At 51.0% G+C, this 49,206-nt stretch carries 33 protein-coding genes, 2 tRNA genes and 4 pseudogenes; 21 read left to right on the forward strand and 18 right to left on the reverse strand.

Annotation, left to right across the window (positions count from 1 at the left end):
- A pseudogene (locus LZ24_RS17305) lies at positions 1-332 on the forward strand (hypothetical protein); the annotation flags it as partial.
- Positions 333-654: 322 nt separating this feature from the next.
- On the opposite strand, the gene LZ24_RS13475 reads toward LZ24_RS17305, so the two are convergent.
- Positions 655-1,440, reverse strand: coding sequence for a GNAT family N-acetyltransferase (locus LZ24_RS13475; RefSeq protein ID WP_144686003.1), 786 nt, complete (start codon positions 1,438-1,440; stop codon positions 655-657).
- Positions 1,441-2,167: 727 nt separating this feature from the next.
- On the opposite strand from LZ24_RS13475, the pseudogene LZ24_RS13485 reads away from it, so the two are divergent.
- Positions 2,168-2,731, forward strand: a pseudogene (locus LZ24_RS13485) (transposase); the annotation flags it as partial.
- 325 nt (positions 2,732-3,056) lie between these two features.
- On the opposite strand, the gene LZ24_RS13490 reads toward LZ24_RS13485, so the two are convergent.
- The 8 genes from LZ24_RS13490 to LZ24_RS13530 form a co-directional block, all read right to left on the reverse strand.
- On the reverse strand, positions 3,057-3,761 hold the full coding sequence (locus LZ24_RS13490; RefSeq protein ID WP_144686009.1) for a hypothetical protein: 705 nt from the start codon (positions 3,759-3,761) through the stop codon (positions 3,057-3,059).
- A gap of 12 nt (positions 3,762-3,773) precedes the next feature.
- Positions 3,774-4,838, reverse strand: coding sequence for a ParA family protein (locus LZ24_RS13495; protein WP_144686011.1), 1,065 nt, complete (start codon positions 4,836-4,838; stop codon positions 3,774-3,776).
- Positions 4,839-4,994: 156 nt separating this feature from the next.
- Positions 4,995-5,852 carry an HNH endonuclease gene (locus LZ24_RS13500; RefSeq protein ID WP_186443149.1) on the reverse strand — a complete coding sequence of 286 codons (858 nt, stop codon included), beginning with the start codon at positions 5,850-5,852 and terminating at the stop codon, positions 4,995-4,997.
- A gap of 554 nt (positions 5,853-6,406) precedes the next feature.
- Entirely contained in the window at positions 6,407-8,569 is a 2,163-nt protein-coding gene (gene ldhH / locus LZ24_RS13510) for an L-lactate dehydrogenase (quinone) large subunit LdhH (RefSeq protein WP_222427641.1), read from the reverse strand.
- A complete protein-coding gene (locus LZ24_RS13515) occupies positions 8,562-9,137 on the reverse strand; it encodes a LutC/YkgG family protein (RefSeq protein WP_144686015.1) in 576 nt (191 codons plus the stop codon). The genes ldhH and LZ24_RS13515 overlap by 8 nt, the downstream gene beginning before the upstream one ends.
- 30 nt (positions 9,138-9,167) lie before the next feature.
- Positions 9,168-10,454, reverse strand: coding sequence for a (Fe-S)-binding protein (locus LZ24_RS13520; protein WP_144686017.1), 1,287 nt, complete (start codon positions 10,452-10,454; stop codon positions 9,168-9,170).
- Positions 10,455-10,458: 4 nt separating this feature from the next.
- Positions 10,459-11,841: an FAD-binding oxidoreductase gene (locus LZ24_RS13525; protein ID WP_144686019.1), complete on the reverse strand. Its 1,383-nt coding sequence runs from the start codon at positions 11,839-11,841 to the stop codon at positions 10,459-10,461.
- Positions 11,842-11,918: 77 nt separating this feature from the next.
- Positions 11,919-13,610, reverse strand: a complete 1,692-nt coding sequence (locus LZ24_RS13530; protein ID WP_144686021.1) for an L-lactate permease — start codon at positions 13,608-13,610, stop codon at positions 11,919-11,921.
- Positions 13,611-14,105: 495 nt separating this feature from the next.
- On the opposite strand from LZ24_RS13530, the gene LZ24_RS13535 reads away from it, so the two are divergent.
- From LZ24_RS13535 to LZ24_RS13555, 5 genes are all read left to right on the forward strand, one after another.
- Complete coding sequence (locus LZ24_RS13535) at positions 14,106-17,534, forward strand: ABC transporter substrate binding protein (RefSeq protein ID WP_144686023.1); 3,429 nt, start codon at positions 14,106-14,108, stop codon at positions 17,532-17,534.
- 11 nt (positions 17,535-17,545) lie between these two features.
- On the forward strand, positions 17,546-18,991 hold the full coding sequence (locus LZ24_RS13540) for a sigma-54-dependent transcriptional regulator (protein ID WP_144686025.1): 1,446 nt from the start codon (positions 17,546-17,548) through the stop codon (positions 18,989-18,991).
- A gap of 517 nt (positions 18,992-19,508) precedes the next feature.
- Positions 19,509-19,811, forward strand: coding sequence for a Dabb family protein (locus LZ24_RS13545; protein WP_144686027.1), 303 nt, complete (start codon positions 19,509-19,511; stop codon positions 19,809-19,811).
- A 302-nt stretch (positions 19,812-20,113) separates the two neighbouring features.
- Positions 20,114-20,323: a hypothetical protein gene (locus LZ24_RS13550; RefSeq protein ID WP_144686029.1), complete on the forward strand. Its 210-nt coding sequence runs from the start codon at positions 20,114-20,116 to the stop codon at positions 20,321-20,323.
- A gap of 116 nt (positions 20,324-20,439) precedes the next feature.
- The gene (locus tag LZ24_RS13555) at positions 20,440-22,707 is read left to right on the forward strand and encodes a dynamin family protein (protein WP_144686031.1); all 2,268 of its coding nucleotides are present in this window, start codon (positions 20,440-20,442) and stop codon (positions 22,705-22,707) included.
- A gap of 22 nt (positions 22,708-22,729) precedes the next feature.
- Here the strand turns inward: LZ24_RS13555 and LZ24_RS13560 are convergent, their stop codons facing one another.
- Positions 22,730-23,350: a putative metalloprotease CJM1_0395 family protein gene (locus tag LZ24_RS13560; RefSeq protein ID WP_144686033.1), complete on the reverse strand. Its 621-nt coding sequence runs from the start codon at positions 23,348-23,350 to the stop codon at positions 22,730-22,732.
- A gap of 250 nt (positions 23,351-23,600) precedes the next feature.
- Here LZ24_RS13560 and hisB point away from each other — a divergent pair, with 250 nt between their 5' ends.
- The 8 genes and pseudogenes from hisB (at position 23,601) to LZ24_RS17870 (ending at position 31,215) form a co-directional block, all read left to right on the forward strand.
- A complete protein-coding gene (hisB, locus tag LZ24_RS13565; RefSeq protein WP_144686035.1) occupies positions 23,601-24,188 on the forward strand; it encodes an imidazoleglycerol-phosphate dehydratase HisB in 588 nt (195 codons plus the stop codon).
- Between the two features lie 68 nt (positions 24,189-24,256).
- Positions 24,257-25,012 (forward strand): 1-(5-phosphoribosyl)-5-[(5-phosphoribosylamino)methylideneamino]imidazole-4-carboxamide isomerase, encoded by a 756-nt coding sequence (gene hisA, locus LZ24_RS13570; protein WP_144686037.1) that lies wholly within the window; start codon positions 24,257-24,259, stop codon positions 25,010-25,012.
- Positions 25,013-25,161: 149 nt separating this feature from the next.
- Positions 25,162-26,952 carry a DNA primase gene (gene dnaG / locus LZ24_RS13575; protein ID WP_186443150.1) on the forward strand — a complete coding sequence of 597 codons (1,791 nt, stop codon included), beginning with the start codon at positions 25,162-25,164 and terminating at the stop codon, positions 26,950-26,952.
- A complete protein-coding gene (rpoD, locus tag LZ24_RS13580) occupies positions 26,949-28,814 on the forward strand; it encodes an RNA polymerase sigma factor RpoD (RefSeq protein ID WP_144686041.1) in 1,866 nt (621 codons plus the stop codon). The genes dnaG and rpoD overlap by 4 nt, the downstream gene beginning before the upstream one ends.
- Before the next feature lie 651 nt (positions 28,815-29,465).
- A tRNA-Ile gene (locus LZ24_RS13585) sits at positions 29,466-29,542 on the forward strand.
- A gap of 298 nt (positions 29,543-29,840) precedes the next feature.
- Positions 29,841-30,341 (forward strand): annotated as a pseudogene (locus LZ24_RS18085) (tyrosine-type recombinase/integrase); the annotation flags it as partial.
- A gap of 12 nt (positions 30,342-30,353) precedes the next feature.
- Positions 30,354-30,536 (forward strand): DUF4160 domain-containing protein, encoded by a 183-nt coding sequence (locus LZ24_RS17975; protein WP_222427643.1) that lies wholly within the window; start codon positions 30,354-30,356, stop codon positions 30,534-30,536.
- Entirely contained in the window at positions 30,502-31,215 is a 714-nt protein-coding gene (locus tag LZ24_RS17870; RefSeq protein WP_246118601.1) for a hypothetical protein, read from the forward strand. Before LZ24_RS17975 ends, LZ24_RS17870 begins: the two co-directional genes overlap by 35 nt.
- Positions 31,216-31,266: 51 nt before the next feature.
- On the opposite strand, the pseudogene LZ24_RS18090 reads toward LZ24_RS17870, so the two are convergent.
- Both LZ24_RS18090 and LZ24_RS13600 read right to left on the reverse strand, forming a co-directional pair.
- Positions 31,267-31,518 (reverse strand): annotated as a pseudogene (locus LZ24_RS18090) (Arm DNA-binding domain-containing protein); the annotation flags it as partial.
- 214 nt (positions 31,519-31,732) lie between these two features.
- Positions 31,733-31,830, reverse strand: a tRNA-Sec gene (locus tag LZ24_RS13600).
- Positions 31,831-31,916: 86 nt separating this feature from the next.
- Between LZ24_RS13600 and LZ24_RS13605 the strand changes: the two genes are divergently transcribed.
- From LZ24_RS13605 to LZ24_RS13615, 3 genes are all read left to right on the forward strand, one after another.
- Complete coding sequence (locus tag LZ24_RS13605; protein WP_144686045.1) at positions 31,917-33,068, forward strand: M20/M25/M40 family metallo-hydrolase; 1,152 nt, start codon at positions 31,917-31,919, stop codon at positions 33,066-33,068.
- Entirely contained in the window at positions 33,068-33,526 is a 459-nt protein-coding gene (locus tag LZ24_RS13610) for a phosphatidylglycerophosphatase A family protein (RefSeq protein WP_144686047.1), read from the forward strand. Before LZ24_RS13605 ends, LZ24_RS13610 begins: the two co-directional genes overlap by 1 nt.
- A gap of 81 nt (positions 33,527-33,607) precedes the next feature.
- On the forward strand, positions 33,608-34,204 hold the full coding sequence (locus LZ24_RS13615; RefSeq protein WP_222427642.1) for an NF038143 family protein: 597 nt from the start codon (positions 33,608-33,610) through the stop codon (positions 34,202-34,204).
- 135 nt (positions 34,205-34,339) lie between these two features.
- Here LZ24_RS13615 and LZ24_RS13620 read toward each other — a convergent pair whose 3' ends face one another.
- Complete coding sequence (locus LZ24_RS13620; protein WP_144686050.1) at positions 34,340-34,582, reverse strand: hypothetical protein; 243 nt, start codon at positions 34,580-34,582, stop codon at positions 34,340-34,342.
- Positions 34,583-34,724: 142 nt separating this feature from the next.
- Entirely contained in the window at positions 34,725-36,467 is a 1,743-nt protein-coding gene (locus LZ24_RS13625; protein WP_144686052.1) for a YeiH family protein, read from the reverse strand.
- Positions 36,468-36,955: 488 nt separating this feature from the next.
- Here LZ24_RS13625 and recA point away from each other — a divergent pair, with 488 nt between their 5' ends.
- The gene (recA, locus tag LZ24_RS13630) at positions 36,956-38,071 is read left to right on the forward strand and encodes a recombinase RecA (RefSeq protein ID WP_144686054.1); all 1,116 of its coding nucleotides are present in this window, start codon (positions 36,956-36,958) and stop codon (positions 38,069-38,071) included.
- 57 nt (positions 38,072-38,128) lie between these two features.
- A complete protein-coding gene (gene alaS / locus LZ24_RS13635; protein ID WP_144686070.1) occupies positions 38,129-40,756 on the forward strand; it encodes an alanine--tRNA ligase in 2,628 nt (875 codons plus the stop codon).
- An 87-nt stretch (positions 40,757-40,843) separates the two neighbouring features.
- On the opposite strand, the gene LZ24_RS13640 is transcribed toward alaS, so the two are convergent.
- The 3 genes from LZ24_RS13640 to LZ24_RS13650 are packed head-to-tail and all read right to left on the reverse strand — an operon-like array spanning position 40,844 to position 45,814.
- Entirely contained in the window at positions 40,844-42,664 is a 1,821-nt protein-coding gene (locus LZ24_RS13640) for a YgiQ family radical SAM protein (RefSeq protein ID WP_144686057.1), read from the reverse strand.
- A 34-nt stretch (positions 42,665-42,698) separates the two neighbouring features.
- Positions 42,699-43,808 (reverse strand): hybrid sensor histidine kinase/response regulator, encoded by a 1,110-nt coding sequence (locus LZ24_RS13645; RefSeq protein WP_144686058.1) that lies wholly within the window; start codon positions 43,806-43,808, stop codon positions 42,699-42,701.
- The gene (locus tag LZ24_RS13650) at positions 43,805-45,814 is read right to left on the reverse strand and encodes an ATP-binding protein (protein ID WP_186443152.1); all 2,010 of its coding nucleotides are present in this window, start codon (positions 45,812-45,814) and stop codon (positions 43,805-43,807) included. Before LZ24_RS13650 ends, LZ24_RS13645 begins: the two co-directional genes overlap by 4 nt.
- A 238-nt stretch (positions 45,815-46,052) precedes the next feature.
- On the opposite strand from LZ24_RS13650, the gene hcp reads away from it, so the two are divergent.
- A complete protein-coding gene (gene hcp, locus LZ24_RS13655; protein WP_144686062.1) occupies positions 46,053-47,744 on the forward strand; it encodes a hydroxylamine reductase in 1,692 nt (563 codons plus the stop codon).
- 238 nt (positions 47,745-47,982) lie between these two features.
- Here the strand turns inward: hcp and LZ24_RS13660 are convergent.
- Positions 47,983-49,206 (reverse strand): SUMF1/EgtB/PvdO family nonheme iron enzyme (locus tag LZ24_RS13660; protein ID WP_144686064.1); only part of this gene is annotated, 1,224 nt, incomplete at its 5' end.

Here is a 49,206-nt window from a genome sequence, read left to right on the forward strand (position 1 = left end):
GAGAAGCCCTCAGGATTTACAGGGATAAGGATGTCGTTGAAAAAGGCTTTGACCGCATGAAAAACAATCTTGATCTTGGCAGGCTAAGGGTTCACAGCAATCACAAGGCCTGGAACAAAACCTTCGTTGGTTTTTTGGCGCTTATATTGTTGTCAAAGATCCATTACACGATGGTGCAGGAAAAATTGTACTGCAAAATGACAATGAAAGAGCTGATTTTAACTTTATCCAAACTACGCATTCAGGAAATTAAGGGAGTTAGAATCCTTTTCCCATTAACCAAGCTTCAAAAAACTATCTTCAAAGCCTTTGGAGCTAAAGAGCCTTCGTAGGTATAAAAATGAGCGGGATTTTAGGGTCAATGCTTTATTGAATATGCGGGCACTGACCGGAAAGGCTGAACCTTTTTTCCTCCCGGTCGCCGGATTTTTTGATGTGAGACCTTTTGATATCCTGAAGGGGCCACAGAATAAATCCCGTTTTACGGTTGCGGAAAAGAAAGGATACAGGGGCTTTGCCTTTTGTGCAGAAGGATAAGACAAAGGCGCTGGGGCCATTGCGGGCCTGTTGTTGTGTCAGAAAAATACGAATATGGATTTGAAGAGTTGAAGTGGGTGCCCTGTAGTTGTTCTCCCGCTCTGGTCCAGCAAAGAGCTACGCTTGGTGGGTTTCACCCGACACCCAGATCCGGGCTGAGCAAACGGTCATAAAGCCAAGACCCTCATACAGCCGGAGACCCGCCGGAGTTGCGCCGAGAAAGAAGCGTCGGATCCCATTGTCGCGTGCTTTCACCATTACGGCCGATAGTAGCCGACGACCGATTCCGCCACGCTGTTGTGCCGCAACTGTCCCCATGGCCCAGATGCCGCATGTATCGCCATGGTATGTCAACGTAACACTCCCCACAGCCTCACCATGGGAACGTGCGATGTAAACATCGGCAGCTGTAGTATCAAACAAGGAATGCGGCGTGGCTCGCAGCACACTGTCTTTAGGCATGCTGTAGGCCGAGACCATCACATCTGCGCATGCGTCAGCGTCCTCGGCACCATGTGCGCGCCCGATTTCAACCTCGGGATTGCCAGAGGGATCGAGAGGCGGGTCATTACAGACCATGATCGGAAAGTCCACCGCATGGACCAGGCCCAGATTTGCTGCAATCTCGTCAACCGCTTCTCCGGCCTCAGGAAACACCATAACCAGAAATGGAAGATTGCGCCTGAGACACGAACGCGCCATGTCCCGAAAATGTTGCTGGTTAGCGCCAGCCCCAACCACCAGCATATTCAGGTCAGCAACCGGTTCGTTCGATAAGACCAATTGCAAACCAGGGCGTGCAGCTGCCTCATAGAGTGCCGCCTCGCCTAGCAAGGTAGTGAGGGCGTCATTGGTGAGGCGGCGCAAGACCGCTTCGTTTAAAGGTTTCGATGCAATGCTCATAGTTTTACCTTTTTGCTTTGTTTGTTTCGAATACGAATATCGGTAGGACGAGGTGTTTTAGGGTCTTATCTGAAGCCAGAGAACAACAGTCTGTGGTTATCTTTCCAAGGGGTAGGGGTTGAGTCACCGCACCAAATTGGAGCACGCTAAAAATCGATAAGTGTCAGGCCATAGTTGTTATGTGTGTTTCCCCTCATTATGCATACCTTTAGCCAGCGAATCACGGATTTCACGCAGCAACTCGGTTTGTTGCTTAGCCTCTTCCAGGGCTACATGCTGTGTTTTGATGGATTCATTGATTTTTTCCTCGGCACGTTTCTGCGCTTCGATCGATAACTTCATTTTCTTATTATTACCGAAAGAGGTGATAAAAAAATAAAGAACAATTGCGACAAGGATGTAATTTGAATATTCCCAGAAAAACATTTTTGTATTGCTTGGCATTGCGGATTCCGCAAGTTCATGCTGTAATTGGGAGTACTCCTCGGCTGATATCCACAGCTGTGCAGAGTTATCAAAGAACAGGGAATTAGATTGCAGCCACTTATAGTAAGGTCTCCCGTATTTTGTGAGTTCCTCAGACGCCATTCCAACCAACTCAACTTCTACGTATCCTGTCTTAGTAATCCCGCCGCCATAGATGTCCGGGAATTCCTCAACGCCGTAAACCAGAACTCTGAGATTACCCTCGAAGGGAATTTGTTCAAATTTAATCGTATATTCACCGGGCGTCTCACTTGTATCAAACTTTGCCACTTCCGAGTGCTGGCGCTGGATGTTTTCCCAAGCCTTCAACAGGCTTTCACGGTCTTGGGAAAAACTTGTTGTCGAGGTTAATGCGAGGACTGCAAGCAGAAGCCATTTCATAGTTTTCTCCAAAGGGTGCCCCCTTTTGTGTGCAAGGCAGGATTTTTCTACAAGGACCAAGTGGGTGTCCTACCTATGCTTAAGTTATCTTTACCGGGGGGTGATATCGGAAAAAAATATTATTTCCAGTAAAGTTGGGATGGTAACCTTCCGGTACACCGAAAATACGGGTAAAATTCGATACAGGACGCTGAAGGGTGAGGATTTTCTTCGTCTGATCCTTAAACATGTGCTGCCAAAGGGCTTTCGAAGAATCAGGGATTATGGATTTCTACACAGCAAAGCCAAAAAGCTGCTTTCACTCGTTCAACATGTCCTGCGTGTCCAGCTTGAAAGTATAACTCCTGTCCCAAGAGCTTCTTTCAGCTGTCCCCGCTGTAAGGCTCCCATGAAGGTTCTGTTTTTCCTTCTGAGACCCGGATGAAAAGGATTCATTGGCAATCACCGGGCATCAACCGAATCGCGGAGGTGGCAACACTATGAAAATACAGATCTTTTTTAAAGCCTTGTAAAAGGTCTTGCCCCTCTGCGTCCTCAAAAAATTCTTCCTTCCAGACTACCTCCGGATACGCCCCTTCCAAAAAAAGCTATTTCCTTATAATAGAAACCTGTCGGGGATGCCGCTACGGGCTGGTTCAACACCGGATGAGATCGTGGTTCGTCCCTCACATGATCTATCCTTATCTGTTAGGCTGCCTTTTAAACGCTACAAATTTTTGTCAGTGGCCATTTATTTTATCACACCTGGGTCACTTTAATTGGCCACCAACACCTTTCTCGATATTTCCGCCAGTAAACCTAGGTGGAGTCAGCTCTGTGCCAAGTACAGCATCTGAATAGCTCGAAAGCCACATTCCCTTTTCCCGTAATGAAGGTCTTTTACTAGCAGTCAGCCCCAACACAATCTCGACAATTGAGGTCGTCAACTTTTCCGTTCCTTGATCTTTGAAGAGGCCGAGATAGTCGACAAAGACTAAGCCGTCGTCTTCTTTTATTAGAAATTTTGGATATTCATCTTGGTCGGGATATATAAGATCAATAAGGTCTCGTGATACTACAACACGCGGAAAACGTGCAACAGTACTTTCCACAAAATATGCATCAATAAGTCCAGCGCTGAAAGTGAATGTTCCATTTGAGAAATGTTTGTTAACGGCTATACCCCCGCGGCAGATCAGGCCTTCGTCCAATAACAACCGTTGATATTCTGCAACCTTGGTGGCAAACCACTCGAATCCATTTACCTCGAACGGCTTAGCTACAACAATTGAGTCTGAAAATTGCGTGACTGTGCAATAGGGATCATCTTTGAAAATATTTCCTGCGCTTTGATGACAGCGAAATAGCTTACCTAGATGCGGTTGGTTTTCACTAGTAACGTCCGAACGCACCATTGCCGTGAAACCTAGGATATCTAAAAAAGCGACATAGTGTTGCTTCAGCTCAATGGCCATTTCAATCCAGCCTTAATTCAGTTTTTCTAGGACTGCAGTTATTTCTCCGAAGAGTTTTTTGTAGTCATTCATTCTTCTTTGGGCTTGTGTCCAATTATTGCCTGCCCACGGCTTACCGGTTGGAGTAATCCGCGCGGTATCTGCCTGCTGGAGACTAAAAACAGCTTTTCCAACTTCCTGCATCAGTGGTGCCAACTGACTGAAGTCAGGTACTTTAGCAACCACCGGATTGATGGACGTTGGAAGGTAAAGTTTCGATGCCTTGCTATGCTTATCAAAAATAGGTTTCAACTGCTTCGTTATTTCGGTTGGAAGGCGATCCATCCATAGTTTGAAACCCGGTTTCGGTGCTCCAGCATAAGATTTAAAAGCCTGAACTATGGCTCCCAAAAATGCTGGCGTGCCTGGTCTAATTGGAAGGCCAAGGTCTTCATATTGTTTCTTAACTAGCGCATGCTCAGACATCCAACGGTCCACGATCTTTGCTAAAGTGCCCACTGCTTGTACGTTAAATCGATCAGGAGCAACCGGAATAAAAAATGCGTCACACACCAGAAAGAACGAACGAGTAAGCGCGCCCGAGCTTGGGCCTACATCAATAAATATGTAGTCTAATTGTAATTTTTCGGCTAGCCTCGACAAAAAATCACCGGTAGCAATGTATGTACGCATAAGATTTGTACGCATTGCTAAACGCTGGAGATGAGCTTCTGACAGTTCATCTTCAATTGAACTGAGGTCTACTGAACCTCTTAGAAGCTGAAGATTATCGCCAATAGTTACTGTCTCAATTTTGTCAATATCAATAAAGGCTGCATCCCCCTCAATACGCTGATTGAGCGCATCAAGTAAACTTGTGCCAGGAAGTTCAGGAACATTTTCAGCGTGAGACTCCGCTGCGTCCGTGTCAATTTGTTCGATAAGTGGGGCCAACGCTATCTCAGTGAGATTACATTGGGGATCTGCGTCGACCATCAAGACCTTTTTTCCCTTATCCGCCAGATAAGAGGCCAAATTGAAGGTCGAAGTAGTTTTAGATACGCCACCTTTATGATTGTAAAGAGTAACGATTTTCATAGATTTTTCCTTATGAGTTTCTCGGTCGATGAGACCTCAATAGTCGACCTGAGCAGAGTACAAATTTTATAGGTGCAGGTTTGACGTAGTCTAACGAAAAGCTAAGCCGGAGCAGCGCCGCAGGCGCTGCGATCGGCTTTAGCGACAGGTTGGGCCTCACTTTAAATCACCCAAAACTACAATATAAGTTGGCGCACCAATACTAGCGAAAAACTGAACTGTGGCATAAAGCACACGAGGTTCTTTAAGTTCATGAATTCCGAGATAGTGAATTACACTTTCACGCTTAAGGTAAGGTTCAGAGAGCGTTCCGACAAACTTACCGATCGTGTTTGGTTTATATAGCATTGCGGAAATAAGCGCATCAGGATTCTTTAAGCGATCAATCTGTCCGTTAACGTATGCATTGGCATAGGCGGTTTTAACCACCATTTGCGCAAATGCTGCCGGTTCGTTTCCCTGTGAAACAATTTTCATTTTTGTTGCTTTTAGCCGCATTGCAAAATCTTCTATGGCGACGCCAAAGCTACCCGTAGTTATGCCATTCATTTTAATAGGTGACTCTATGCCTGCCAAGTAGGTTGGTTCTTCAAACGTTGGAAAAGCGAGTAATAAAGGTGCTTCGTTTCTCGGAACCTCAATTATCCGTTCCTCCTCGTCTATCGTTACCAGAAGCGGTACTGTTTCTGGGACGTCATGATGCTTGGTTCTTGATGGCAAACCATGTATAAAGCGAACCATTTGCATCGGGCCACGAAGCACAGCAGTTTCAAATTTGTGAGTTATCTTTTGACAAGAGCGACACGACCCCTTGGGTATGGTAACATTGCCGCCAAGAGCGTATGCAATTATGTGTTCCCTTGTTCGTTCTCTTTCTGTGGAACCACAGTAGATGCAGGCCTCTGCAACGGACGTTTCTGTTTTAGAAAAGTCCTGAAGCTTTTCCGAACTCACAACAGACACAATGGGCGTAGAACTTTTTCCCGTTTCTTCCCAACGGGTTTCACCGTCCATAACCAATTTCATGTTAGTGGAAATATGCATTTTGCTCATAATGCCCAACAGTTTAATAAGTGGAAACTTTCCATCTTATCCGTTCTTATATCTGGACAATTTTCCGTTTATTCTGGTATTAAAGGGCAAAAAATGGAAAACTGTATCCCGTCTTTACCCATCCATCAAGAAAAAAATTTGATTTTCCATTTATCCCGATATCAGAGGTCAAAACATGGAAAAAGGGACGAAATTCAGACCCGATCCGAATCTGAAGATTATGGATCAGGTTCGTGCGGTTCTGCGCTAACGCCTCCATTCCGGGGTACCCAAGGGGCTTATGGCAAAGCTATTGTATGGCAGTGGCCTGCGTCTTATAGCGTGCATTCGTATGAGGATCAGGGATGTGGATTTTTGAGCAGGGGCTGATTTTGTACGTGAAGGGAGAGGGGCAGGCACAGGGGCCTGCCCCTACAGGGGGATTATACCCACTCTCCACTTGCTGCTGCACTGACGGATAAGGATGAAGGGGAGGTAAAACCATTTAAAAAACAAGCTGCTTCTCTCTTACAACCTTATTCCTTCTTCCGCATCTCCCTTAGAATCTCCGCCATATGGCAGACCCGCATCCGGGAGGCGTGTTTGTCCATGCCGCCGGATATCTGCATGACGCAGCCGGGGCAGTCCGTTACCACAATATCGGCACCCGTTGCTTCCATGTTGGCTACCTTGCGGCGGAGAAGCTGTTCAGAGACTTCCGGGAAGTCAACGGAATAGGAACCGGAGAAGCCGCAGCACACATCCTCGTCTGCAGCCGGGACATAGTCAAGGCCAGCAACCCGCATCAGCTCCCTTGGCTCTTCTACCACATCAAGGCCCCGGCAGAGATGGCAGGGTGCGTGGTAGGCCACCTTCTTGCCGCTCACACGGAAATCATCCGCCGTCACCTTCAGCACATTCACCATGAAGGAGGAGAAATCAATGATCTTTTCCTCAAGTTTTTTCACACCTTCAGGCACTGCGTTTTCCTTCTGCAAGAGCTTGGGGTAGTTCTCCTTGATGTGGGAGCCGCAGGAAGCGCAGAGGGTGAGGATATAATCGTACCTGTCCGTATCCAGAGCTTTCAGGTTCTGTTCGGCCACTTCTTTGGCGGTTTCGTTTTCTGCCATCATGAGAAGGGGCAGGCCGCAGCAGGTCTGATCCATGGGAAGGTCCACATCCACGCCATAGCTTGCAAGAAGGGTCACGGCATCTTTTGCCTGCTGGGGATAGATGAAATCCTGGGCGCAGCCTGCAAAAAGGGCCACTTTGAGTTTGGGATTTCTGACCACGGGCTTGAAGCTGCTCCACTGATCCCGCAGGGGATGTTTGGCCAGAACGGGGATGGTGCGGAAATCGTGCTTGCGGCCAAAAATCGTGGGCAGATGCCGGATCTTCGGGCCGTCGGCAATGGGGGCCTGAGCCATCCACGCGTTCTTGAGCAGGGTGTGGAAGAGCTTGCGGTTGCCCATGACCCGGGCGAGAAGGCGGTTTCTCAAAGGCCGCTTGCCGTCTTCGTCCATGACTTCCCTGTACACCTTTTTAATGAGGTAGGGGAGATCAATCTTTGCGGGGCAGACCACCTTGCAGCTCTGGCAGTTGAGGCAGTTTTTCACGATGGCGCGGGCATTGTCTCTCCCATGGTAGAAGAAGGTGAGGATGAGACCGATGGCACCGATGTACACATGCCCGTAGGTGTGGCCGCCGAGGATACGGTAGATGGGGCAGACATTGGCGCAGGCTCCGCAGCGGATACAGCGCAGCACTTCGGAAAACACGGGGTCTTTGGCAAGGGCCAGACGGCCATTGTCCAGGAAAACGATGTGCCGGGTTTGGACTTCTTTTTCCGATGCGCCGCAGGGGGGCTGGCCCTTGATCCAGGTCACATAGGAGGTGATGCCCTGACCCGTGGCGTTTCTTGTAAGGCCCTTTAAGGCTGTCAGGGCTGTCTTGATGTCCGGGATGAGTTTGTCCACACCGGCAAGGGTGACATGCACACGGGGCAGGGTGGTGGTGAGCCGGGCATTGCCTTCATTGGTGACAATACCGATGGCTCCGGAGTCGGCCATGGCAAAGTTGGCACCGGAGATGCCCATGTCCGCCTCGATGAAGCGGGGCCGAAGCTGTTTTCTTGCCACCTTCACGAGTTTGTCAATGTTCTCCGGATCCTGCTCTTCTCCGGATACCCCGGTGAAAAGATCGCCCACCTGATAGCGGGAAAGGTGGATGGCGGGCATGACCATGTGGGAAGGGCCTTCGTGGCGAAGCTGGATGATCCATTCCCCAAGGTCCGTTTCCGTGACTTTCAGGCCCTGCTTTTCCAGATGATCGTTGAGAAAGGTTTCCTCGGCCGTCATGGATTTGGATTTGACAATGGTTTTTACATTGTTTTCCTTTGCGATGGCCGCAATGATGGCATTGGCCTCCTGGGCGGTTTTGGCAAAATGCACCTTCACCCCGTCGGCTTCCGCATGCCGGGTGAATTCTTCCAGCAGTTCCTCAAGCCGTGGCAGGGCCGCATCCTTGGCGCAGGCAATTTCTTCCCGCAGTGCCTCAAGATCCATACCGCTGAAGGCCTTGGCCCTGGATGCCTTGTAGCTGGTGGCAAAATTGTTCAGGGTGGTCTGGAGGAACTTTTCCTTTAGGGTGGCACGGATCTGATCCGTGTAGTCCTTCATGTTCTGGGGCGTTTTAATCATCGGCTTTTTCCTCCTTGAAAAGAATGTGCAGGAATTCAGGCCCATGGACGCCAATGCTCAACACCCGTTCAATATCTGCGGTACGGCTGGGGCCGGTGATGAAAGCCATGTAGGCGGCACCGTTTTCTTTGATGGCTGCATCCAGAAGGGGAGCCAGTTCATCGGTGGAAGGATAAATGGTGGCGGGGTCCAGCACGCAGACATGGGTTTCCGCCAGCATGGTGGCGATGCGCAGATTTTCATCCGCAGAGCGCAGCACCAGCGTTCCGGTCTGGGCAATGCCCCAGAGGGCAGGGGTCAGGCCGGTGTGGATATTTTCAAGGTGGGGTCTGAAGGGAGGCTCCAGCACCTCAATGCCTTTGGCTTTGGCCTTCTCCTTTAAATCCGGAAGAAGGGCTGCAAGGGTTTCTTCGTCAAAACCTGCAAGGGCAATGGTCTTTCCGCCCTGATCTGCGGTGAGATCCACGGTATAGGCTGCAATGACTTCCGGCGTGGCAGCACTGCTCACAAGGGTCTGTATCGCCTCGGCCTTTTCCTTGAATAGCTCTTTATTTTTTCCATTTTCCATGGATGTCTCCTTTGGATCTTTTAAAAAAAATTACAGCGTTTCCGCATAAAGCTCGATGCTGTGTTTCACGCGGACCTTGTCGCCTTTGGAGGCAAGCATGTCCGTGAGCTGCATCATGCATGCAGGGCAGCCGGTGGCAACAATTTCTGCCTGTGTGGCAACAATGTTGTCCCTTTTTTTCTGGCCGATCTGGGTGGAGGTTTCATAATGCTGGAGATTGAAACTTCCGCCGGAACCGCAGCAGGTGTTGGCATCCTGCATTTCTTTGATGTGATACCTGCCGCTGGCCTGAATCAGGGTTCTGGGCTGGGAGAAAACGCCCAAGGATTTACCGAGGTGGCAGGGATCATGGAAGGTGACGGCCCTGCCTTCTGCCCCGTCCTTTGGACGTACACCCACTTTGTCCACAAGGAACTGGTTGATATCCATGACCTTTGCGCTGAGGGCATCAATTTCCCTGCGCCGTTTCATGTCCAGATTTTCGGCCATCATGGGCCATACCTTTTTCAGGGTGGCCGTACAGGTGGCACAGGGTGTCACCAGAACATCAAAGCCTTTGCCGGAAAAGCAGTTCAGGTTGAGATCCACAAGCTTCTCAAAGGATTTTGTATCTCCCGATGCTAAAGCTGGCATACCGCAGCAGGCCTGATTTGCCGGAAGAAAGACACCAACGCCGTGGTGTTTCATAACTTTCAGTACCGCCTCCCCAATGCCCGTGTACATCTTGTCCACAAGGCAGCCCGGATAGAAGGCCACCTTCAGCCCGGATTTTCCGGCGGGTGTATCCATGGAGGGATGGCTTTTCCGGAAAGGCTTTGAAGCCAGCGGAACAATCTGTCGGTTGCCGAGGATGGAGGAAAGCATGGGCGCGCAGGAGGTACCATGGTAGGCATTGGCCTTTTTTGTCATGATCCCCTGAAATTTCGAGCCCATATCCACAAGGCGGTTGAAAAGTTCAGGATGGGTGAGGGTGCCCCGGAAGATGGCCTTTTTAACGGGAGAAAGGCCGGTGTATTCCGTAAGGGCCGCTCTGGCCTTGAGGAAGATGTCCGTGGCCTTGACCCCGCTGGGGCAGCTGGCGGAACAGGAGCCGCAGAGCAGGCATTTGTCAAGCTTGCATTTTACCCCTTCGGCATCGCTGATCATCTGGTGGCTGAGGCCTTCCAGCAGGGCAATTTTACCCCTGGCCACATCCCCTTCATTGAGTGTGCGGGCAAAAACCGGACATACGGACTGGCACATGCCACAGCGCATGCATCCGGCCAGCATGTCGTCAATGTCCATTAGCAGGCGGTGTAAACGTTTCAGATCCCCCATGATGTCAGCCTCCGATGATTTTTCCGGGATTCAGGATGTTTTTGGGATCCACGGCACGCTTGATTTTTCTGGAAAATTCAATGGAACCCCTTCCGATCTCTTTTTCCATGAAGCCCGCCTTGGCAAGGCCGATGCCGTGTTCCCCGGAGAGTGTACCACCCATTCCAAGGGCCAGCTCAAATATTTCTTCCACACCCTTTTCTACCCGGTGCCATTCTTCCCTGTCCCGTTTGTCACAGAGGATGGTGGGGTGCAGGTTGCCGTCTCCGGCATGGCCAAAGGTGCCGATGGTGAGTTTATGTCTGGCTGCTATGGCATCGAGGCCCCGCACCATGTCGGGAATACGGCTTCTGGGTACGGTGGCATCTTCCAGAACCGTGGTGGGTCTCAGCTTGGCCAGTGCGGAAAGGGCCGTCCTTCTGGCTTCCCATACCTTGTTTCTCTCTTCGGCATTCTGGGCCACCTGAATACGGCTGGCTCCGTTGGCCTTGCAGATGGTCTCCACCTCGGCGGCTTCGTCTTCCACCTGGGCAGGGTGGCCATCCACCTCAATGAGTAAAAGGGCCTTGGCTTCCGTGGGAAGTCCCACTTTTGCAAAATCTTCCACCGTGCGGATGGTGAAGTTGTCCATGAATTCCAGCGTACATGGAATGATCTTGGCGGCAATGATGGCGGCCACGGTTTCGGCGGCCTGATCCACGGAATCGTAGACGGCCATCATGGATCTGGAAGCCTTTGGCGGGGGGACAAGCTTGAGGGTGATCTGGCTGTAAACGCCGAAACATCCTTCACTGGCCGTCATGAGGCCTGCAAGGTTGAAACCGGTCACGCATTTGACGGTTTTTGATCCGGTGCGAACATGGGTACCCGTGGCATCATAGAATTCCATGCCCATGACATAATCCTTGGAAACACCGTACTTCAGACCCCGCAGGCCCCCGGCGTTTTCCGCCACATTCCCGGCAATGGTGGATACGGTCTGGCTGCCGGGATCCGGAGGATAGAAGAGGCCCTTGGCTGCCACTGCGGAAGCCAGCTGGGCTGTGATGACACCGGGTTCCACAATGGCGTACATATCCGCCTCATTGATTTCAATGATGCGCTGGAGGCCGTTGGTGAGCATCACAAGGCCGCCCATGGAAGGGATGGTGCCGCCGCTTAAGTTGGTTCCGGCTCCCCGGACTGTTACCGGGATATTGTTTTCATTGCAGAGTTTTAAAATGGCACCGATGTCTTCGGTATTTCTTGGCCGGACCACAAGGCCGGGCATGACAGGCGCAAGAACCGCCGCATCATAGGCGTAGTTCATGCGGTCGGTTTCACTTTCCATGACGTTTTCAGCGCCAAGAAGATCTTTAAAGGCACCCACAAGGGAGTTTTTTTTCATGGGAATTCTCCATCCGTCTCAGGATTCTTGTGAACCGGCATCCGGCTTTTTCAGCCGGATGCCATCATATTTTTGGTTTAGAAAGTTGCGGGGAAAAGCACATAGGTAAAGAGGAGACCCATGATGCCCACAAGGATACCGTAAAGGACCATGGGGATGATGGTTTTTCTTATGATCAGACCTTCCACGCCCACAAGACCGACGGTGGCGGAAGCGGCCACAACGTTATGGACACAGATCATGTTGCCCATGGCGGCACCCACACCCTGAACGCCCATGATGATTTCACGGCTGGCACCGATGGTGGTGGCAAGGCCGTACTGGAAGTCGGAGAAGAGCAGGTCGGATACGGTGGCGGAACCTGTAATAAAGGAACCAAGGGCACCCACATAGGCGGCAAAGAAGGGCCAGCTCTGGCCAGCAACGGCAGCAACCGCCGTTGCCATGGAAAGGGGCATGGAGTGATATCCCAGAAGATTGTTGCCGGACTGTCTCATGATTTCAACCAGAGCCACGGCAAAGAGCATGGCAATGGTGGGATTTTTCAGACGGATGAAGCTCTCTTTCCATGCCTTGGCTGCCTTGTCCGCAGGAATCTTGTGCAGGAAGATGGTGATGATTGCCACCAGCATGAAGGGGATGACACCGGGAAGATAGAAGGGTGTCATGGTGAAGTTTACGGTTTCATAGCCAAGAATCTGGGTGAAACTGATCTTGAAGGACGTGGCAAGGGCCTTGAAGGGCAGGTCGTTCAGGCGCGTAAGGACAAGGATGCCTGCAATGAGTACGTAGGGCAGCCATGCCATGAACTGGCTCATCCGGGGTTTCAGATCTTTGGAGCCTACCTCAATTTCGCCCATCCATTCCTTTTCCCATGAACTGCGCTCACCGAATTCCCAGTTTTCCTTGGGCATGAGGAAGCCTTTTTTGGCAGCAGTGATGACAACGCCAAGTCCCACAAGGCCGCCGATGAGGGAAGGGAATTCCACACCCACGAGGAAGGCTGTGAGCAGGTAGGGTATGTTGAAGGCAAAGGAGGCAAAGAGGGCGAATTTCCATGCGCCAAGGCCTTCTTTCCAGGATTTGTTTTTGCCAAAAAAACGGGTAAGAAAGCAGATGAGGAAGATGAGGAAGCCAAGGCCTACAATGGCGTGCATGACAGCGGCCCACTGACCGACATTCATGAGAAAGCCGTTAAAGGTTGTGAATCCGACGTTTTCACCTGCGGCAATGGCTGCGTTCACAGGGGTTTCAAGGGTCATCATGCCAAACCAGATGGGAGTGCCCACGGCACCGAAGGTAACGGGAATGGAGTTGGAGATAAGGGCAACGCAGACCGCTGCAAGGGCTGGGAAGCCAAGGCCCAGCAGCAGGGGGGCGGCAAGGGCTGCGGGGGTTCCGAAACCCGCAGATCCTTCAATGAAAGCACCGAACATGAAGGCGATGATGATGGTCTGGATGCGCCTGTCCGGAGAGATACCCGTGAAACCGTAACTGATGGTTTCCATGGCTCCGCTGGTCTGCATGGTGTAAAGGATGACAATGGCACCGAAAACAATGATGAGAACGTTGATGGCACTGCCAAAACCCGCCAGAGTTGAGGCGGCAATGAAGCCAAAATCCATGTTCCAGACGGTCATGCCAATGAGGGCACATACCAGCCAGGCCAGGGGCATGGCTTTGGTGGCGGGCCAGCGCATGCCAACCATGAGAACCAGAACAATGGCAATGGGTACAAAAGCGAGTAAAGCAAGCATTCCAATGGACATCACAGGCCTCCTTGATGGAAAAAAGGTGCAGGGTTGTTCGGGGTTACCCTGACAGTATAATGGTAAAGGAATCACTCCGGGGGCGTTCCGGCCGGGGAAGGGGGGAAGCCGGAATTGCCTGAACATCGTTTTTATTTCGGGCGATGTTTCGCCCGGAGTGGTATCCGTTCTGGCCTATAGCGATATCTGTGCCATGGAAAAAAAGATGTTTTATTTAAAGTGTTTATGTTTTTTTTGTGGTTTTACTCAGCGGATTGAGCGGGCAAAGGTCTGAAAAACAGGAATGGAATTCCGGGAGACAGGTATTTGTTTGGTATTGTCGAATTGTTTTTTGGGTTCTGGTGGAAGTGTGTCTTTATCCGTCCGGAAAAACGGATTCCCTGTTCTGTTTTTCAGGATTTCATATGGTGATCTTGAAAAAACTTCTATATAGTCTGATGAACATGGTTTAAATCTGTAAGGATTCTGGCTGCGTCTCTGACCGAAAGAAAAAAAATGACATTTTTCAGTATAAAAAGAAGTCTTTTACCGATAAAAACAGGCCTGCTTTCCCTTTTTCTGGTTCTTTTGATCAGTTTTTCCGTTCAGGCGGACATTAAAAAACGGGTTCTTTACCTCAATTCCTATGAAGACGGATATGCATGGTCTGATACCCTGCTTGAGGGGCTTCGCTCTGTTCTGGAAGCCGCTCCCTACAGGGTGAATCTGCACGTGGAATATATGGATACAAAACGGTATCCGGATCCTGAGCTGAGGCCCTACCTTGTTGATCTGTACCGTTATAAATATGAGGGACTGGATATTGATGCCATCATTGTTTCCGATGACTATGCCTTTGATTTCATACTGGCATACAGGGATATGCTGTTTCCGGGGGTGCCGGTTGTTTTCTGCGGAGTCAATGATTATCAGCCTTCACGCATTGAAGGGGTGGAAAAGATAACGGGCATGGCGGAGAGTTTCAGCGTGGTGGAAAATGTGGAACTTGCCCTGCGCCTGATTCCTGATGCAGGGCGTATGGTGGTGGTTGGAGATGAATCCTTTACCGGTGGTGCCACCATGTCTGCCATCCGTCAGGTGGCCCCTCTCTTTGAGGACCGGCTGGAGATTGAGTACTGGTCTGACCTTGCAATGGAGGCCGCCATAGAGGCGGTATCCCGCCTGCCCGAGGACACCTTTATTTTTTATGTGCCCTATTACGAGTATCTCAAGGGCAGTTTTTACAGTGCGGAAGATATCCTTGAGCGCATCTGCAAGAATGCCAGTGTGCCGGTGTTCACCTTTTGGGAGTTTCTTATGGGGTCCGGTGCCATCGGCGGGCAGCTGACCAGCGGATACCGCCACGGAAAAATGGCGGGAGAGATGCTGCTTCAGGTTCTGGAAGGGACTCCCGCTGCATCCATACCTGTCATCACGGAAGATCCCTATATCCTTCTTTTTGATTATGCGGCCATGAAACGCTGGGGAATGGATATGGGTCTATTGCCCAGAGGCAGTATTTTCATCAATGAGCCCCGTCATTTTTACGAGCTGAACCGTGAGGTTTTCTGGACCCTCATGGTCAGCATGGCCCTCCTTTCACTGGTTCTTGTTTTTCTTGTGTTCAACATTGTCCGCAGAAGGGTGGTGGAGGAAAAAATAAGGGATCAGCTTTCCTTTTTAAAAATTCTGATGAATACCATCCCCATTCCCATATATTTCAAGGATAAGGGGGGGCGATTTCTGGGATGTAACAACAGTTTTGAAAACTGGTTCGGTGTACAGGTGCGTAATATTGTGGACAAGGGGGACGCTGTGTTGCAGGGGCGGCATCCCGTGCGCCTTTTTGATGAAGTGGATGAAGCCCTTTTAAAGGAACCGGGTGTGCGGGTATACGAGAACCGTATCCATGATGCTTCGGGCATTCACCGCCATGTGATTCTGACCAAGGCCACCTATCTGAATGCAAGGGGCGAAGTGCTGGGGCTGGTGGGGGTTATCAATGATGTGCACGGGATGAAAACGGCCCAGGAGAATCTGCGTATTGCCGAAGAACGGTATCGCAGTATTTTTGAGAATGCCTCCAAGGGGATTTTTATTGCTTCTCCCGAGGGCAGGCTCACCCACATGAACCGGGCCTTTGCCCACATACTGGGCTATGATACCGAAGATGATGCTTTGCAAAAGACAGGCGGACTGCTGGAACCCCATTATGTGGATCCGGAAAGCAGGAAGGTTTTTTGGGAAATCCTTCTGGCTGGCCGGGAGGTCACGGGGTTTGAGGTGGCTTTTTATACCAGAGGCAGAAAAATGCGCTGGGCATCCCTGAGTGCCAGAGCCGTATATGATGCCGATGGACGGATGGTGCATGTGGAGGGCATTGGTGAAGACATCACCAAGCGCAGGCATGCAGAAATGGCCCTGATGGAGTCCCGGCAGCGTCTCTGGCTGGTGCTGGACAATATTCCCCAGCTTGTTTTCTGGCAGGACAGGGAGTTGCGTATCATGGGGATGAACCGCAGCAGTGCGGAATTTTTTGGTCTGGAAAACGGTCCCCGTGTGATAGGAAAAACCCTTTATGAGCTGCTGCCTGATAAGGAAGATGCGGCCATGCTCATGGAGCGGGGTGAGCGGGCTGTTCTGCAGCAGGAGCCGGTGTACCGTTTTAAATGCCATATACAGGATGGCAGGGGACGCAAGATCTGGCTGGAGATCAACAAGGTTCCGCTGCTGGGAGCCGATGGTGTGGCCAGCGGTGTTCTAACCTGCGCTGAGGATATCACCCGGAAGGTGACCCTGGAACGCCAGCTTTTACAAAGCCAGAAAATGGAGGCGCTGGGGAGGCTTTCCGGTGGTATCGCCCATGACTTCAACAATATTCTGACATCCATCATCAATTCCGCAGAACTGGCCATGGAGGATCTGGAAGAGGGCAGTATGGGCCGGAAGGATCTGGAACGGGTACTGCGGGCAGGGGAACGGGGCAGCGGCATGATCAAAAAGATTCTGGCCTTCAGCCGTCCCGGCAGGGAAGAATTTCAGTGCGTGGATTTAAGGTCCGTGGTTCAGGAGGGACTGGATCTGCTGAGGACATCCATTCCCGGTCATATCCGTGTGAAAGAGGAATTCTGCGGTGAGCAGCCGTTAAGTTGTATGGCAGACCCCGTTCAGATTCATCAGGTTCTGATGAATCTCTGCACCAATGCCCTGCAGGCCATGGGCAGCCATCCCGGCACCCTGGAAGTGCACCTTTCTTCCCTCACTCTGGGAGAAACAGAAGCCCATGGGGCGGGTTTGGCACCGGGTTTTTATGTCTGTCTCCGTGTGGCGGACAATGGTCCGGGCATTGCTGCCGCTGTACTGGATAAGATATTTGATCCCTTTTTCACCACCCGCGAGAAGGGAGGCGGCAGCGGTCTGGGGCTTTCCATGGTACACGGCATTGTGATGAACCACGGAGGGTCTGTGCAGGTCAGCAGCATTCCCTTTGAAAGGACGGTTTTCGATGTTTTTCTGCCCCTGGAAAAAAAGGGGGGGACATCTCCTGCCACATGCCGGGAATCTGCGGTAAACGGGAATGAACGCCTGCTTTTTGTGGAGGATGATCCGGATCAGCGGGAAACCGTTCCAAGAATTTTAAGGAATCTCGGCTACAGGGTGGTTTCGGTCGGTACGGCCGATGAAGCCCTCTTTCGCATGGAAGCAACGGAAAAAAATTTTGACCTTGTACTCACGGATTATGATATGCCCGGAACCGATGGCCTTCGCCTTGCCCATCGTCTGGAAAGCATGAGCCCGGATCTGCCGGTGATTCTTGTTACGGGCGGAGGTATGGCAGAAACCCTTCAGCCCAGGGGTAATATCCGGGCTGTACTCTCTAAACCCTACAGCCGGGATTCCCTGAACCGGGTAATCCGCAGCGTGCTGGATGCAGAGCTCTGTTGAAAGGATGCCTCGTGGCAGATATTCTTGTAATTGATGATGATGTGGTTTTCTGTGAAACCATGGCCAGCCTGATACAGAGAATGGAGCATGGGTTCCATGCCTTTCATACGCTTCGGGAAGGGGTGGCCTTTCTTTCCGGGCATTCCGTGGATGTGGTCTTTCTGGATGTTCGCCTGCCCGATGGCAATGGACTGGATGCCATCCCACGCATACGCGCCTCCCTCGGGAATCCGGAGGTAATCATTCTCACGGGCCTTGGAGATCCGGACGGGGCGGAGCTGGCCATTGCTGCCGGTGTCTGGGATTATCTGGTCAAGCCCTTTTCCGTCAAACAGACCCGTTTAAGTCTGGACAGGGCCCTTCGCTACAGGCTTGAAAAACAGCAGGCCCGGGAACCGGAACCTTTGGATCTTTCCTCCGTGGTAGGGGAAGGGCCTGCCATGAAAGCCTGCTACACCCTCCTTGCCCAGGCTGCCCGCAGCGATTCAAGGGTGCTGATCACAGGAGAAACGGGCACGGGAAAAGAGCTTTTTGCAAGGACCATCCATGATAACAGTGGCAGATCAAAGGGTGAGTTTGTGGTGGTGGACTGTGCTTCCATCACGGAGACCCTTCTGGAATCCACCCTTTTCGGGCATAAAAAAGGCGCCTTTACCGGAGCGGACAGCGACCGGACAGGGCTTGTGAAGATGGCTGACGGCGGCACGCTTTTTCTGGATGAGGTTGGGGATATGCCCCTTTCCATACAGAAATCTTTTCTGAGGGTTTTACAGGAAAGACGTTTCAGGCCGGTAGGCGAGACCCGTGAGCTGACATCGGATTTTCGTCTCATCGCCGCCACCAACCGCAATCTTCAGGAGATGGTGGAAGAAGGAAAGTTCCGTCAGGATCTGCTTTTCCGCCTCTGGACCATTTCCCTCAGGCTGCCGCCCTTACGGGAAAGGGGTGCGGAGGATATCCGGGGCCTTAGCCGTGTTCACATAAGAAATCTCTGCCAGAAGGCCGGTGTGGCCATGAAAGAACCAGCTCCGGATTTTCTTGAGGTGCTGCTGGCCTATGACTGGCCCGGTAATGTGCGGGAGCTTTTCAATGTGCTGGAGGTGGCCTTTGTGGCTTCCCGTGAGAACAGAACCCTTTATGCCATGGATCTTCCTCCTGAGGTGAGAATCCGGGTGATGCGTGCTGCCCTCTCTGACGGGGGAGGAAACGATGCTCTTGGGGAAAGCCGGGCTTTTTCCCCTGTTCCGTCTTTTCCTGCCATGGAAAATGCCCTTCCCGAATCCCTGCAGGGGGATCTTCCCAGTCTGAAAGATTTCAAGACAGAGATGGAGGCCCTGTATCTGGATGTTCTGATGAAAAGGACAGGGGGCAGCCCCCAGGAAATGATGTCTGTTTCCGGCCTCTCCAAGTCCCACTTTTATGCTTTGCTGAAAAAATACGGAAGATCCTTAAAATAAGCAGGGCATCCGGGAAGGAGTGCAGGATCTGCCTTTGATGGATGGGTGTCATCTTTTTTTTCGGACTGACGGTTTTTTTTCCGGGAAAAAATACCTTTTTTGCATGTTTCTTTCGACAAGTAGGGTGAATACTGTAAAGAAGCGAACCTTTTTTTTCCTGTTCATGGATGAGTCATTACAGGGCAGAGGATTTCAAGGTTTTGTTTTTTTATACCTTAATTTAAAATGAGGGTTTGGGTGGATCGGTAGGGTATGGAAAAAAGTTGTTTTTTTATCTTGTTGGCATCTTGATTGCATTATTAATTTCAGAACCCCAAAGGGTCCCGCCGATATTTTCGGTGGTGAAAACCAGTGAACCGGGTAGCCTGTCTGGCATGATTCCCATTGGCAGTTTTCCTCTTCAAGTCATTTCCGAAAGCATCCTTCCCGTTTTTTTTCTTATCTTCAGGCAACCCCGGTGCTGGTATTCTCAATCATAACAAAACACCGGATATCCCCACAATAAAGGAGTGATCGCATGTTCAAGCATATTGTTCTTTTCCGTTTGAAAAAAGGTGCCAGAGGCTTAAGTATGGAAGAAAATATTGCTGAGCTTAAAGCCATGCTGGAGGGGCTGCCGGAAAAGATAGCGGATATCCGCTTTCTTGAGGTGGGCGTGGATGTTCTGGGAACGGGTCACAGCAGTCATGTTTCCCTTATTACGGAATTTGATGATGATGCGGCTTTTACCCGCTATGTGCAGCATCCGGATCACCAGAAGGTTCTGGCCTTCCTGCAGGGCGTGCTGGAAGAGCGGCGGGTAGTGGATTATACGGTGTAAATTATTTTAGAATATAAAGAAGCAGAGTATGAAAACGGTTTTCCGGGGTAAAGGAAAGCCGTTTTTTGATTTCTGATTTTTTTTACCCTTGCGAATGTTTATTGCGGCCCTCTTCTCCAGGGTCACCCTTTACGGGTGTCCGATACCAAAGGCAGGATCTGGGCACGCAATTTTTCTGATGTAAGGTTCCCATGGCTGAAAAAATGGTGGTAATCAGATTTATTTTTGTTGTTTTCTGTTTTTGCTTTCAGTTTTTCCGTAATATGCTATGGCTTATGAGGAAGATCAATGGGTAGAACAATATGAACCAAAAGATTCGTATTGCAGACCAAAGATCTGGAAAAGCTTCAATAAGTAAGAAATCAGGTCATGGAACAGTTAATACAGCTATTTCAGGCATAAAATCTGGCAAAGTTGAGATAGACTTGAAATACACTGCCGGAATCACTCCACAGCAGGGCTTTGTCCATGCCGGGAGAGGATGGGCAGTTATGGATAGCTATTTGATATAAAGAATGATCTCTGATGCCGGAGAGATACCTTAAACCGATCCGTTTTCAGGTATATATAAGATATGGTATACCGGAATTGCAGGCGTTGAGAGGCTAAGAATTAAGGGCGTAATTTTATGATGGAGAAATATCAGGGCTGGAAAGAGGGGCTTGTGTCCCTTGCGGAAAAACTTTCAGATCTTACGGAAAAATACAGGGAGAACGGTGCCGGCGATGTCGGAGCTGCGGCATCCTGGACCTCGGATATCCGGGAGATTCTCAGGCAGTTTCGGGAAGAAACCCTGAAAGTGGCTGTGGTGGGAACCATCAAGTCCGGTAAAAGTACCCTTGTGAATGCCTGGCTGGGTGCGGATCTGCTCAAGCGGGGAGCTGGTGTTGTTACTTCCATTGTGACCCGTGTACGCAGGGGCGAGAAGCTTTCGGCAAAGGTCCGTTTCAAGGACTGGGATGAAATTAATGCCGACATAGAAGGCTCTCTGACCCTGTTTCCCGCAAGCGGATGGCGCAGGGTGGATGCGGGTTTTGATATCCGCCGGGACAGAGACAGGGAAGATCTTGCGGCAGCCCTGAAAACGCTGGGAACAGACCAGCTGATCACAGAGGATGCAAGGAATATCCATAGTGTGTACCTCTCATCCTATCTGGAAGGCTACGGGGCTGTACGCTCCTTTATCACCTCGGATCTTCCTGAAGCGGTTTTTGAAGGGGAGGGTTTTTCAGATTATCAGGATTTTGTGGCAGATGAGGTACGGGCCGCCTATGTGCGGGATATTCTCATCACCGTAGATGATGACCGTATGCCCGACGGCATTGAGCTGGCCGACTGTCAGGGCAGCGATGCCCCCAATCCCCTCCATATTGCTCAGGTGCAGGATTATCTTTTTCAGGCCCATATGGTCCTTTATGTCATCAGCAGCCGCACGGGCCTGCGGCAGGCGGATCTACGTTTCTTAAACATGATCCGCAAAATGGGTATTCTGGATTCCGTTATTTTTGTACTGAATACGGACTTCAGCGAGCACGGCGATGAAGGGGACATCCGCCGGGTGAGGGAAAAGGTGGAGTCCGAACTGGGGCTTCTATGCCCCGGTGTCAGGGTGCACGTCTTTTCAGCCCTTTATAGGCTTTTTAAAGATATGGAAGGAAAAGAGGGGTTCCCTGAAAAGGAAAAACTCAGGCTGGCCCAGTGGGAGGCGGATGCTTCCATGACGGAACAGAGCCGGGTCTCCTTTGATGATTTTGAAAAAAGCATGAACAGACGTATGACGGCAGACAGGGCAAGGCTGCTTTTGATGAATCAGGCCGCACGGCTGCGCCAGATTCTTTCCTCCATGGCCAATCACTGTCGTGTGGACAGGGATATCCTTGGTGGCGATCAGGAACAGGCCCGCCGCATTCTCGAAGAGGTAAGGGGGCGGCACAAGAGGATCGCTCAGGTGCAGGGGCTGATCCGAAACACCCTCGACGGTTCCGGCGCCATTCTGGAAAAGGAGCTGAAAACAAGGATAGACCGCTTCTTTGACGGAGCTTCCGGGGAAGTGCTGCCCGATATCCTTGCCTTTATCCGGGACTACAGGCCTGAAATGGATGCCTATGCCCCTGTTCTGGAATCATCGGGACTGTCGGTGGCCCTTTATCATGCTTTTCAGGATTTCAGGCAGGCTCTGGACACTTTCATGACGGACAGGGTGAATCCTGAAATCGTGCGCTTTATCCGGGAGCTGGAAGCCCGTATGCAGGAGCATTATGCCGAGGTGGCCAGACCCTATGCCTCCATGGTGGATGAGGTTCTGGAGGAATACTGTTCAGGCCTTGAAGGCATGGGTGTAAGGCTGGATCTGCCGCCTTCGGCTGGCAATTCCGGGCTTATGGTCGAACCCAGAATTCATGCGGAGCGCATGGGGCTGCATCTGCCCCCGGCCCATGCCGTGACAAGGTACACGGCAAAGGTAAAAGCGGAAAGCCATGTCCTTTTTGGATTCCATCGTTTTAAGCGCTGGATCAGCGGCTTTTTTTCAAAGGACAGGGAAGAGCATACGGAAAATCTCAGGGGAAGAGACGGGCTGAAGGTTCTTGCAGGGAGTCTGAAGAAGATCTGTCGGGAAACGGAAAAACAGCTCCTTGAACATATGGTAGATTATCGTGAAAACTTGAAATTTCAGTATGTTCTTGCCCTGTCAACTTCGCTGGCTTCAGCCCTGCAGGCGGACCTTGAGGCAAGATTCAGTACCTGTGTCACGGAAATGGATACGCTGGATCAGACAGCGGCAAGGAAAGGAGCCAGTCAGCAGGAACGCCTTGAGAAGGTGGCTTTTATCCTTGCGGAAAGCGATGTGCTGGACAGGGATTTTGCCAGAATTCAGGAGGATATGGGACGCAGCTGAGGTATGGGGCCTATGCCTGGCTTCAGGCCTGTATGCTGAAAAAACTGCCGGGTTGAATTTCTCTGGGGCCATAGGGCTGTTCTTCTGTTTTTCCTTCCGTCACGGCCTGCTTTTGCCTTTCTTCCATCTGCATCAGGGCAATTTCCTGAAGAGCGTCGCTGCGGATCATGGTGGCACGGGCTGCCACGCTGCGGTCCTGGGGGGAGGGGTCCATGGGAGCAAGGGCGGCACGGCGCACCTGCTCCATTTTTCTGGCTGTGGCTTCAGGATCTCCGGGTACGGGGGAAACATCTATGGAAACTTCACCGCCAATGGCATACATGCGGCCATCCGGGCCTTTCTGATAGTTATAGCGGATACCGCCACTGACATGCCCCCCTCCGGCGGCAACATGGGCCTGCTCGTGGGCCCTCACTTCCTGATCCCGACTTTTGAGTTCCGACAGCATGCGCATCTGTGCCGGAGTGAGGCGGTTGAGGGTCGCAGGATGGCTGGAATTTTCTTTTTCTTCCTGATCCGGGGATATTTCCGGGCGCAGGGAAACAGGCGCCGCCGGCTGGGTGCGGCCTGATGTTTCCCCTTTCTGGATGCGGGGACCGGTGTAGCTTTCCGGTTGCATATGGATGGCGGTCTGGATTTCCATTCCCGTCTCCGTAAATGCTGCCTGTCAGTACCTTTGGGAAACTTTGTGTATCTCCCAAGAATATTTATACAAAAAAATAATAAGGCTTTTTTTCCTTTTTGTAAATCCTTAGGCTCCTCCCTGTTATTCGGGTATTGTTTCCATGCAAGGCAGGAGCCTGTGACAGCAATGGCAGGTTTTGTCTCCGTTGACCGGTAAGCGGGGCTTTGTTATAGATTTTTCCTTTTTGATTTTGAGAACAGGAGTGGCTATGGAGCGCAGGGCTGTTGTGGAAAGAAAAACCGGGGAAACGGATATCAGGGTTTCCTGGAATCTGGATGGCAGTGGAAAGGCCCGCATGGCAACGGGCATTCCTTTTTTTGATCATATGCTGACCCTCTTTGCGGTGCATGGCTGCTTTGATCTGGAGGTGGACTGCAAGGGGGATATTGATATCGACTGGCACCACAGCGTGGAAGATGTGGGTATTGTTATGGGAGATGTGCTGGCCGAGGCTTTGGGAAGCAGGAAAGGGCTGGTCCGTTACGGAGACTCCGTTGTGCCCATGGATGAAACCCTCTGCAGGGTGGCACTGGATCTTTCCAACCGGCCCTTTCTGGTGTGCCGTCTGCCGGACCCCATCCGCTGTCCCGGCCCCTTTGACCCTTACCTTGCCAAGGAATTTCTGAGGGCTTTTTCCCTGCGTTCCGGCATGACACTGCACATAGACGTGGTTTACGGAGAGAACAGCCACCACATTGTGGAGGCCATGTTCAAGGCCCTGGGCAGGGCGCTGGACAAGGCTGTCCGGCTGGATCCGAGGGTGACGGGCGTTCCTTCCACCAAGGGGCTGCTTTAACTTAAATGATGTCAATGGTTTCTGAAGTTGATGAACTATGGTTCGATTGATCCGAAAGGCAGATATTTATGATATTGATTCCGGCTGTGGATATTAAAAACGGGCGTTGCGTGCGTCTTTTTCAGGGACGTATGGATGCGGAAACGGTTTTTTCCCATGATCCTGTGGCACAGGCCCGGCAGTGGGAAGCGGAAGGGGCTCTTCGGATACACCTTGTGGATCTGGACGGAGCGGTGGAGCAGAAGCCCAGAAATCTGGAGCTGATTGAAAAAATAGCTTCAGCCGTTGGTGTGCCTGTGCAGGTTGGCGGTGGTATCCGTTCCATGGAAACCATTTCCCACTACCTTTCCATCGGCGTTGACAGGGTGATTCTGGGAACGGCAGCCCTCAGAAATCCAGAACTGGTACGTGCCGCCTGTGCGGACTGGCCGGGGCGTATTGTGGTGGGTATTGATGCCAGAGCTGGCATGGTTGCCGTGGACGGATGGGTTGAAACCAGCGAAACCACAGCCATTGAACTGGCCCGTCGTTTTGAGGGTGCAGGCGTGGCAGCCATTATATTTACGGATATTGGAAGGGATGGCACCCATGGCGGCGTGAATCTTGAAGAGACAAAGGCCCTTGCAGAAGCCGTATCCATTCCTGTCATTGCTTCCGGTGGTGTTTCCACACTAAAAGATCTTGAGGCGCTGCTTCCTCTGGAGGCTTCCGGAGTGGAAGCTGTGATCAGTGGCAGGGCCCTTTATGAGGGAACCCTTACCATTGCAGAAGCCAATACCCTTTTTCGGTCGGCTGGTTTTTCCGGTGGAGGGGGCAGGTCCTAGTCAGGGGCATTTTTTATATTTTTTATTTTTCTTGACAGAAGGACAAAACAGGTTAACTTTTGCAGGTTACCCCTTTGCATGAAGGGGTTGTTTTTCCGTCCGTTTAGTATACCGTGAGGCTTTTGACGCAAATACGGAAGAGGGCCGCCTTGGGTACAAGGATTACGGATGAAACCATTGAAACGCTTCGGAATGTCGCAGACATTGCCCAGGTGGTCTCCGACCGTGTGATCTTAAAGCGATCGGGAAGGCGGCTGGCGGGGCTCTGTCCCTTTCACGTGGAAAAAACCCCCTCGTTTTCGGTGGATCCTGAAAAACAGATGTACCATTGTTTTGGCTGTGGTGCAGGAGGTGATGTTTTTTCTTTTGTCATGCAGAGTGAGGGACTTTCCTTTCCAGACGCCGTAAGATCCCTTGCGGACCGCTTTGGTGTTCCCCTTGCCGAGGGCAGGGATGAAAGTGATCCTGCTTTGGGCGAAAGGCAGATGCTTTTTGACATCAACCGCATGGTCACAGGCGTTTTCCGTTATGGTCTGCTAAAGAGTTCAAAGGGGAGTATCGCAAGGGAGTATCTTAACAAACGCGGGATCACAGAAGAATTTTCAGAGATTTTCGGCCTTGGCTTTATACCGGATGGCTGGTCCTATCTTCTGGACTATATGGTAAAAAAAGGTGCGAACACGGCGCTGCTTGAGAAGGCAGGTCTTGTGGTCTGTGGCAGGCAGGGACGTTTTTATGACCGTTTCCGGAACCGTATCATGTTTCCCATTCAGGATATCCAGGGGCGTGTCATCGGATTTGGCGGCCGGGTGCTGGGGAATGACAATCCAAAATATCTGAACTCTCCGGAAACGCCCCTTTATCATAAAGCAAGATCTCTCTATGGTCTTTATCAGGCCCGCCATGAAATTCGGAAAAAACGAGTGGTCTATGTGGTTGAAGGTTATTTTGATGTGATTTCCCTGCATCAGAACGGCATTCCTGAGACCGTTGCCGGTCTTGGAACCTCCCTGACCCGGGAGCAGGTGCAGTTGCTCAGGGGCTATACGGAACGGGTAGTTCTTGTATTTGACGGGGATGCTGCAGGCCTTCGGGCAGCAGAGCGGGCAGCCCCGCTTCTGCTTTCCTTTGCCATGGATGCCCGTGTCCTTCTTCTGCCTTCGGGCGAAGATCCGGACAGTTTTGTGCGCAGTCACGGAAAAGAGGCTTTTCTTCAAAAAGGGGCAGAGGCAGAACCCTTGTTTTCTTTTTTGATTCAGTCTTCCCTGCAGAGATGGGGACGTAACCCCGCAGGCCGCATGCGTTCTCTGGAGTCCCTTCTTCCTGTCCTTGAAAATATAACGGATTCCGTTGTCCGGGATCTTTATCTGCGGGAGCTGGCCGACGGGTTGGATCTGGAGGAAAGGGCTGTCCGGGATCGCCTGGGAAAGCAGGTATTGCCAAGGCAGGGGCAAGATGCGTCCAGGGAAATCAAACCTGTTTTTTCAGAGCATCTGCCCATGGAAGAAGCTTTGATTTCCCTTCTGCTTTCCGTACCCCAGTGCCGGGATCGGGTAGCTGCCATGGATGCCCAGGATTTTTTTTCTGATCCTGTCTTAAAGCGAATGGCCGTTTGTCTTTTGAATAAAGAAGGTGCAGGGACAGTCCTGAATTCTCCTGAGATGCTTCAGGATGAAGAGGTTCAGAAGCGTCTGGCCCGTCTGGGTTTTCAGGAATCTGTCTGGAATATGGAAAATGCAGATAATTTAATTTCGCAGTTTCAGCGTCTGCAGCAGCAGAGGCAGAGAGGCTCCGGCCTGATGGATCGTATCAAGGCTGCGGAAGCGGGCAGAGATCAGGCCCGGCTGATGGCCTTACTGGAGCAGAAACAACAGCAAGCCCGGGAAGCGGCAAAAATCGGTCTGTCCCGTGTAGTGACCCCTAGGAGGCATATCCAATGACCCAACCGTCCACTGGCGACAAAAAAACGCGTGCTTCACAGAAAAAAGAGCTTAAGGCCCTTCTTGATTTGGGGAAAATGCGCGGATACCTCAGCTATGATGAGGTGTATGAGGTATTGTCGGATACGGTTACGCCTGAGCAGATGGATGCTGTTTTTGTAACGCTTGGTGAGATGGGCGTTAAGATAGTCAAGGCTTCGGAGCTGCCTGCAAAAAAAGTTTCCAAAAGAAGTGAAGAGCCTGAAAATGGTGAAGATTTCCTCGACAGTCCGGATGTTGAAGAGGAAGATGAAGAGATTGAGGAAGTTGAAGAGGTCGAGGAAGCTGAAACCAAAAAAAGTGTAACCAAGGCTTCGGGTTCAGATGAGTCTGAGGTGGATTTTGGTTCCGTAACGGATCCGGTTAAGATGTACCTCCGGGAAATGGGCATGGTCACCCTTCTCAGCAGAGAAGGGGAAATTGAAATTGCCAAGAAGATTGAGCATGGTGAGCAGGAAATTCTCAAAGCCATGCTGGAGATGACCGTATCCGTTGAAACCCTCATCAGCCTTGCGGACCGTATACAGGCCGGAGAGCTGAGGCCCAAGCATGTTCTTCGGGACATTGATGAGGGTGATACCCTCATGGATGAAAACCGTCAGATCGGGCAGTTTCTGGAGGTGATTCAGGAAATCAAGGTTCTGCATGCGGAAAACGAGGAGCTGAGGGAAGTCATTTCGGATCCTCTTATGGATTATGAGGAGAAAAGAAAACACCGCAGGGTGATTGCCAAGCGCAATGAGAAGATTTTTGAATATATCAAAGACTGGCGTCTTGAAAGCAGTGTGACAGACCGCATTGAAAAGAAAATCCGCCATCATATTGTATGGTTTGAAATCATGAACAAGCTGATGGTTCAGAGTGCGGAAGCCTTTGACACCACCATAACGGATTTCAGGGTCAAGCTTCAGGATGAGGATGAATTTCTGGACTGGGCTGTGGAAAGAACGGACCATTCCCGGGAGAAGCTCAGGGATGTTTTTCAGGATCTGAGGAGCATACAGGCCCAGATTGAAGCCCGTGAATACTCCCTGAAGGCAAATATCCGGTCCTTAAAAAAAGTAGTCACCAACGTGGATGAAGGCAGGGAGTGCGCCAAGAAAGCCAAGAGTGAACTGGTCCGTGCCAACCTCCGTCTTGTGGTGAGTATTGCCAAAAAGTACACCAACAGAGGTTTGCAGTTTCTGGATCTGATTCAGGAAGGGAATATCGGCCTTATGAAGGCCGTGGATAAATTTGAGTACCGGAGGGGGTATAAGTTCAGTACCTATGCCACCTGGTGGATTCGTCAGGCCATTACCAGAGCCATTGCGGATCAGGCCAGAACCATCCGCATTCCCGTTCACATGATTGAAACCATCAATAAGCTGATCCGTACTTCCCGGTATCTGGTTCAGGAACTGGGCCGTGAGCCAAGTCCGGAAGAGATTGCCGAAAAGATGGAAATTCCCCTGGATAAGGTGCGCAGGGTCTTAAAGATTGCAAGGGAGCCGATTTCTCTTGAAACGCCCATTGGTGAAGAGGAAGACAGTCATCTGGGAGATTTCATAGAAGACAAGAAGTTTATGCTTCCTTCCGATGCTGCCATCAACCTGAATCTTTCCGAGCAGACAAGGCGTGTGCTGGCAACCCTTACGCCAAGGGAGGAAAAGGTTCTGCGCATGCGTTTCGGTATAGGAGAAAAAGCGGATCATACTTTGGAAGAGGTTGGTAAGGATTTTGCTGTTACCCGTGAACGTATCCGACAGATAGAAGCGAAGGCATTGAGAAAACTCCGGCACCCCACGCGCAGTAAGAAGTTGAAAAGTTTTATTGAATACTGAATAAAAGTGTTACGGATTGTATTTTTACCATATGATTTTGATGGGATTCCGGAAGGCTTGAATTTTCCTTAAAGGCTTTTTGGGCGTAGTTGTTTTTTTGTAATTATTTAGCACAATTTATTTCGAACTGCCAATGCTGTAATTGCAGCAGCTTCGCACTGTTGCAAGGCTCCTTGGCTATTTGCAAGTGACATTGCAACCGTTTCGGATTAGAGCTTTGTCCGGCACTCAAGCTCTAAAACCAAAGCTCATCATGTAAACGATGCAGCCTTTTCAGACTTGAGTGCCGGAGTGCTAATAAGAAGCGGCAAACTGTCTGAGCCGCCACAAAGGCAGCGTGCTTAAGTCTGCTATGGTAATCAAAAAGCTTATCCTGCCTGTGGCGGGGAGGTTTTGCCGCTTCCGAACAGGGCAAGAAGCTCCCGAATCCGGCACTCAAGATCCTTGAAGCACTTTTGCTCCCGTAAAGGGCTTGAGCTTTTCAGCTTGAGTGCCGGATTGCGCCAAGGGCAAATAGCCTGGAGCCTGTGCATCTGTCTTGCAGGTATGATATGAAAAATTGTGCTGAACAGTTACGTTTTTTTTTAAGTGAAAAAGGTTCAGCAGCTTGACAAAGGCTGGACAAAAAGATAAACATTCAAGGTTTTCTAAGGGCCTATAGCTCAGCCTGGCAGAGCCACCGGCTCATAACCGGTCGGTCCCTGGTTCAAATCCAGGTGGGCCCACCAAAATACAAAAAAGCTCCCGAAAGGGAGCTTTTTTTGTGCCCGGTTTTCAGTATTTACGGGGTTTTTGAAAAAACAGGCGACTATTGCGACTAAGAAAAAGGGTTCTAGCTGTTGGCAAGGAGGGGTTTTTCAAGTAACAAACAAGTGACAAAAAATTATGGCTGCTACTCGTTACTTGCAGAGGCTGCTTTTCCGTTACTTATTCAGGCAGGGAGGATTCACGATGGCTTTGGGAAAGTTTACCCATATGGTATGCGAGAAGGCGTAGGCAAGGGGAAAGAGGTATTATCTTACCGATGGGGACGGGCTTTCCCTGCAGATTGATCCCACGGGACGGAAGGTGTGGAAGCTCCGATACTATTTTGATGGTAAGCAAAAGATGCTTTCCCTAGGTACCTTTCCGGCAACGTCATTGAAGGATGCCAGGGTGTCGGCAGCAAAGATAAAAGTATCCCTTGCAGAAGGTAGCGATCCGGGAGGCAAGAAGAAAAAGGTTTCCACGGAAATGGATCCTGCAGAATCTTTTCAGGCACTGGCAATGGAATGGTATGAAAAGGTGCATGCAACGCAGGTGGTGGAGGCCCATGCCGTCCGCAACCTATCCCGCCTGAAAAAGATGGTATTCCCATACGTGGGGGAACACAGGCCGAACGAAATTACGCCCCCGATGGTTTTGGATCTGCTTTTAAAAATTTGTGATACCGGACACATTGAAACGGCACACCGTGCAAAGTCTGTCATGTCTTTGGTGTTCAGGTATGGGATTTCTCTGGGCAGGGCGGAGCGTGATCCCACCCGGGATTTATCCGGCATGCTTCCGGCACCTCATTTTCACGCTTACTATGCCGAGCACAGAGCTACAGTAGACATCAGCACCTGTGAGATTCTGGATGGCAGCCTTCCTAAAATACAGAAGAAACAGGTTCTGGCTTGGGCGGAAATTCATCAGGAAGCACTAATTGTTCCACTGCCTAGGCTGTGGTGTTTCTGGTGATCTCATCAAATTATGGGGCCATGTGCAGGGTTTTTTCGACAACAGGGAGGCATTCAAGGCCTTCTGCCATACCCACGGCATCGGGGATAAGCCGGAGCCGTGGTCGGCATCCGCCCCTGCCGGTCAGCACCTTCCTCCCAAACTGGATGCCATTTACAACGATCTGCCGGAACTCCCAAAGGAGTGGATGGACAGGATCTGCACCCTGAGGGGCTGGACGGCCCAGACCGTATCGGATCTGGGTATCCGTCTGCAGACCTGCTATCAGGCCAAAAACGGAAAAATCATCCCCAAAAAACCGGACCGCATTGCCATTCCCATATTCGACGCCACAGGAGCTGTCAGGAATATGCGGCTGTACAGGCCCGGACCGGCTCCCGATGGCAGCCGTGCCGGGAAAATGATCTCATGGGCTTCTGGCAGCGGCGATGCCATGCCCTTCCCTGCCCGGCCTGAACCGGAAGGGACCCTTCTTTTGTGTGAGGGCGAGCCGGACACCATCTGCGCCCTGTCCCGTGGATTTAACGCCATCACCATTGCCGTATCCAAGATGCGCAAATGGAGCCGGGATCTGATCGGGCCTCTTGCCCTTAAAATACGGATAGACATGCTTTTCCAGCAGCAGGCGGTTCCGCTCCTGATGGCTGGTCTGCACCTCACGGCCATGGATATGCACTAACCACCGGGAGGCTATGGTCTCGAAAGTTTTTTCCTCGTCCGTCCGGGTTTCTTCCCTGGGGTTTTTACCCGCAGCGATCATTTTTCTGAGAGACAGAGACTGCTCTCTGGCAGCCCGTATACCCAGGGCCGGATACTCTCCCAGTCTCATGTCCTGCTGCTTTTTTTGAAACGAATAGCGGAAAAACCATATCTTTTTTCCGGAGGGTTCCACCGCCAGGAAAAGGCCGTCCCCATCCCGGAGGGTTATCCTTTTTTCTGCGGGTGCGGCCGCATCGATTTTTGAATTATTTAAAACCCCCATAATGACAGCCTCTTTTGCGATTAGTGGCGGAGCAACCGGTGGGCGCTTTCGTCACTATCTAGTCACTAAAAATTATTTTCCACAAGGCTTTTTTCGGGTTTTTTGCCCTTTTCGCTTATCACCCCAAATGGTGCTAAAAGTAACCCAAAACCCGCGCCAATGCTGGATCGAAAGCAACAAAAAAGGCCTCCCGAAGGAGGCCTTGAATGTTATGTGGCGGAAGTGCATGGGAATCGAACCCACCCGGGACGGTTTTAGCGCCCCACACCGGATTTGAAGTCCGGGAGCCTCACCAGTAAGCTGCGCACTTCCGAAACGCAGACGGAAATGATATAGAAACTTCTGAATTTGTCAACCGCTTTTGCGGCGAACGTCAACCCTATTTTCCGGAGATTCCCATGATTCAGCCCCAGCGTCTCAGTGATATGTTTCTGCAGTTGGTACGCATTGACTCACCCTCCCGTGAGGAGCAGGAAATAGCAGCTTTTCTGAAAACTACACTTGAAGACCTCGGCGCAGAGGTTTCCTTTGACAATGCAGGAGAGGCAGCCGGGGGGACCGTGGGGAATCTCATTGCATGGTTTCCGGGAACCCTGGACCTTGAGCCCGTTCTCCTTTCTGCCCACATGGATACGGTGGAACCGGGCAGGGGGGTGAAGCCCGTTTTTGAAAACGGCGTTTTTCGCAGCAGCGGGGATACCATTCTGGGGTCCGATGATAAATCCGGCATTGCCATTATCCTTGAGGTGCTGCACTCCCTGAAAGAAAGGATGATACCCCATGGACCCATTGAAGTGGTTTTTTCCATATGTGAGGAGATCGGTCTTACGGGGGCCAAGCTCATGGATAAGTCCCGGCTGAAATCCCGTTTCGGATACGTTCTGGATGCCTGGGATATTAATAAAATTGTTCTTCGTGCACCTGCGGCCAACCGTTTCCGCTTTGTGGTCCATGGTAAAGAAGCCCATGCCGGAGCAGAGCCGGAAAACGGCATCAATGCCATTGTGCTTGCGGCAAAGGCTCTGGCGGCCTGTCCCGATGGCAGAATTGATCACGAGACCACCTGCAACATTGGTAAAATTGAAGGGGGAACAGCAACTAATATTGTTCCGTCCTCTGTGGTGGTGCTTGGGGAAGCCCGAAGCCATGATCCGGCAAAACTTGAGAAACTGACACGGCAGATCACAGGGGCTTTTCAGAATGCCGTGGCCGAAGCCGGGGGAGGGGAAGCCCCTCTGCTTCCCCGTGTGGAAGTGCATGTGGAAGAAGATTTTCCCCACACCTGCATCCCGGAGGATGCACCCGTGGTGCTGCTGGCAAAACAGGCTGCAGAAAACCTTGGGCGCACCATGAAAACCGGCTCCGTAGGTGGTGGTTCCGATGCCAATATTTTTTTTAGGCATGGAATCGATGCCTGTGTCATCGGTACGGGAATGCGTGAGGTCCATACTTTAAGGGAGCATGTCTTTCTTTCGGATATGGTGGACTGTGCCAGTCTGCTTGAAGAGGTTGTCCGCATACACAGCCTTGGAGCAGGGGAGGAGAAGTGATGCGTCTTCCTGAAAATCCCGTAATGTTTCTGGCAACTTTTGCTGGCACGGGAAATGCAAAAAAAGCACCGGGCACCATGGGAACCCTTGCGGGAATTCCGTTCTGTGCCCTTCTTCTTCTGTTGCCCCTGCAGGTTCAGATGGTTGTTGTGATGACGGCTGTACTTTTGGGAATCATGGTCTGTGACAAGGCGGCGGAAGAGCTGGGTGAAAAAGATCCTTCCTGCGTTGTGCTGGATGAGGTGCTGGGTCTTGCCGTTACCCTGATGTTTTTCCCCTTATCGTTTTTTACTGTGATTCTTGGTTTTTTTCTGTTTCGTTTTTTTGACATAGTCAAGCCATGGCCCGTAAATTTTTTTGATGAAAGAATTCCCGGAGGTGCGGGTATTGTACTGGATGATGTGGCGGCAGGGCTTTGTGCCCATTTGGTTCTGGCTGTTCTTTTTTATGTTTTCTGAAGCATAAGCCCGGCAGTTTTTTGTTCCGGTGGCGGGCATGGAAGTAAAATAACCCTTTGAGAAATTTTGATGGAGCAGACATTGGCACTTACACTGGAAGAAAAACATGAGATGATTCTGGCGGCAGAAAGGCGTAAGGCCTATGCCCTTGCCAGAGAACTGATTCAGAAGCCGGAGGCTTCCGTATGGATGATTCTGATTCCCATACTTTTTATCCACCATGCCTTTAATATTCAGAGGTATAAAAAAAGTATCCACGGTTTTGCGGAAAATTATATTAAAACCCGTCAGAAAGCACTGGAACTGGCCTTTTATTCCATGAAGGAGGAAAAGGGCATTGCCATCAACCTTGAGAACTGTTTTCCATCGGTGGAGATGCATGAAGAAAAGGAAGTGCGTCTCTGTGAAAAGCAGCTGGAGGAAATCCGTCTGTTCTTTCACCATTATAAGCTGCTGATGGAGGCCCGGGGAAAAAGCTACGAAACCATGGTCAGGGCCGCCTACGGCGAAGCCGGAAGGCTGAAGGCCTTTTACAATGCTCTGGAAAAGGCGGAAAAGGAAGTTATCCGCTATGTGAACAGGAGCTTTCAGACCAGTGAGGCAGCTTTGGACGTGACAAAGAGGATGCAAAAAATTGTCAGTGGTATCCGGGATAAAGAAGTGAAGGAAATTTTTTAGAAAGGCTGCTGATCCCTCAGCCTGCTGACAGACCAAAAAATCAGGTCATCTGAAAAGATCAGGTATTTAAAAAAATCAGATCATCCAAAAACGTCCGCAATGAATAGCCACTGGCTTTTTGCTGCGGATGTTTTTTTATTGTTCTGACCGCCGGATACCGGATCGCATATGGGACTGGGCTGCAAAGGTTTCTTCGGACTGGGTGTAAAAATACTGGTTGGCGTCAAGGTCTGCCGCAATGATGATATCCATTATGGGCCGGATCACAGGCAGAGTCTGCATCCATGGCAGAACAAGGGCGACTGCAATCCAGAAACCTGCCACGCCTGTGATCAGTCTGGCTATGCCCGGTAATTTTTTTTGTTTTTTTTCTGACATTTTCTTACCTCTGCTGGAAAAAATCATATCCGTTTGAAGTGTGGTTTTCATCCCTGTTCCGATGGCCTTTCTGTGGGATCAAAGGGGAAATTCCCGTCCGTATCATAAAGGCAGAGGATACGGACGGGATGTTCCGGTATGCTTACAGGCTTGCCGTAATATCCGGGAATACAAGGAAGAACATGATGTACGCCATGAGCAGGGTCAGGGCGAGGTTGAGGCTCTGACCGCATACATAGAGAATAACAGGCTTACCACCGGTAAAGTGCTTGGCCATTTCCCTGAAGTTAGATGTCAGACCAATGGAGGCAAAGGCCAGAATAAAGAACCACTCACGGCAGGGACGGCTGAAACCGCGAAGTACACCCTGATCCAGCATCACATCCCCGCGGGCACCCATGGCTTCGATCATGATGGAAAATACGATGGATGCGGCAATGAAACCAAGGACAAATTTTGGGAAACGGTACCAGATTTCCATTTTCTTAACGGTCTGGCCTTCCACGCAGTCCACCTTGGCACACCAGTACACAGCCACACCAAAGGCAATGGCGCCGATCATGATATTCTGGATCATCTTGATGGTTGCAGCAACAAACATCCCCGTTTCACCAAGGAAGGCACCTGCGGCAACAACGGCACCCGTAGAGTCGATGGTACCACCGATCCATGCACCGCCCAGAACGGGATGCATACCAACGGATACGATGAAGGTAGGAAGGGCAATCATCATAATGGCCGTGAAGAGCATGGACATGCCAATGGCAATGGTGAGCTCTTCCTTGGTGGCACGGCAGGCCGCAGCCGTTGCAATGGCTGCGGAAACCCCGCAGACGCACATATCCGATGATACGGTGATGTTCAGGGTTTTGGATTCTATCTTCAGAACTTTTTGACCGAAGATGAAGGTCAGTACCAGAACCGTCGGCGTGACCACCCATGCCACAAAGATGCCGGGAAGGCCGATGGCAAGGATTTTGCCAAAGAGGATTTCAGCCCCCAGAAGCACAAGGCCGGTTTTGATGAAATATTCGGTCTGGGCTGCGTCTTTGATGAACTGGGGTGTCCCTATGGTATTGGCAATGAGCATGCCGCCGAGGATGGCCCAGATGAGAGGACCAAAGCCCCAGCTTCTGAGGGTGCTGTTGGCACCGATGATTTCTGAAATGATTGCAAGAAGAAAAACAAAGCCAAACCCTTTAATGAAGTTGGCTGTGTTAATGTTCATTACCGTGGTGCCTGCGGCAAAGAAAAGCATGAAAATAACACCGATGCCAAACAGATAGGGTATTTTGTTATACGCTTGGGTTCCTGCCTGGGAGCGGGCCCTGCTTTCGGCACTTCTGGCGGAACGCCACTGGGCTATGGAAGCTTCGGCTTTTTTATTCAGCTCCGTATTCTGGAAGGCTGCATTTGCGGCTGCTGCCTGATCCGCTTCAGCCTGTGCAAGGGCAGCTCTGGTTTTTTCCTGGGCTGCAGCGTGTCTTTCTTTGGCACCTTCCCGGATTTCAGCAGCCCTTGCTTCCGTCAGTATGAGGGCTTCCATGGGGTTGGAGGCCCATCTTGCAGGGGTTCCCAGCCATTTGGCAAGGGTTTTTCCATGGGATTCATTTCTGGCGCGCAGTCCGGAGAGGGTGTCATTGGCCCTGTGCCATTCAAGGGTGTGGAAGGGGGCACGGCTGTCTTCGGCCTTCATGGTGTTCTGGGACTGGGTAATTTTCTGATCCATATCCGCAGGCGGTCTTGGAAGGAAAATGATCAGACCAACAATAAGAATAATGATGCCTAACCAGATGGCCCACCAGTCTTCTTTTTTATAGAGTTCAGACCATTCCCATTTTGCCTGATCCACAACGATTTCCGCCTGTCTGCTTTGTCCTGACATAATAAAAACTCCTTGAAATGATAGTGACTTCTGGTTTTTGTATGTCCGTTTTGCCTGTCTGTATTTTCAAGAGCCTGACTCGGTGGATGTAAAAAATGTTTTTCGGGGTATTGTCGGGGGCAAACATTTTTTGACACCTGAGCCTTTTTATTGTCGGCCCTTTTCATGGCAAACGGAAAACACGCTCACAAGGATTCAACAGATTAGCAAAATGAATGCCGTAATTGCTTCTTTGTCAGGGTGGAAAATATATCCTGATATTTCAGCATGTCATTCGCCGGAATTTATTTTTGTAAACGATGAAGGGGTAGAGGTGCAGCCTTGGGGGTGCAGCTCGGGGATGGGTAGGTGCAGCCTTGCGGCTGCATGGTGGTGCAATCGGTTTTCCGTGTATTTTTTTCTGATGAAAGCGGGTTAGTGTTTTCTTATGCTTTAGAAAAAGGTATGTAAAAACTTTTGCAGGAAAACCGGAACAACTTGGAGGGTTCATGAGTATTTCAGGGGATAAGGGAAAGGCCATTGAGTCGGCCATGGGACAGATTGAACGTCAGTTTGGAAAAGGCGCCATCATGCGTCTGGGCAGCAAGGAAGTGATAGCGGTTCCCACCATTTCCACAGGCTCCCTGGCTCTGGACAGAGCCCTTGGCATTGGCGGCCTGCCCAAAGGCCGTGTGGTGGAAGTTTATGGTCCTGAGTCTTCGGGTAAAACAACGCTGGCCCTCCATGCGGTGTCGGAGTGTCAGCGTGCCGGGGGAGTGGCTGCCTTCATTGATGCGGAGCATGCTCTGGACACGGCCTATGCAAGAAGACTGGGCGTGAATGTGGATGAGCTGCTGGTTTCCCAGCCGGATACGGGTGAGCAGGCCCTTGAAATTGCCGATATGCTGGTGCGCAGCGGGGCTGTGGATATCCTTGTCATTGATTCCGTTGCCGCACTGGTTCCAAGGGCTGAAATTGAAGGGGAAATGGGGGATGCCCATATGGGGCTTCAGGCCCGTCTCATGAGTCAGGCCCTTCGAAAGCTGACGGCTACCATTGGCAAGACCATGACAACGGTGATTTTCATTAACCAGATCCGCATGAAAATCGGTGTGATGTTTGGTAATCCGGAAACCACCACCGGTGGCAATGCCCTGAAGTTCTATGCCTCCGTCCGGCTGGATGTGCGTCGTGCCGCAGCCATCAAGGATGGTCAGGATGTTACGGGCAACCGTACCCGTGTCAAGGTGGTGAAAAACAAGCTGGCCCCCCCCTTCAAAGAGGCGGAGTTTGATCTCATGTATGGAGAGGGTATTTCCAGAATCGGTGATTTGCTGGATCTGGGTGTGGAAGCGGGGATTATTGAAAAAAGTGGTGCCTGGTATGCCTATGACGGCGAGCGCATCGGTCAGGGCCGGGAGAATGTGAAAAAATTTCTGAAGGAAAATGAAGACCTGTTTAACACCCTCTATGTCAAGGTCAGGGAAAGTATGGGCATTGGCCTGCCTGTGGCACCAGAGAAGGATGAAAAGGCTGCAAAAGCAGGCAAGAATGCCAAAGCCCCCCGTGAAAAAAAGGGGGAAGAACCTTCCATGTTTGATGATGCAGTACCCTCCGATGAGTAATCAGAATATTTTATATCTGACTGATCTTAAAGTAAGCAGGAGAAAATAAAAACCATGATGACGGGAAATGAAATTCGTCAGAAATTTCTGGAATATTTTAAAAAACATGATCACCGTCTGGTGCGCAGCTCTTCCCTTGTTCCCTCCGATGACCCCACCCTGCTGTTTACCAATGCGGGCATGGTGCAGTTCAAACGGGTGTTCATAGGGGAAGAAAAAAGGGATTATGTTACGGCAACCACCTCCCAGAAATGTGTCCGGGCCGGAGGCAAGCATAACGATCTGGAGAATGTGGGCTATACCGCAAGGCACCATACCTTTTTTGAGATGCTGGGTAATTTCAGTTTCGGGAATTATTTCAAGGAAAAGGCCATTGCCTTTGCCTGGGATCTCCTTACCAACGGATATGGCCTTCCTGCGGATAAACTCTGGGTTTCCATCTATCTGGATGATGATGAGGCCTTTACTATCTGGCATGAGCAGATCGGTGTACCTAAAGAGCGTATCGTGCGTCTGGGGGAAGAGGATAATTTCTGGGCCATGGGGGATACGGGCCCCTGCGGACCCTGCTCAGAAATCCACATAGACCGGGGGCCTGCCCATGGCTGTGACAACCCTGCCTGTGCCGTTGGCTGTGACTGCGACCGCTATCTTGAAATCTGGAACCTTGTGTTCATGCAGTTTAACCGCTCCGAAGACGGGACCATGACGCCTCTGCCCAAGCCCAGTATTGACACGGGCATGGGGCTTGAGCGCATTGCCTCCGTGGTGCAGGGGGTGGACACCAATTATGACACGGATCTCTTTGTTCCCATCATGGAAAAGGTGGGAGAGATGGCCGGGAAAAAGCCGGGCGAAAATCCTTCATGGGATGTGGCCATGAAGGTCATTGCCGATCACAGCCGTGCCGCAGCCTTTCTTGTCAATGATGGTGTGCTGCCTTCCAACGAGGGCAGGGGCTATGTGCTGCGCCGTATTCTGCGCAGGGCCATCCGCTATGGCCGCAACATCGGTCTGACCCGGCCCTTTCTCAAGGATACGGTGCGGGTGGTTTTTGCCATTATGGAAGATGCCTATCCTGAGCTGAAAACCCAGGAGAGCTTCATCTGCAGTGTGATAGAAAATGAGGAAATCCGTTTTTCCGAAACCCTGGACAACGGGCTGAAGCTTCTCCATGAAACCCTTGAAGGCCTTGCCAGCGAAGGGAAAAAGGAGCTGTCGGGCGATGTGATTTTCCGGCTGTATGACACCTATGGTTTCCCTGTGGATATCGTAAAAGACGTTACCAAGGGAAGTGATATCCGCCTTGATATGCAGGGCTTTGAAAAAATCATGGCAGAGCGGAGGGAAATGAGCCGCAGCAAGGTGAAGTTTGATGCCATGAATGAAGCCTACCTTTCCCTTTCCAGCACAGGGGTTCAGACCACCTTTACGGGATATGAGCGTACGGAAGATAAGGCAAAGGTGCTTTTGCTTGTGCAGGAGGGCAAGGCCTGTGAAAGGGTTGAGGGAGAAGGGGCGCTGGAGCTGGTAACAGACCGTACGCCCTTTTATGCGGAGTCCGGCGGGCAGGCGGGTGACAGGGGTTTTATCCGTACGGAAAGTTTTGAAATGGAAGTGACAGATACCCTGAAAGATCCCACGGGTATTTTCATCCATAAGGGAAGGATTCTTTCGGGAAACCTTGCAAAGGGTGAGGTCGTCAGTCTTTGTGTGGACGGTGCCGCCAGAGCCAGCACCGAAAGAAATCACACGGCCACCCACCTTCTCCACGCTGCCCTGCGGGATGTGGTGGGGGATCATGTGAAGCAGTCTGGCTCCCTTGTGGGTCCGGACCGGCTTCGTTTTGATTTCACCCATTTTTCCGGAATAGAGCGGACCGTTCTGGACAGGGTGGAGGTCTGGGTGAATGAAAAAATCCGTCAGAATGTCCCTGTGAACTCCGAGGTCATGCAGGCGGAGGAAGCTTTCAAAACCGGAGCCACAGCCCTTTTTGAGGAAAAATACGGGGACGAGGTACGGGTGATCACTCTGGATACCTTTAGCAAGGAATTCTGTGGAGGGACACATACGGCCTACACAGGGGATATCGGCCTCTTTGTCATTGTATCCGAAGGCAGTGTGGCGGCGGGTGTCCGCCGTATCGAAGCTTTGACCGGTGCATCGGCCCTTGCCTTTGTACAGGAGCGTAACCGCATTGTCCTTGAGGCGGCTTCCCTTTTAAAGGACAGGCCGGAAACGCTGGTTCCCCGGGTGGAACGTCTGCTGGCGGACTGCCGCAGTCAGGAAAAAACCATTGATTCCCTGAAAAACAAGATGGCGGAAATGAGTGCGGGAGATATTACCGAAGGCGTTGTGGAGATTCAGGGCGTTAAGGTACTGGCCAAAAAGGTGATGGTGGATAATCCGGCCTCCCTCAGGGATCTTGCGGATCGTATGAAGGATAAGCTGGGTTCCGGTATTGTGCTTCTGGGAACGGAATCCGATGGCAAGGTTCTTCTCATAGCCGTGGTAAGTAAGGATCTTGTGGGGCGTTTCCATGCAGGAAATATTGTAAAAACCGCAGCCGGTGTGGTGGGTGGCGGCGGTGGTGGCCGTCCGGATATGGCCCAGGCCGGTGGTACCCGTCCTGAAAATCTGGATGCGGCTTTGAAGACGGTTCTGGACATGGCAGCCCAGGCCTGACGGGGCAGGGCGCAGAAGTACCTTAATTTAAGGCACACAGGGCATTGATGCATGTCTTGTGTGCCTGTTATTTTTTCGTCTCCCTTTTCATATTGATTCGTGGCCCTTTCTGGCTTTTTTTCGGTGTGCTGGGGCTGGCATTGGGGCTGTTTTTGTACTTTTTTTTTGGGATCGCATGGCCTGATCCCGCTGCTTTACCCCGTTGGAAGAGGCTTGTACCACAAGATCTTTCTGCCGTTTTTTTCTTCCCCCATCTTTTTCTACAAAAAGCTTTTCTCCCGTCCACGGATCCGTTTCCGTCCAGTACATGGCCGCCGACCAGGTGGAAGGTGTGGGCGTGAAGATCTGTACCTGTTCCGGTGTAAGTTTTAGTGTGTCACGGGCATAGACCCCCAGTTTTTTCATGTCTTCTTCCGTACATCCCGGATGGGCTGCAATGAAGTAGTAGGTGAGAAACTGGGGTTTACCCGCCTTGTGGGTCTGGGTGAAAAAAAGATCCCTGAAGCGTTCAAGGGTTTCTGTGCCGGGTTTTCCCATACGGGAAAGAACATGGGGACAGATATGTTCCGGTGCCACCTTCATCTGGCCGGAAACATGGTGGCCGACCAGCTCTTCCAGATAGCCCGGTCCTGATTTTTTATCCGCCAGCAGAAGATCATAGCGGACACCCGATGCCACAAAAACCTTTCGGACCCCTTTCAGGCTGCGCAGTTCTTTCAGGAGTTTTTTCTGGAGGCTGTGGTCCGGTTTCAGGGAAGGGCAGACTTCGGGAAACAGGCAGCGTTTGTCCCGGCAGCTTCCCTTTTCCATTTTTTTTCTGCACTCAAATCCATACATATTGGCCGTTGGACCGCCAGCATCGGATATAATGCCCTTGAAATCGGACCTTTGGGTCAGGCTTTCTGCTTCCTTCACAATGGAGGCAAGGCTTCTGGACCGCACCCTTCTTCCCTGATGCACGGCAATGGCGCAGAAATTACATTCTCCATAACATCCGTAGTGGGTGGTGATGCTGTGCCGGATGGTTTCCAGTGCCCGGACCTCTCCTTTTACCGCATCGTCGGGATGCAGGCTGCGGGTAAAGGGCAGGGCGTGCATGGCATCCAGCTCCTTTTCTTCCGTATGGGGAAAGGGCGGGTTCTGGATGAGAAAGCGGTCGCCGTGGGCCTGGGCAAGGCCTCTGGCTGTCATGGGATCACTGTTTTCATAAAAGGTATGGAACATGGAAAGAAAGCTTTTTTTATCTTCAGAAACCTCTTCAAAGGAAGGAAGGCTCAGGTAGTTTTCCGGGATTTGCCTGGCAATGAGGCAGAGGCCGGGTATGGCATCCGGAGATTCTTTGTGTTTCAGGGCACGGGCAAAGGCAAGGATACTGGATTCTGCCATGCCGTAGAGCAGATAATCCGCCTTGGCATCAAAAAGAATGGAGCGCCTGACTCTGTTATCCCAGAAATCATAGTGGCTGATGCGTCGCAGGCTGGCTTCGATGCCACCCAGAAGAACGGGCACCGTGTTCTTGAAGTAACGACGGATGCGGTTGGTGTATACAATGCAGGCCCGGTCCGGCCTGCGGTCGTTGATGCCGCCGGGGGTATAGTCGTCATTTCTTCTGCGTTTTTTTGAAGCCGTGTAGTTGGCCACCATGGAATCCACACTGCCAGCGCTAACACCCCAGAAGAGTCTGGGTTCCCCCAGTTTTGTAAAGTCAGAGGCTTTTTCCGGGTCGGGCTGGGCAAGAACCGCTACCTTGAAACCGTCAGCAGCAAGAACCCTTGCAATGACGGCAATACCCATGGAAGGGGCGTCGATAAAGGCATCCCCGGTCACAAGAATGATATCCGGAGCATCCCAGCCGTTTCTGGCCATGGCTTCGGGGCTTGTGGGAAAAATATCGGAAAGTGTTGCCATGGAAATCCTTTATCAAAAACCCTGAAAGTCCGTTTCAGTTCAGTCGCTCAGGGTCAGAGGGTCTGGAGGGGGCAGGGGGAAAGGTAAGGATAAAAACGCTGCCTTTGGAAGGTTCACTTTCAATGGAAAGGGTTCCCTTGTTTTTTTCTATGAATTCCCGGCATATCACCATGCCAAGGCCTGTGCCGCATTCCCCTGTGGTGCCGGGGGTGGATTTGCCGCAGGAGCCGGAAAGAAGAGAGGCCACGGTCTGCTCATTCATTCCTGTCCCCGTATCACTGATACGGATTTCTGTCCCGGAAGGATTTTGTGTTGCGGTGATGGTAATTTTTCCCCCCTTATCCGTAAATTTGATGGCATTGGAAATCAGGTTACGCAGCACCGATGCGATCATGTTGGTATCGGCAAAGAGATACAGGGTTTTTGGGATTTTACCCCGGATAAGGATTTTCTTTTTTTCCGCATTTTCTTTAAAGAGTGAGACCGTTGAATGGATGAGCTGGGTCAGGTCCAGTACCTCCGGCTGCCATTCGCTGAAACCGCTACCTGTCCGGGTCCAGTCCAGAAGTTTTTCCAGCATCTGGTAAAGTTTAAGGGTGGAACCATGGGCATGGGCAATGAAACGTTTTTTTTCCTTTTCCGTGTAGTCGTTATAGTTTTCCGAAAGAAGGCCTAAAAAACCCAGAACACTGCTGAAGGGTGCCTTGAGATCATGGGCAACAACGGAGAGGATCTTTTCCTTTTCTCTGTTGATGCGTAAGAGCTGATTTTTCTGTTCCTGCAACATCATGTGCAGGTGAATGCGGGCCAGAATTTCTTCCTGCTGGAAGGGTTTGCAGATGTAGTCCACCGCACCTGCCTGAAATCCTGCCAGTTTATCCGCCGTATCCGTAAGGGCGGTCATGAAGATGACGGGAATATCCCGTGTTTCCGGATCTGCCTTCAGGTTGTGGCATGTTGTGAAACCATCCATTTCCGGCATGATGACATCAAGGAGGATCATATTGGGCCGGGATATTTTTGCCATTTTGAGGGCGGCCTCGCCATCCTGTGCCACCAGTGTACGGTAGCCGCTCTGATCCAGACAGTGAAAAAGAATGCCCAGATTGGCTGGATTGTCGTCAACGATGAGTACGGTTTTCATGGTTGGCCAGCGATGCCTTTCCCTTCTTTTATAAGGTGATTCAGCCAGCGGCTCAGTTCTCTGATGCGGAACTGGCTGGCAAGTTCTTCCACATGGCCCGTAAAGGCTTTGTAGCGGGTGCTTAACTCCTTATCCTGACACCATTCTCCGATGGCAGAAATATCTCCCTGTTTTACCAGATCCGTCAGCTCCTGAATTTTCATTACATCGGGAAAAAGAATTTCAGGAAAAAGGGGTTCCTGCTCCGAAAGGGTATCTGAAATCCAGACCATGGGGAGATGCTGGCAGAGAACTTCAAAGAGCCTTTGCATCTGAACGGGTTTGGAAATAAAGGCTGCACACCCAAGGGCCATGCATTTCTCCCGGACATCCGGTGTGGCGCTGGCAGAAACAGCAATAACTGGCGGGGTCTGGTTCCCGAATATTTCAAGGAGTTTTCTGGTGGTTTCAAAACCATCCATTCCCGGCATGATAAGATCCATCAGTATAATATCCGGTCTTATGGATTTACAGAAGCCTATTCCCTGTTCACCGCTTTCGGCTTCTTCCACAAGAAAGCCCAGCGGAGAGAAAAAATCCGCAAGAAAAGTGCGGTTTTCCTTTCCATCATCAATGATCAGCATGCGCAGGGGGGCTGTTCCTTCATCCGTGCGTCTGTATCCCATAATCGTGCCGGAAAGGGAAAGCACTTTTTTACTTTCCGGGTTTTGCCTTGCCTCCGGAAGATGAATGGAAAACCAGAACCGGCTGCCCTTTTCCAGAAGGCTTTCCACGCCAATACGCCCTCCCATCATGCCCACAAGGTACTGGCTGATGGAAAGACCCAGTCCTGTTCCTTCGGGTTTTCTGCGTATGCTTTCCACCTGAGAAAAGGGTTTGAAAATAAAGGGCAGATCCTTTTCCGGAATGCCTATACCCGTATCGGAAACTTCAAAATAAACGAGATCATTTTTCATTTCTACGGAAAGATTGACGGAACCCCTTTCCGTAAATTTAACGGCATTGCCCAGAAGATTCAATAAAATCTGCCGGAGCCTGTGTTCGTCGCCAATGACCATGGGGGGGAGATGATCGGCTATGGAAATTTCCATGATCAGGCCCTTTTCCTTTGCACGGTTCCGGGCCATGCCTGCCGTGGTGCGTATAAAAGCTGCAAGGTCAAAGGGGTGCAGGATCAGACTCATTTTTCCGGCTTCTATCTTGGAGAGGTCCAGAATGTCGTTGATCATGCGCAGGAGATGTTCTCCGCACTGCTGTATCACCTGAATACGTTCCTGATTTCTGGGCCCCAGCCTCTCTCCGTCCCGGTAAAGGAGCTGGGCATAGCCCAGAATGCCATTCAGGGGGGTCCTGAGTTCATGGCTCATGCTGGCAAGAAAGGCACTTTTGGCAAAACTTGCGTCATCGGCCCTTTTTTTTGCTTCCAGATGCTCTTTATTGAGCTTGGCCAGTCTGGCATTGGTTTTTGTGAGGGCAAGGGTACGTTCCACAACCTTTTCTTCCAGTTTTTTCTTGTGGCGTAAAAGGCTGATATCCCTTTCCTGCACTTCCTGCAGTTTCATGTTCAGGCGTGTCAGGGTGGTGTTGGCGGCCATCAGGGCCAGGGTGCGGTCCATGATTTTCTGCTGCAGTGTGGCCCTGTGCTGAAACAGGGCCTTATCTTTCTCCTGTATTTCAAGGATAAGGCGGTTGAATCCTTCGGCCAGTACAGCGCTTTCTCCCTGTGAGGCACCATCTAGGGGGCTGGAACAGTTTCCTGTCTGGCCCATCTGCCGGATCTTTTGAACCAGATCGTTTATGGGAAGGAGAAGGATATGGGCGAGGTAGAGAAAAAATAAAAGAACAGGAAGGCAGACTGCAAGGAGGGCTATGGGGCTGAAGACAGGGTGTCCGTTGTAGAAGAGGAAAAACAGCAAGGTGATGCCGGATATGGATGCTCCGTTAAGAATCATGAGGCACATGATCTTTGAACGCAGGGAAAATTTTGAAAAAAAAGAAGGTATCATCATCGTTCCATGTAAAAAAAATCGGTGAATATGCACTGAATATTCTGATATCATAAAAAATGATAATACCATAGCTGTGATCGTGGGATGCGGAAAAGAACAGGGGTCCAAGATAAAGATATTATTTTTTTATCTGGCTTGATTCAGATCAAGGAAAGTCTTGCCTGAAAAGCATAGGCTCGTTTCCAGAAGAGATGAGGAAGCAGTCGGACAAAACTTTTCAGTCAAGGAGGATACCATGTTCTGTAATCAGTGTGAGCAGGCAGCCAAAGGTGTGGGATGCGATAAGGTCGGTGTATGTGGCAAAACAGGAGAAGTTGCGGCCCTGCAGGATCTTCTGATCCATGCCGTAAAAGGGCTTTCTCAGGTTGCCGTGGAAGGCAGAAGGGTAGGCGTGACGGACCCGAAGGTGAACCGTTTTACCTCAGAGGCCATCTTTTCCACCCTGACCAATGTGGATTTTGATGAAAAACGCTTTGAAAATCTGATTTTGGAATGCGAGCGTTTCAAAAAAAGCCTTGAGGCCGATGTGAAAGCAGCCGGCGGGACCGTTCCCGGTACGGACACCTCATGGATTCAGAAACTGGTTGCCCGCCTGACCGGTAATGGAGGGGATTTTAAAATCCTTCCCACCCTGCCCATGAAGGCCCGTGACCTTGCATCCATGACCGCTTTGGGGGAGACCGTAGGGCTCCTTGACGGGCCGGATACCAATCCGGATCTGCGTTCCATCAAGCAGATCGTCGTGTATGGTCTCAAGGGGGTTGCCGCCTACGCGGATCATGCGGCCATTCTGGGGCAGGAAGATGATGCGGTGTATGCCTTTATCCATGAGGCCATGGCAGCTACCCTGAACCCGGATCTTTCCGTGGATGAGCTGCTGGGGCTGGCCCTCAGATGCGGTGACGTGAATCTGCGGGCCATGGAACTGCTGGATGCGGCCAATACCGGTCGTTATGGGCATCCCGTACCCACCCCCGTTCCTCTGGGGCAGAAAAAGGGCAGGGCCATACTTGTTTCCGGCCATGATTTAAAGGATCTGGAGCTTCTTCTGCAGCAGAGTGAAGGCAAGGGGATTTTTGTTTATACCCATGGAGAAATGCTTCCCTGCCATGCCTATCCCGGTCTTAAAAAGTATGGTCATTTTTATGGACACTACGGTACGGCATGGCAGAATCAGGCTAAAGAATTTGATGCCTTTCCCGGTGCCATCCTCATGACCACCAACTGCATCCAGAAGCCAAAGGTCAGTTATCAGGAAAACCTTTTCACCACAGGCCTTGTGGGTTTTCCCGGTGTGCGGCACATTGCGGATAAGGATTTTACACCGGTGATTGAAAAGGCGCTGGCCCTTCCGGGATTCACGGACGATCATCCCGGCAAGGAAGTGCTCACGGGCTTTGCCCGGAATACGGTCCTTTCCGTGGCCGGAACCGTTGTGGATGCGGTAAAATCCGGAGCCATCCGTCACTTTTTCCTTGTGGGCGGCTGTGATGGGGCCAGACCCGGTCGCAACTACTATACGGAGCTTGTGGAAAAAATTCCTGCGGATTGTATGGTGCTGACCCTTGCCTGCGGCAAGTTCCGCTTCTTTGATAAGGATCTTGGTAAAATCGGTGATCTTCCGAGGTTGCTGGATATCGGGCAGTGCAATGATGCCTATTCCGCCATACAGATTGCCGTGGCTCTGGCCAACGCCTTTGAGTGTGGCGTGAATGATCTGCCCCTTTCCATGATTCTTTCCTGGTACGAGCAGAAGGCCGTGGCCATTCTTCTGACCCTTTTACATCTGGGCATCAAAGATATCCGCCTTGGACCTTCATTGCCTGCCTTTATTACGGAAAATGTGCTGGGCGTTCTGGTGGAAAAATTTGGTATCCGGCCCATTGCTGATACGCCGGATGAAGATCTGAAAGCCATTCTTGGATAAGTTTTTTGATGACCACCCTCTTTTCAGCAATACGCACCTTAAATCATTGAAGTTAAATGACCGGATTTCATGCTTGTCAGCGGGCACCCGTAAAGGGTGCCCCTACAAAACAGGGGACGTAAAAAGCATTCGTAGGGGCAGGACTTGCGCCTGCCTGCATTATAAAGATCCGCTCGCACCAGGAGAAAATTTTTTATAAAGCATACATACAGGGCAAGGCCATGGGCCTGCCCTTTTTTTAGTCCACAAGGCATCGGAATCCCAGAATATTGGCGGTAAAGTCCGGCCTGAGGGGATAGCGGGCCCAGAGGGCCGGTTCTCCTGCCGTAATGAAACTGCCTCCCTTGGCAATGAAAAAGGGAATCTGGGAGACATTCTGGCTGAGGCCTTCCATGGGACTCTGGGTCCATTCCAGTACATTGCCCGTAAGATCCATCAGGGAAAAGCCGTTCTGCCCCTGACCAAAGGCATCCACGGCCGTGGTTTCTCCAATACCCGTGGCTTCCACATTGGAAGCTTCAGGATTCCATGTTTCTCCCCAGGGATAGGGCAGGCCCTTTGCGGTGCGGGCAGCCGCCTCCCATTCATCTTCCGTGGGAAGCCTTTTTCCGATCCAGGCGGCAAAGCGGCGGGCATCTTCGATACTGATCTGTACCACGGGGTGGTTGCGTTTTAAATGGATGGTGGAACCGGGGCCTTCCGGCGCATACCATGCAGCCCCTTCAATGCGTTTGCTTCCCGTTTCTGCCACCCACTGGGCTTTTATTTCTCCGGTGGAAGGATCTTTGACCTTGCGGAAGCGGGGCTGGAAAACCGTGCCATAGCCCATTTTTTCCGCAGTGGTGCGGTAGCCTGTTCGTTCCACAAAAACCTCAAACAGGGCATTGGTTACGGGAAAGCGGCCGATATAAAAATCTTTAAGCTCGATTTGTGTTTCCCTGCGTTCCAGCTTACCGGGATTGGGGGAGCCTACCCGGAAGCTGCCCTTATCCACCAGGGGATACTGGTTGTAAAAACGTTCCATGGCACCCAGATAGCCGTCAAATCGCTCGGATAAAAGACGGTTTTTTTCCATGTCCTCGGGATCATACTCGCTGAAATCCTCGTCACTGCCAAAGGTCAGTCCCAGATCCGGTGCCTCTTCCTTTTCCTCTTCTTCAGGGGCTTCTTCCTCGGGTTCCACAAGCTCTTCAAAAAGATCCGGGTCCAGCTCCCCATCCACCTCGACCTCTTCCACCTCCTCATCATCCAGAAGATCCATCAGCGGGGGGGAGTCATTGTCTTCTATCTCAGGGATGTCATCATCCTCGTCCATGAGTTCTTCATCCTCACCCAGCTCCACCAGATCGCCACCTTCTGAATCTCCCGGCTCTTCGTCATCATCGAGTTCTATGGTTTCTGTGTCCTCATCGATTTCTTCGGCGTCCTGCAGCTCTTCGTCATCGTCCAGTTCTATGGTTTC

It is taken from the genome of Desulfobotulus alkaliphilus (assembly GCF_007830435.1).
GTDB classification, from domain to species: domain Bacteria; phylum Desulfobacterota; class Desulfobacteria; order Desulfobacterales; family ASO4-4; genus Desulfobotulus; species Desulfobotulus alkaliphilus.

Coding starts and splice junctions, on each gene's coding strand:
- LZ24_RS13620 (WP_144686050.1), bottom strand. CDS start 34,582: ATGTCAGAAAAAAAACAAAAAAAATTACCGGGCATAGCCAGACTGATC.
- LZ24_RS13605 (WP_144686045.1), top strand. CDS start 31,917: ATGATTCAGCCCCAGCGTCTCAGTGATATGTTTCTGCAGTTGGTACGC.
- ldhH (WP_222427641.1), bottom strand. CDS start 8,569: ATGATTAAAACGCCCCAGAACATGAAGGACTACACGGATCAGATCCGT.
- hisB (WP_144686035.1), top strand. CDS start 23,601: ATGGAGCGCAGGGCTGTTGTGGAAAGAAAAACCGGGGAAACGGATATC.
- LZ24_RS13610 (WP_144686047.1), top strand. CDS start 33,068: ATGCGTCTTCCTGAAAATCCCGTAATGTTTCTGGCAACTTTTGCTGGC.
- LZ24_RS17975 (WP_222427643.1), top strand. CDS start 30,354: ATGCTTCCGGCACCTCATTTTCACGCTTACTATGCCGAGCACAGAGCT.
- hcp (WP_144686062.1), top strand. CDS start 46,053: ATGTTCTGTAATCAGTGTGAGCAGGCAGCCAAAGGTGTGGGATGCGAT.
- LZ24_RS13500 (WP_186443149.1), bottom strand. CDS start 5,852: ATGGACGGTGAAACCCGTTGGGAAGAAACGGGAAAAAGTTCTACGCCC.
- LZ24_RS13550 (WP_144686029.1), top strand. CDS start 20,114: ATGAACCAAAAGATTCGTATTGCAGACCAAAGATCTGGAAAAGCTTCA.
- LZ24_RS13645 (WP_144686058.1), bottom strand. CDS start 43,808: ATGAAAACCGTACTCATCGTTGACGACAATCCAGCCAATCTGGGCATT.
- LZ24_RS13640 (WP_144686057.1), bottom strand. CDS start 42,664: ATGGCAACACTTTCCGATATTTTTCCCACAAGCCCCGAAGCCATGGCC.
- alaS (WP_144686070.1), top strand. CDS start 38,129: ATGACGGGAAATGAAATTCGTCAGAAATTTCTGGAATATTTTAAAAAA.
- LZ24_RS13525 (WP_144686019.1), bottom strand. CDS start 11,841: ATGAAAAAAAACTCCCTTGTGGGTGCCTTTAAAGATCTTCTTGGCGCT.
- LZ24_RS13530 (WP_144686021.1), bottom strand. CDS start 13,610: ATGTCCATTGGAATGCTTGCTTTACTCGCTTTTGTACCCATTGCCATT.
- LZ24_RS13520 (WP_144686017.1), bottom strand. CDS start 10,454: ATGGGGGATCTGAAACGTTTACACCGCCTGCTAATGGACATTGACGAC.
- LZ24_RS13555 (WP_144686031.1), top strand. CDS start 20,440: ATGATGGAGAAATATCAGGGCTGGAAAGAGGGGCTTGTGTCCCTTGCG.
- LZ24_RS13650 (WP_186443152.1), bottom strand. CDS start 45,814: ATGATACCTTCTTTTTTTTCAAAATTTTCCCTGCGTTCAAAGATCATG.
- LZ24_RS13560 (WP_144686033.1), bottom strand. CDS start 23,350: ATGGAAATCCAGACCGCCATCCATATGCAACCGGAAAGCTACACCGGT.
- hisA (WP_144686037.1), top strand. CDS start 24,257: ATGATATTGATTCCGGCTGTGGATATTAAAAACGGGCGTTGCGTGCGT.
- LZ24_RS13535 (WP_144686023.1), top strand. CDS start 14,106: ATGACATTTTTCAGTATAAAAAGAAGTCTTTTACCGATAAAAACAGGC.
- rpoD (WP_144686041.1), top strand. CDS start 26,949: ATGACCCAACCGTCCACTGGCGACAAAAAAACGCGTGCTTCACAGAAA.
- LZ24_RS13495 (WP_144686011.1), bottom strand. CDS start 4,838: ATGAAAATCGTTACTCTTTACAATCATAAAGGTGGCGTATCTAAAACT.
- LZ24_RS13515 (WP_144686015.1), bottom strand. CDS start 9,137: ATGGAAAATGGAAAAAATAAAGAGCTATTCAAGGAAAAGGCCGAGGCG.
- LZ24_RS13490 (WP_144686009.1), bottom strand. CDS start 3,761: ATGGCCATTGAGCTGAAGCAACACTATGTCGCTTTTTTAGATATCCTA.
- LZ24_RS13625 (WP_144686052.1), bottom strand. CDS start 36,467: ATGTCAGGACAAAGCAGACAGGCGGAAATCGTTGTGGATCAGGCAAAA.
- LZ24_RS13475 (WP_144686003.1), bottom strand. CDS start 1,440: ATGAGCATTGCATCGAAACCTTTAAACGAAGCGGTCTTGCGCCGCCTC.
- LZ24_RS13545 (WP_144686027.1), top strand. CDS start 19,509: ATGTTCAAGCATATTGTTCTTTTCCGTTTGAAAAAAGGTGCCAGAGGC.
- recA (WP_144686054.1), top strand. CDS start 36,956: ATGAGTATTTCAGGGGATAAGGGAAAGGCCATTGAGTCGGCCATGGGA.